This window comes from Stenotrophomonas sp. GQ19 (assembly GCF_059758695.1).
The window spans coordinates 168,390-224,818 of the sequence record NZ_JCAXES010000008.1; the positions used below are offsets into that span (position 1 = coordinate 168,390).

General features: G+C 67.2%; 52 protein-coding genes (1 of these 52 only partly in view). 32 read left to right on the top strand and 20 right to left on the bottom strand.

The features are described from left to right. Positions 1–62: 62 nt before the first annotated feature. The 3 genes from AC6CHL_RS15445 (at position 63) to arcD (ending at position 5,927) form a co-directional block, all read left to right on the top strand. Entirely contained in the window at positions 63–1,541 is a 1,479-nt protein-coding gene (locus tag AC6CHL_RS15445) for a SulP family inorganic anion transporter (protein ID WP_448134479.1), read from the top strand. 191 nt (positions 1,542–1,732) lie between these two features. Further along, positions 1,733–4,345: a methyl-accepting chemotaxis protein gene (locus AC6CHL_RS15450; protein ID WP_498295203.1), complete on the top strand. Its 2,613-nt coding sequence runs from the start codon at positions 1,733–1,735 to the stop codon at positions 4,343–4,345. Between the two features lie 157 nt (positions 4,346–4,502). Then, entirely contained in the window at positions 4,503–5,927 is a 1,425-nt protein-coding gene (arcD, locus tag AC6CHL_RS15455) for an arginine-ornithine antiporter (protein WP_498295204.1), read from the top strand. Between the two features lie 560 nt (positions 5,928–6,487). Here the strand turns inward: arcD and AC6CHL_RS15460 are convergent. Next, positions 6,488–6,883: a DUF2628 domain-containing protein gene (locus AC6CHL_RS15460; protein ID WP_128096965.1), complete on the bottom strand. Its 396-nt coding sequence runs from the start codon at positions 6,881–6,883 to the stop codon at positions 6,488–6,490. A 184-nt stretch (positions 6,884–7,067) separates the two neighbouring features. On the opposite strand from AC6CHL_RS15460, the gene AC6CHL_RS15465 reads away from it, so the two are divergent. Continuing rightward, complete coding sequence (locus AC6CHL_RS15465; protein WP_498295205.1) at positions 7,068–7,253, top strand: hypothetical protein; 186 nt, start codon at positions 7,068–7,070, stop codon at positions 7,251–7,253. Between the two features lie 43 nt (positions 7,254–7,296). Here AC6CHL_RS15465 and AC6CHL_RS15470 read toward each other — a convergent pair whose 3' ends face one another. Continuing rightward, positions 7,297–9,348 carry a TonB-dependent receptor domain-containing protein gene (locus tag AC6CHL_RS15470; protein ID WP_498295206.1) on the bottom strand — a complete coding sequence of 684 codons (2,052 nt, stop codon included), beginning with the start codon at positions 9,346–9,348 and terminating at the stop codon, positions 7,297–7,299. 505 nt (positions 9,349–9,853) lie between these two features. Between AC6CHL_RS15470 and mdoH the strand changes: the two genes are divergently transcribed. From mdoH to hemC, 5 genes are all read left to right on the top strand, one after another. Continuing rightward, positions 9,854–11,761: a glucans biosynthesis glucosyltransferase MdoH gene (gene mdoH, locus AC6CHL_RS15475; protein ID WP_038686064.1), complete on the top strand. Its 1,908-nt coding sequence runs from the start codon at positions 9,854–9,856 to the stop codon at positions 11,759–11,761. A gap of 42 nt (positions 11,762–11,803) precedes the next feature. Further along, positions 11,804–12,469, top strand: a complete 666-nt coding sequence (locus AC6CHL_RS15480) for an alpha/beta hydrolase (RefSeq protein ID WP_038686066.1) — start codon at positions 11,804–11,806, stop codon at positions 12,467–12,469. A gap of 3 nt (positions 12,470–12,472) precedes the next feature. Further along, positions 12,473–13,519: a sensor histidine kinase gene (locus AC6CHL_RS15485; protein WP_498295208.1), complete on the top strand. Its 1,047-nt coding sequence runs from the start codon at positions 12,473–12,475 to the stop codon at positions 13,517–13,519. Then, positions 13,488–14,252: a LytR/AlgR family response regulator transcription factor gene (locus tag AC6CHL_RS15490; RefSeq protein ID WP_185753450.1), complete on the top strand. Its 765-nt coding sequence runs from the start codon at positions 13,488–13,490 to the stop codon at positions 14,250–14,252. Before AC6CHL_RS15485 ends, AC6CHL_RS15490 begins: the two co-directional genes overlap by 32 nt. A 90-nt stretch (positions 14,253–14,342) precedes the next feature. Further along, positions 14,343–15,254, top strand: coding sequence for a hydroxymethylbilane synthase (gene hemC / locus AC6CHL_RS15495; RefSeq protein ID WP_498295210.1), 912 nt, complete (start codon positions 14,343–14,345; stop codon positions 15,252–15,254). A gap of 100 nt (positions 15,255–15,354) precedes the next feature. On the opposite strand, the gene AC6CHL_RS15500 is transcribed toward hemC, so the two are convergent. Together AC6CHL_RS15500 and AC6CHL_RS15505 are read right to left on the bottom strand one after the other, a co-directional pair. Then, positions 15,355–16,131 carry a DUF481 domain-containing protein gene (locus AC6CHL_RS15500; protein WP_038686071.1) on the bottom strand — a complete coding sequence of 259 codons (777 nt, stop codon included), beginning with the start codon at positions 16,129–16,131 and terminating at the stop codon, positions 15,355–15,357. A 119-nt stretch (positions 16,132–16,250) separates the two neighbouring features. Further along, on the bottom strand, positions 16,251–16,868 hold the full coding sequence (locus AC6CHL_RS15505) for a hypothetical protein (protein ID WP_447595807.1): 618 nt from the start codon (positions 16,866–16,868) through the stop codon (positions 16,251–16,253). 92 nt (positions 16,869–16,960) lie between these two features. Here AC6CHL_RS15505 and AC6CHL_RS15510 point away from each other — a divergent pair, with 92 nt between their 5' ends. Beyond that, positions 16,961–17,926, top strand: a complete 966-nt coding sequence (locus AC6CHL_RS15510; protein ID WP_038686074.1) for a helix-turn-helix transcriptional regulator — start codon at positions 16,961–16,963, stop codon at positions 17,924–17,926. Positions 17,927–18,022: 96 nt separating this feature from the next. Continuing rightward, the gene (locus AC6CHL_RS15515; protein ID WP_141059467.1) at positions 18,023–18,817 is read left to right on the top strand and encodes a MetQ/NlpA family ABC transporter substrate-binding protein; all 795 of its coding nucleotides are present in this window, start codon (positions 18,023–18,025) and stop codon (positions 18,815–18,817) included. Positions 18,818–19,217: 400 nt separating this feature from the next. Here AC6CHL_RS15515 and glpK read toward each other — a convergent pair whose 3' ends face one another. The 3 genes from glpK to AC6CHL_RS15530 form a co-directional block, all read right to left on the bottom strand. Continuing rightward, on the bottom strand, positions 19,218–20,717 hold the full coding sequence (glpK, locus tag AC6CHL_RS15520) for a glycerol kinase GlpK (protein WP_137190443.1): 1,500 nt from the start codon (positions 20,715–20,717) through the stop codon (positions 19,218–19,220). Between the two features lie 65 nt (positions 20,718–20,782). After that, positions 20,783–22,297 carry a glycerol-3-phosphate dehydrogenase gene (gene glpD, locus AC6CHL_RS15525; RefSeq protein ID WP_498295213.1) on the bottom strand — a complete coding sequence of 505 codons (1,515 nt, stop codon included), beginning with the start codon at positions 22,295–22,297 and terminating at the stop codon, positions 20,783–20,785. 136 nt (positions 22,298–22,433) lie between these two features. Then, positions 22,434–23,072, bottom strand: a complete 639-nt coding sequence (locus AC6CHL_RS15530; protein ID WP_038686081.1) for an OmpW/AlkL family protein — start codon at positions 23,070–23,072, stop codon at positions 22,434–22,436. A 191-nt stretch (positions 23,073–23,263) separates the two neighbouring features. Between AC6CHL_RS15530 and AC6CHL_RS15535 the strand changes: the two genes are divergently transcribed. The 4 genes from AC6CHL_RS15535 to lpdA all read left to right on the top strand — a co-directional run bounded on the left by AC6CHL_RS15535 (position 23,264) and on the right by lpdA (position 27,871). Then, positions 23,264–23,788 (top strand): DNA-deoxyinosine glycosylase, encoded by a 525-nt coding sequence (locus tag AC6CHL_RS15535; RefSeq protein ID WP_498295215.1) that lies wholly within the window; start codon positions 23,264–23,266, stop codon positions 23,786–23,788. A gap of 200 nt (positions 23,789–23,988) precedes the next feature. Continuing rightward, on the top strand, positions 23,989–25,392 hold the full coding sequence (aceF, locus tag AC6CHL_RS15540) for a dihydrolipoyllysine-residue acetyltransferase (protein WP_498295217.1): 1,404 nt from the start codon (positions 23,989–23,991) through the stop codon (positions 25,390–25,392). A 35-nt stretch (positions 25,393–25,427) separates the two neighbouring features. Continuing rightward, complete coding sequence (locus AC6CHL_RS15545) at positions 25,428–26,084, top strand: hypothetical protein (protein WP_448134465.1); 657 nt, start codon at positions 25,428–25,430, stop codon at positions 26,082–26,084. 17 nt (positions 26,085–26,101) lie between these two features. Continuing rightward, positions 26,102–27,871 (top strand): dihydrolipoyl dehydrogenase, encoded by a 1,770-nt coding sequence (gene lpdA / locus AC6CHL_RS15550; protein WP_498295218.1) that lies wholly within the window; start codon positions 26,102–26,104, stop codon positions 27,869–27,871. A gap of 393 nt (positions 27,872–28,264) precedes the next feature. Here the strand turns inward: lpdA and AC6CHL_RS15555 are convergent, their stop codons facing one another. Beyond that, positions 28,265–29,074, bottom strand: coding sequence for a hypothetical protein (locus AC6CHL_RS15555; RefSeq protein WP_425598308.1), 810 nt, complete (start codon positions 29,072–29,074; stop codon positions 28,265–28,267). Positions 29,075–29,626: 552 nt separating this feature from the next. Here AC6CHL_RS15555 and AC6CHL_RS15560 point away from each other — a divergent pair. From AC6CHL_RS15560 to AC6CHL_RS15610, 11 genes are all read left to right on the top strand, one after another. Continuing rightward, the gene (locus tag AC6CHL_RS15560; RefSeq protein ID WP_181394075.1) at positions 29,627–29,995 is read left to right on the top strand and encodes a hypothetical protein; all 369 of its coding nucleotides are present in this window, start codon (positions 29,627–29,629) and stop codon (positions 29,993–29,995) included. Between the two features lie 31 nt (positions 29,996–30,026). Further along, the gene (atpB, locus tag AC6CHL_RS15565; RefSeq protein ID WP_038686091.1) at positions 30,027–30,821 is read left to right on the top strand and encodes a F0F1 ATP synthase subunit A; all 795 of its coding nucleotides are present in this window, start codon (positions 30,027–30,029) and stop codon (positions 30,819–30,821) included. A 67-nt stretch (positions 30,822–30,888) separates the two neighbouring features. After that, positions 30,889–31,191 carry a F0F1 ATP synthase subunit C gene (atpE, locus tag AC6CHL_RS15570; RefSeq protein ID WP_038686092.1) on the top strand — a complete coding sequence of 101 codons (303 nt, stop codon included), beginning with the start codon at positions 30,889–30,891 and terminating at the stop codon, positions 31,189–31,191. A gap of 112 nt (positions 31,192–31,303) precedes the next feature. After that, positions 31,304–31,774, top strand: coding sequence for a F0F1 ATP synthase subunit B (locus AC6CHL_RS15575; RefSeq protein ID WP_038686094.1), 471 nt, complete (start codon positions 31,304–31,306; stop codon positions 31,772–31,774). A 3-nt stretch (positions 31,775–31,777) separates the two neighbouring features. Continuing rightward, the gene (locus AC6CHL_RS15580) at positions 31,778–32,305 is read left to right on the top strand and encodes a F0F1 ATP synthase subunit delta (protein ID WP_128097914.1); all 528 of its coding nucleotides are present in this window, start codon (positions 31,778–31,780) and stop codon (positions 32,303–32,305) included. 44 nt (positions 32,306–32,349) lie between these two features. Then, positions 32,350–33,897, top strand: a complete 1,548-nt coding sequence (gene atpA, locus AC6CHL_RS15585) for a F0F1 ATP synthase subunit alpha (RefSeq protein WP_038686097.1) — start codon at positions 32,350–32,352, stop codon at positions 33,895–33,897. An 82-nt stretch (positions 33,898–33,979) separates the two neighbouring features. Next, positions 33,980–34,843, top strand: a complete 864-nt coding sequence (gene atpG, locus AC6CHL_RS15590) for a F0F1 ATP synthase subunit gamma (RefSeq protein ID WP_038686099.1) — start codon at positions 33,980–33,982, stop codon at positions 34,841–34,843. Between the two features lie 37 nt (positions 34,844–34,880). After that, on the top strand, positions 34,881–36,287 hold the full coding sequence (atpD, locus tag AC6CHL_RS15595) for a F0F1 ATP synthase subunit beta (RefSeq protein WP_038686100.1): 1,407 nt from the start codon (positions 34,881–34,883) through the stop codon (positions 36,285–36,287). 112 nt (positions 36,288–36,399) lie between these two features. Continuing rightward, positions 36,400–36,822, top strand: coding sequence for a F0F1 ATP synthase subunit epsilon (locus tag AC6CHL_RS15600; protein WP_038686101.1), 423 nt, complete (start codon positions 36,400–36,402; stop codon positions 36,820–36,822). Between the two features lie 157 nt (positions 36,823–36,979). Then, positions 36,980–37,597: a gamma subclass chorismate mutase AroQ gene (aroQ, locus tag AC6CHL_RS15605; protein WP_498295219.1), complete on the top strand. Its 618-nt coding sequence runs from the start codon at positions 36,980–36,982 to the stop codon at positions 37,595–37,597. Between the two features lie 99 nt (positions 37,598–37,696). Beyond that, positions 37,697–38,056 carry a hypothetical protein gene (locus AC6CHL_RS15610; RefSeq protein WP_498295221.1) on the top strand — a complete coding sequence of 120 codons (360 nt, stop codon included), beginning with the start codon at positions 37,697–37,699 and terminating at the stop codon, positions 38,054–38,056. 50 nt (positions 38,057–38,106) lie between these two features. Here AC6CHL_RS15610 and AC6CHL_RS15615 read toward each other — a convergent pair whose 3' ends face one another. Continuing rightward, positions 38,107–38,490 (bottom strand): GtrA family protein, encoded by a 384-nt coding sequence (locus AC6CHL_RS15615; protein ID WP_498295222.1) that lies wholly within the window; start codon positions 38,488–38,490, stop codon positions 38,107–38,109. An 86-nt stretch (positions 38,491–38,576) separates the two neighbouring features. On the opposite strand from AC6CHL_RS15615, the gene glmU reads away from it, so the two are divergent. Beyond that, positions 38,577–39,941 carry a bifunctional UDP-N-acetylglucosamine diphosphorylase/glucosamine-1-phosphate N-acetyltransferase GlmU gene (glmU, locus tag AC6CHL_RS15620; protein WP_038686103.1) on the top strand — a complete coding sequence of 455 codons (1,365 nt, stop codon included), beginning with the start codon at positions 38,577–38,579 and terminating at the stop codon, positions 39,939–39,941. A gap of 168 nt (positions 39,942–40,109) precedes the next feature. On the opposite strand, the gene AC6CHL_RS15625 is transcribed toward glmU, so the two are convergent. From AC6CHL_RS15625 to AC6CHL_RS15655, 7 genes are all read right to left on the bottom strand, one after another. Beyond that, entirely contained in the window at positions 40,110–41,453 is a 1,344-nt protein-coding gene (locus AC6CHL_RS15625) for a sensor histidine kinase (RefSeq protein WP_038686105.1), read from the bottom strand. Further along, positions 41,450–42,793 carry a sigma-54-dependent transcriptional regulator gene (locus AC6CHL_RS15630; protein WP_498295224.1) on the bottom strand — a complete coding sequence of 448 codons (1,344 nt, stop codon included), beginning with the start codon at positions 42,791–42,793 and terminating at the stop codon, positions 41,450–41,452. Before AC6CHL_RS15630 ends, AC6CHL_RS15625 begins: the two co-directional genes overlap by 4 nt. A gap of 79 nt (positions 42,794–42,872) precedes the next feature. Further along, entirely contained in the window at positions 42,873–43,274 is a 402-nt protein-coding gene (locus AC6CHL_RS15635; RefSeq protein WP_498295225.1) for a PDZ domain-containing protein, read from the bottom strand. A 1-nt stretch (position 43,275) separates the two neighbouring features. Further along, the gene (locus tag AC6CHL_RS15640) at positions 43,276–44,496 is read right to left on the bottom strand and encodes an ABC transporter permease (RefSeq protein WP_038686110.1); all 1,221 of its coding nucleotides are present in this window, start codon (positions 44,494–44,496) and stop codon (positions 43,276–43,278) included. A 16-nt stretch (positions 44,497–44,512) separates the two neighbouring features. Then, positions 44,513–45,814, bottom strand: coding sequence for an ABC transporter permease (locus tag AC6CHL_RS15645; RefSeq protein WP_038686112.1), 1,302 nt, complete (start codon positions 45,812–45,814; stop codon positions 44,513–44,515). An 8-nt stretch (positions 45,815–45,822) separates the two neighbouring features. Continuing rightward, positions 45,823–46,542, bottom strand: a complete 720-nt coding sequence (locus AC6CHL_RS15650) for an ABC transporter ATP-binding protein (RefSeq protein WP_038686113.1) — start codon at positions 46,540–46,542, stop codon at positions 45,823–45,825. Between the two features lie 42 nt (positions 46,543–46,584). Then, on the bottom strand, positions 46,585–47,853 hold the full coding sequence (locus AC6CHL_RS15655; protein ID WP_038686116.1) for an efflux RND transporter periplasmic adaptor subunit: 1,269 nt from the start codon (positions 47,851–47,853) through the stop codon (positions 46,585–46,587). A 204-nt stretch (positions 47,854–48,057) separates the two neighbouring features. Between AC6CHL_RS15655 and glmS the strand changes: the two genes are divergently transcribed. The 3 genes from glmS to AC6CHL_RS15670 all read left to right on the top strand — a co-directional run bounded on the left by glmS (position 48,058) and on the right by AC6CHL_RS15670 (position 51,107). After that, the gene (glmS, locus tag AC6CHL_RS15660) at positions 48,058–49,899 is read left to right on the top strand and encodes a glutamine--fructose-6-phosphate transaminase (isomerizing) (protein WP_141059452.1); all 1,842 of its coding nucleotides are present in this window, start codon (positions 48,058–48,060) and stop codon (positions 49,897–49,899) included. Positions 49,900–50,331: 432 nt separating this feature from the next. After that, the gene (locus AC6CHL_RS15665; protein WP_038686119.1) at positions 50,332–50,763 is read left to right on the top strand and encodes a CBS domain-containing protein; all 432 of its coding nucleotides are present in this window, start codon (positions 50,332–50,334) and stop codon (positions 50,761–50,763) included. 158 nt (positions 50,764–50,921) lie between these two features. Then, positions 50,922–51,107, top strand: a complete 186-nt coding sequence (locus AC6CHL_RS15670) for a hypothetical protein (RefSeq protein ID WP_038686121.1) — start codon at positions 50,922–50,924, stop codon at positions 51,105–51,107. A 99-nt stretch (positions 51,108–51,206) separates the two neighbouring features. Here the strand turns inward: AC6CHL_RS15670 and AC6CHL_RS15675 are convergent, their stop codons facing one another. Beyond that, positions 51,207–52,679 (bottom strand): UdgX family uracil-DNA binding protein, encoded by a 1,473-nt coding sequence (locus AC6CHL_RS15675; RefSeq protein ID WP_498295227.1) that lies wholly within the window; start codon positions 52,677–52,679, stop codon positions 51,207–51,209. Then, positions 52,676–53,947 carry a putative DNA modification/repair radical SAM protein gene (locus tag AC6CHL_RS15680; protein ID WP_463601714.1) on the bottom strand — a complete coding sequence of 424 codons (1,272 nt, stop codon included), beginning with the start codon at positions 53,945–53,947 and terminating at the stop codon, positions 52,676–52,678. Before AC6CHL_RS15680 ends, AC6CHL_RS15675 begins: the two co-directional genes overlap by 4 nt. Before the next feature lie 286 nt (positions 53,948–54,233). On the opposite strand from AC6CHL_RS15680, the gene AC6CHL_RS15685 reads away from it, so the two are divergent. Beyond that, positions 54,234–54,695, top strand: a complete 462-nt coding sequence (locus tag AC6CHL_RS15685) for a DUF2846 domain-containing protein (protein ID WP_244880171.1) — start codon at positions 54,234–54,236, stop codon at positions 54,693–54,695. A 72-nt stretch (positions 54,696–54,767) separates the two neighbouring features. On the opposite strand, the gene AC6CHL_RS15690 is transcribed toward AC6CHL_RS15685, so the two are convergent. Together AC6CHL_RS15690 and gloA are read right to left on the bottom strand one after the other, a co-directional pair. Then, positions 54,768–55,202: a VOC family protein gene (locus AC6CHL_RS15690; RefSeq protein ID WP_313246338.1), complete on the bottom strand. Its 435-nt coding sequence runs from the start codon at positions 55,200–55,202 to the stop codon at positions 54,768–54,770. A gap of 152 nt (positions 55,203–55,354) precedes the next feature. Further along, the gene (gene gloA, locus AC6CHL_RS15695; protein WP_498295229.1) at positions 55,355–55,882 is read right to left on the bottom strand and encodes a lactoylglutathione lyase; all 528 of its coding nucleotides are present in this window, start codon (positions 55,880–55,882) and stop codon (positions 55,355–55,357) included. 110 nt (positions 55,883–55,992) lie between these two features. On the opposite strand from gloA, the gene AC6CHL_RS15700 reads away from it, so the two are divergent. Continuing rightward, positions 55,993–56,429, top strand: the 5' end (the start) of a protein-coding gene (locus tag AC6CHL_RS15700; RefSeq protein ID WP_038686130.1) for a PLP-dependent cysteine synthase family protein. It continues 676 nt past the right edge of the window; the window shows 437 of its 1,113 coding nt (coding positions 1–437); it begins with the start codon at positions 55,993–55,995; its stop codon lies beyond the right edge, outside the window.

Consider the following 56,429-nt stretch of genomic DNA (forward strand, 5'->3'; position numbering starts at 1 on the left):
GGGAGTGTCCTGTCTTCATCACACAGCGCGCCGTGCGTATCGCCGGTGCGCGGAGTCTGCCCATGTCTGTGTCCTACCCGCTGCGCCAGCAATGGCTCGGCAATATCCGCGGTGACCTGCTGTCCGGTACCGTGGTCGCGCTGGCCCTGATCCCCGAGGCGATCGCGTTTTCGATCATCGCCGGGGTCGACCCCAAGGTGGGGCTGTATGCCTCGTTCTGCATCGCGGTGGTCACCGCCATCGCCGGCGGCCGCCCGGGCATGATTTCGGCGGCCACCGGTGCGATGGCGCTGGTGATGGTGGACCTGGTCAAGGACCATGGCCTGCAGTACCTGCTGGCGGCCACCATTCTGGCCGGGCTGCTGCAGGTACTGGCCGGGGCGTTGAAGCTGGGCGTGCTGATGCGCTTCGTGTCGCGCTCGGTGATCACCGGGTTCGTCAACGCGCTGGCGATCCTGATCTTCCTGGCGCAGATGCCGGAACTGATCGGGCGCTCCTGGCACGTGTGGGCCGTCTGCGCGGCCGGGCTTGCCATCATCTACCTGCTGCCGCGGGTGACGCGCGCGGTGCCTTCGCCGCTGGTGGCGATCGTGGTGCTCACCGCGCTGTCGATCGGCCTGCACTGGGACGTGCGCACCGTGGGCGACATGGGCGCGCTGCCCGACAGCCTGCCGGTGTTCCTGTTCCCCGACGTGCCGCTCACCTGGGACACGCTGCGCCTGCTGCTGCCGGTGTCGGCCACGCTGGCGGTGGTGGGCCTGCTGGAGTCGATGATGACCGCGCAGATCGTGGAGGACATGACCGACACGCCCAGCCAGCGCAACCGCGAGTGCGCCGGGCAGGGCCTGGCCAACATCACCGCCGGGTTGTTCGGCGGCATGGGCGGCTGCGCGATGATCGGCCAGTCGGTGATCAACGTGTCGTCCGGCGGGCGCGGGCGGCTGTCGTGCCTGGTGGCCGGCGTGCTGCTGTTGCTGCTGGTGGTGTATGGCGCCGAGTGGGTGCGGCAGATTCCGATGGCAGCGCTGGTGGCGGTGATGGTGATGGTCAGCATCGGCACGTTCCATTGGCGCTCCTTCCAGGAGCTGCGCCAGCACCCGAAGAGCTCCTCGGTGGTGATGATCGCCACCGTGGTGGTGACCGTGGCCACCCACGATCTGGCCAAGGGCGTTCTGACCGGGGTGTTGCTGTCGGCGCTGTTCTTCGCCCGCAAGGTGGGGCGCCTGCTGCAGGTGGGCGATACGGTGCTGGCCGACGGCACCCGCGTGTACACGGTCAGCGGCCAGGTGTTCTTTGCCTCGGCCGGGCAGTTCGCAGCCAGTATCGACCTGCAGCAGGTGCCGGGGCGGGTGGTGATCGACCTGACCCACGCGCACTTCTGGGACCTCAGCGCAGTGGCGGCGCTGGAGCGGGTGGTGGACAAGCTGCGCGCCCATGGTGCCGAGGTGGAGGTGCGCGGGCTCAACGCGGCCAGCCAGACCCTGGTCGAGCGCGTGGGGCGTTCGACCGGCCAAGCGGCCGCGCGCCCCGGCGAACACTGAACGGGGTCAGGAAACGGTCCTCAACATCGGCGCGCCAGCGCCGTTATCCAGCTCAATGCCCCGATGTCTGCGATCGGGGCAAGGGCTGGCCGTGAGTTGCACCGCGCCACCCGGACCGCAATGGACTGCGCGAAGCCGTAGTGGCGCCCCCAGGCGACCGCTGATCCGACCCTTTTCCCGGAACCGCCCCCATGCCTGCGTCCCGCCCGACCTCTTCCCAGCGCCCCGGAAGCATCGCCAACCGGCTGATGCTGGGGACCGCGCTGATCGCCATGCTCTGCTTCGGCATCACCGCTGCCATCAGCTACCGCGAAGCCAGCCAGGCGCTGATCGACTCTTCGCGGCAGACCATGCAGAGCGAGGCCAATGCCGAATCACGCCGGGTCGGTGCCGACCTGGCCGCCGCGTTCTCCACCAGCCAGGCGCTGGCCGACAGCCTGGTGGTGCAGCACGCGGTCGGCGGCTTGACCCGGGCCACCGCCTCGCACGTGATCGAACAGCAGCTGCGCTCGCATCCGGAGTGGGTGGGGCTGGGCACGCTGTGGGAGCCGCAGGCCTTCGATGGCAAGGACAGCGAGTTCGTCGATGCGGAAGCACACGACGCGACGGGCCGTTTCATGAGCTACTGGTCCTGGCAGGACGGCACGCCCAAGCAGGATCCGCTGAAGGGCTACGACGTCCCCGGTGATGGCGACTGGTACCTGCGCCCGCGCTCCTTGAAGCGCCAGACCGTGGCCGAACCGTACAGCTACGAGATCGCCGGCAAGCCCGTGCTGATGACCACCCTGTCCACCCCGGTGCTGGACAAGGACACCTTCCTCGGCGCGGTCACCGTCGACTTCGGCCTGGCCGCGCTGCAGGAGCGCCTGGCCGCGCTGCGCCCGATGGGCGAAGGCCACGTCGAACTGATTTCCCCGGGTGGCATCGTCCTGGCTGCCCAGGATGCCAAGGAGATCGGCAAGCGTCGCGATGATGCCGCCACCCGCCGGATCCTGGCCGCGGTGGGCGCCGACAAGCCCTACGAAGACTTCAGCGTGGATGCGGCCGGCAACGTGAAGGCGTATGTGCCGCTGCGCATCGGCACCAGCCAGGAGCGCTTCGCCCTGGGTGTGGTGGTGCCGCACGCCCTGATCACCGCGCAGGCGCGTTCGCTGCTGTGGATCATCCTGGCCGTGGGCCTGGGCGCGGCGCTGGTGCTCAGCGCCAGCGTCTACGTACTGCTGCGCCGCCAGGCGATCCGTCCGCTGGCCGAAGCGGTACGGCTGTCGGCCGATGTTGCCGAAGGCCGCCTGGACACCGCGCTGCCGCCGCCGCGCAACGACGAAGTGGGGCGCCTGCTCGAATCGATGCAGCGCATGCGCAGCCAGGTGCGTGCGGTGATGGCCGCCCAGGGCGAAATGGCGCAGCGGCATGAAGCCGGTGAGCTCAGCTACCGCATGGACGCCCAGTCCTTCCCGGGCGAATACGGGCAGATGGTGGGCGACACCAACCAGCTGGTTGGCGCGAACATCGCCGTCACCCGCCGCCTGGTGGAAGTGATGCAGCGTTACGCGGTGGGCGACCTGTCCCAGGATATGGACCGCCTGCCGGGCGAGCAGGCGCGCTTCACCGAGGCGATGGACACCACCAAGGCCAACCTGCGCGCGATCAACACCCAGATCCGCGACCTGGCCGGTGCTGCCGCGCTGGGCGATTTCAGTCAGCGTGGCGACGTGGTGCGCTTCGACCACGACTTCCGCGGCATGGTCGAAAACCTCAACACCATGATGCAGGTCAGCGACGACAACCTGCAGCAGATTTCCGCGCTGCTGCGGTCGATCGCCGCCGGTGACCTTACCGCGCGCATGCACGGGCAGTTCCATGGCGTGTTCGCGCAGATGCGCGACGACGCCGACACCACCGTGACCCAGCTGACCGACATCGTGGGCCGCATCCAGCAGGCCACGGCCAGCATCAACCTGGCCGCCGGCGAGATTGCTTCGGGCAACAGCGACCTGTCGCGCCGCACCGAGCAGCAGGCGGCCAGCCTGGAAGAAACCGCCGCCTCGATGGAGGAACTGACCTCCACCGTGCGCCAGAACACCGATCACGCCGTGCAGGCCAATACGCTGGCGGCCAACGCGGCCGAGGTGGCGTCGCAGGGCGGGCAGGTGGTGGGCCAGGTGGTCACCACCATGGCGGGCATCGAGGCCTCGTCCAAGCGCATCGCCGAGATCATTTCGGTGATCGACGGCATCGCCTTCCAGACCAACATCCTGGCGCTGAACGCCGCCGTTGAAGCGGCCCGCGCCGGTGAGCAGGGCCGCGGGTTCGCGGTGGTGGCCTCCGAAGTGCGCGCGCTCGCGCAGCGGTCGGCCGGTGCGGCCAAGGAGATCAAGACCTTGATCGACGACTCGGTCAGCCAGGTCACCCAGGGCTCGGCACTGGTGCGCACCGCCGGGGACACCATGCAGGAAATCGTCAGTGGCGTGCGCCGCGTCAACGACATCATGGCCGAGATCTCGGCGGCGTCGAAGGAGCAGTCGGCCGGCATCGAGCAGGTCAACCAGACCATCACCCAGATGGACGAAACCACCCAGCAGAACGCCGCGCTGGTGGAAGAAGCCACCGCGGCCGCCCGTGCGATGGAAGAGCAGGCCCAGCACCTGGGCACCGCCGTGGCGATCTTCCGTATCGATGCCGGTGCCTCCCCGGCCCCTGCGTCCCGCCCGCACGCGGCGCCGCCGGCCAAGCGTGCCGTCGTCGCGGCACGCGGCGCCCCGCGTGCGCCGGCGCTGGCCGGCGACGACTGGCAGACGTTCTGATCCCGGCGCGCGGCGGAGCCCGCCGCGCGCTCGGCTAGACTGTGCCTGGAACACGGCAGGTGCCCCTGCACCTGCCACGCACAGGACGTTGGATGGCACGCACTGCACGCCCCCCGCTATGTACCGGTGACCCCGCGGCCTCGTCGTCGGTGTGCGCATGACTGCGCCGTCCAACCGGCTTGGCCTGGCCGCACTGACCGCCCTGGTGGTGGGCTCGATGGTGGGCGCGGGCATCTTCTCGCTGCCGCAGAACATCGCCCGCAGCGCCGGTCCGGGGGCTGCGCTGCTGGGCTGGGCGATCAGCGGCCTGGGCATGTTGATGCTGGCGTTCGTGTTCCAGAACCTGGCCAATCGCAAGCCGCAGCTGGATGCCGGCATCTACGCCTATGCCAAGGCAGGCTTCGGTGACTACATCGGCTTTTCGTCGGCGTGGGGCTACTGGATCTGCTCGCTGCTGGGCAACGTCAGCTTCTTCGTGCTGATCTTCAGCGGGCTGGGCTACTTCGTGCCGGCCTTCGGCGAGGGCAATACCTGGCAGGCCATCGCCTGCGCGTCGGGTCTGCTGTGGGCCATGCACGCCATGGTCCTGCGCGGGATCGGCCAGGCGGCGCTGATCAACGCGGTGGTGACGGTGGCCAAGGTGGTGCCGATCGTGGTGTTCGTGGTGATTGCCGCCGTCGGCTTCCGGCTGGAGGTTTTCACCGCGGACTTCTGGGGCACGCTGTCGCTGGGCGGCCTTGGCGGGCAGCTGCGCGGGATGATGCTGATCACCGTGTGGGTGTTCATCGGCATCGAAGGCGCCAGCATCTATTCGCGCCGGGCGGCACGCCGCGCCGATGTCGGCCGGGCCACGGTGATCGGCTTCCTGGGCGTGCTGGCGCTGTTGATGCTGGTCAACCTGCTGTCGATGGGCGTGCTGGGCCAGCAGCAGCTGGCGCATCTGCATAACCCGTCGATGGCATTCGTGCTGGAGGCCATCGTCGGCCCGTGGGGCGCGCGCCTGATCATCATCGGCATGGTCGTGTCGGTGCTGGGTGCGTTGCTGGCCTGGGTGCTGCTGTGTGCCGAAGTGCTGCACGCCGCTGCCGGCGACGGCACCATGCCGGCCTTCCTGGCCCGGCAGAACGCCAACGATGTGCCGGCCAACGCGTTGTGGCTGACCAATGGGCTGATCCAGCTGTTCCTGTTGATCACGCTGTTCAGTGCCAGCACCTATACCAGCCTGGTGCTGCTGGGTGCATCGATGGCGCTGGTGCCGTACCTGTTCTCGGCCGCCTACGGGGTGCTGGTGGTCTGGCGTGGTGAAGGGTACGCCGACCCTTCGGCACCGCGCCGACGCGATCTGGTGATTGCGGTGCTGGCCACGGTGTACGCGCTATGGTTGGTGTATGCCGGCGGGGTGACGCAGGTGCTGCTGTCGGCGCTGTTGTATGCACCGGGCATGTTGATGTTCGCGCAGGCCAAGCGGCAGCACGGGCAGCCGGTGTTCACCCCGGTGGAGCGGGTGATCGCGGTGTGCGTGCTGGCGGTGTCGCTGGCGGCGGTGTGGGGCCTGTGGCACGGCCACTTGGCGTTGGGCTGAGGCGCGCGCCGCATCGCGCCAAACCGGTAGGTACCAACCGTTGGTTGGTACGGACGCCTGAGGGAAGCGTCTTGTTGCAAGGGCCGTCGCAAAGTGAGCACCACGCTGCGCGCGTGGCCGGGTGTGCAAGGCGCCGCGGCTGGCGTCTCCGATCGGGCCGGTCGCGAGCGTGAGGGCCCCGTAGCAGCCGGTAGGCCCCTGGTGCAAATGTCCCCCGGCCGCGGGGCGGCCTCCTCCTTTATTTTGCCCAGGAGCCTACCGGCTGCTAAGGGGCTCGGCTTGCGGTGCAGGTTGGGGAAGTCACGCTTTTTTGTGGCTGTCGGTGGGTCGGGCGCTGGGGCTCCCTGCCCTTGGAGGCGAAATAAAGGAGGAGGGGGCGGCCGCAGGCCGACGCCGGGGGACATTCGCCGGAAAGGGCAGGGAGCCCCAGCGCCCGACCCGCCGACAGCTGCGCTTGGAAAGCGTCAAAGCACGTTTCTTCTTGCCCCGCTTATGGGAGAAGAACCAAAAAAAAGCCCGGTCATGCGACCGGGCTTTGATTCAACGCGTCAGGGCAGTGCTTACCAGCGCATGCCCGCGAAGGGGTTCCAGCTGGTGTCGCCCTTCACCTTTTCCAGGTAGTAGGAGTAGTTGGCGGTCAGCGCGATCAGCAGCGACCACGCAATGGCGATGCCGTTGCCGACAGCCTTCGGCATGAAGGCAGCCACCACCATCACCACGATCGACAGGCCGAGGATGGTCAGGGCCTTGCGCCACATGCCCAGGATCAGGAAGTAGATCCAGCTGAAGAACAGCGCGAAGAAGTTGAAGTTGACCTTGATCTTCTCGCCGAACGGCAGCTGCTTGTACGCGGCCTTGAAGGCCGGCGAACTCGGGGCGCCATGCTGGTTGAAGAAGTTGAAGCGGAACTGCCACTTCGGGCTGAGCGGTGCAGAAGAAGAGGTATTGGAGTCCATGTCCGTAGTTTGTGTGTAAACGCTTACATGATAACTGTGGCCGTCGACCCAGCGCCAGTATTTTGGCGCGTCTGACCGGTAGTGCAGGCGCCGTCACACATTCGAAATCGATTTGATATAGGGTGCGCATTCCGCGCGGCGGGGAGCCGTGGGGCGTATTGGAATGCATCGAGAAAACCAGACCATGTCGAGTGTTGTCACCCTGCCCGAACGCGCTGAAGCGGGTCCGTGCATCGCGCCTTGCCCTATCGCCACCCAGGCCCAGCACCAGCTGGCGCACCTGCAGTTCTCGCAGTCCGCGTCACGTGCGTTGGCGCGCCCGCCGGTGGTGGCCGACATCGCGGCGGCCAGCGCACCCCTGAGCGCCTGATCGGCGCGCGCGCGGGGAATCCCCGCGCGCTGCCACGCACGCCTCAGAAGCGCGCGGTCATGCTCAGGAAGTAGCTGCGGCCGGCCACGAAGTAGTCGGTGGCGCCTTCGGCGTACAGCTTCTTGTCGGCCAGGTTGCTCACCCCGCCGCGCACGGTCAGCGTGCTGTTGACGTGCCACGCCGCGGTCAGGTCATACAGCGTGTAGGCCTTGATGAAGGTGCTGGTGATGCCGGCCTGCTTGCCGGTGTACTGCGCCGACACCGTGGCCGAGAACGCATCCACCGGGGTCCAGTCCACCGAGGAATAGCCGGAGAACTCCGGCGTGTCGATCAGGTTCTCGCCGGTGGTGAGGTTCTTGGCTTCCTTCATCCAGGTGGCCGCGGTGCGCCAGCGCCAGTGGTCGCCCAGGGTGAGGTTGAAGTTGCCTTCCATGCCGCTGGTGCGGGCGCGCTCGACGTTGTCCATGCGCGTCCACCAGTACCCGTTGAAGAAGCCGAGGGGTTCGTACTCGATCTTGTTCTTGAAGTCGGTATGGAAGTAGGTCAGCCCGGTATCGACGGTGCCGTTGTCGAAGTTGAAACCGATCTCGCGGTTGGTGCTGGTTTCCGGGTCCAGGTTCGGGTTGCCGGCCATGTAGCAGCCGCCGGTGACATAGCCCAGCGGACGCAGCGAACCGCAGCCGCGGCCGCCGGACTGGGTGGCCGCCGACGCCGCGTTCTCGGTCAGGCTGGGCGCACGGAAGCCCTTGGAGATGCCGCCGCGCAGCGTCCAGCTTTCCGCCGGGTGGTAGACCAGGTACGCACGCGGGCTGACGTGGCTGCCGAACTGTTCGTGGTGATCCAGGCGGGCGCCCAGGGTCAGGGCCAGCTTTTCGTGCAGCTTCAGCTCGTCTTCGACGAACACCGCCCAGGTGTCCACTTCCAGCGATGCGCCATTCACCGGGTTGCCGGCGTAGTCCACCGGGGCCTGGCCGATGGTGTCGGTGTTGGTCAGCTCCTGGCGCTTCCACTGGCCGCCCACGCTCAGCTGGTGGTCCACCCACAGGGTGAACGGCGTGCTCAGGCTGCCTTCCAGGATCATGTCCTTGGCTTCGGAGCGGCCGGTCGGGCCGATGTCGTTCTTGAACTCGGTCCAGTAGCCGGTGACCTTGGAGGTGCCGAAGGACCAGTTGCCGGTGTGGCTCAACGACAGGCTGGTGCGCTTGAGCTCGCTGGCGCCCCAGGCGCCGTCGCCCTCGTCTTCCAGCGAGGTGCTGGCAAAGGCCTGCTGCACGCCGTAGCCGGCTTCGAACTGCAGGCTCTGCGCGTCGCTCAGCGTCCAGTCCAGCAGGGCATCGAAGTTGCGGTCCTTCTCGCCGCCATAGGCGTTGCCGTACACGCCGCCATTGCTGCGGTCGGAGTCGCGGTTGGTGTAGCTGGCGCCCACGCGCATGCCGATGTTCTCGGTGAGCGGGCCGGAGAAGTTGGTGCCGATCTGCTGGGTATCGCCGCGCTTGCCGTCCTGCGGCGAGGTGTAGCTGTGGGTGGCGCTGCCGCCCCAGATGTCGCCGATGCGGCGGGTGATGATGTTGATCACCCCGCCCATCGCATCCGAACCGTACAGCGAGGACATCGGGCCACGCACCACTTCGATGCGTTCGATCTGGTCCGGCGAGATCCAGTTGAGGTCCTGGCGACCCAGGTCCGGGCGATAGTTGGTGGAGGCCGAGCTGCCCACGCGCTTGCCGTCCACCAGGATCAGCGTGTAATTGGAGGGCATGCCGCGCAGCTTGATCTTGGACTGCTCACCGGCGGCGCTGAGCCCGCCGGTCACACCGGGAATGCGGCTGAGCAGAGTGCCCAGGTCATGCACGGGCTGGCGCTCGATATCCTCGCGCGAGATCACGCTGATGCTGGCCGGGGCATCCTTGATCCATTGCTGGTTGCCCGAGGCGGTGACCACTACGGTGTCCAGGTTTTTGGCGGCGGGCTCGCCGGCGGCGTCGGCCAGCGCAACGACAGGGGTGGCCAGCAGCAGGCACACGGCCATCGCCAACGGTGCGCGGACCAGGCACGCAGGGCGGCGGTGCAGGGGGGAGGGACGGGGAGCAGACATGAGGGTCTTCCATGGAGGGGTAAGGAGTACCCGACCGGGAAGCGACTCGCGAAGACAGCACGACGAAGCAGGCAACCCGACCGGAGGGACTGCGCACGGCGGGGGGCCGACGCGTCTGGGTGGGTAGTGCGGTAACGCATGCCTGCCTGGTTAACGTAATGATAACCGTTTACAAAATGAATGGGGAGAGGCCTGTGCCACAAGGCCTGCGGCGTTCTGTCGCAGCGGGCATCTGGATGTCACGGCCCGCTCAGGCTGAATGGGGAGAAATCACGAAAGGAACTTTCGCGCCCGGCTTACATTTGCCCCCCTATGCTGAGCCGCATTTTTCGTCTCGGTACGGTGGAGAGTTTGTGGGTTCCGGTAGTGACAGACATCAGCTGCGTGCCGGCCACGGCCCCGCGCAGGCAGGACGCAAGCACGCCGCTGGGCGTGACGGGATCTGGATGACCCTCTCCGCACCGGGCACGCCCGGCCCGTCATCACCCACGCAGGGGCGCCACCGATGAGTGTGCAGTCCGTCATGCACGTGGCCGATGCCGGGCAGGCGATCCTGCCGGCCGAAGTGCCGATGTCGATGCCCGAGCAGTCCTTCCGGGACGGCCGGCTGCAGGTGCCGCGGCAACGCACTGCGCCGCGGCTGATGGCGTTGCGGCGCCTCTACATCCTGGGCGGCACGGCGGCGATGACCATCGCCGCGACCGTGATGATGTGGAAGGTGCTGGCCATGAATGGCATCAGCGTGCTCGAGGCCTGCCTGCTGGTGCTGTTCGTGGCCCTGTTCGCGTGGATCGCGCTGTCGTTCTCCGGCGCGGTGGCCGGCTTCCTCACCGCGGTGTTCGACCGGGGCTACAAGCTCGGCATCGACCCGGACCAGCCGTTGCCGGTGGTCCACACCCGCACCGCGCTGCTGATGCCGACCTATAACGAAGACCCGCGCCGGCTGCTGGCCGGGCTGCAGGCCATCTACGAATCGGTGGCCGACACCGGGCAGCTGGCGCAGTTCGATTTCTTCGTGCTCAGCGACACCCGCCGCGAGGACATCGGCCTGGCCGAGGAGCAGGCGTTCGCCGCGCTGTGCGATGCCGTGGGCGGACACGACCGCCTGTTCTACCGGCGCCGCGGCGACAACAGTGGCCGCAAGGCCGGCAACATCGCCGACTGGGTACGCCGCTTCGGCGGTGGCTACCCGCAGATGCTGATCCTGGACGCCGACAGCCTGATGACCGGCGACACCATCGTGCGCCTGGTGGCCGGCATGGAACACAACCCCGACGTCGGCCTGATCCAGACCCTGCCGGCGGTGATCGGCGGGCGCACGCTGTTTGCGCGCATGCAGCAGTTCGGCGGGCGTGTGTACGGGCCGGTGATCGGCCGTGGCGTGGCCTGGTGGCATGGCGCGGAAAGCAACTACTGGGGCCACAACGCCATCATCCGTACCCAGGCCTTCGCCGAGAACGCCGGGCTGCCCGCGTTGCCGGGCCGCGAGCCGTTCGGCGGCCACGTGCTCAGCCATGATTTCGTCGAAGCGGCGCTGATGCGTCGCGGCGGCTGGGCCACGCACATGGTGCCCTACCTCAAGGGCAGCTACGAAGAAGGCCCGCCCACCCTCACCGACATGCTGGTCCGTGACCGGCGCTGGTGCCAGGGCAACCTGCAGCACGCCAAGGTGGTGGGCTCCAAGGGCCTGCACTGGGTGAGCCGCATGCACATGATGATCGGCATCGGCCACTACTTCACCGCGCCGATGTGGGGCATGTTGATGCTGGTCGGTATTGCCATCCCGCTGTTCCAGGGGGGCATCGATTTCAACGAAATGCTGCACCTGTCGCCGGGCGTGTACTGGCGCCACCAGGACGAAGAGAAGGTGATCCGCATGTTCGCCATCACCATGGTGGTGCTGCTCACCCCCAAGGTGCTGGGCTACATCGCCATGCTGCTGGACCGGGTGGATCGCCGTGGCTGCGGCGGCGGCATCCGCGCGTTGCTGTCGATGCTGCTGGAAACCGTCCTGGCCGCGCTGATGGCACCGGTGGTGATGTACGTGCAGTCGCGCGGCGTTGCCGAGGTGCTGGCCGGCAAGGATTCGGGCTGGGATGCGCAGCAGCGCGACGACGGCGGCATCTCCTGGCCGGCGCTCATCCGCGGCTATGGCGGGCTGAGCGTGTTCGGGCTGTTCATGGGCACCCTGGCCTATGCCGTGTCGCCGTCACTGGCGGCGTGGATGGCCCCGGTGGTGGTGGGCATGGTGCTGGCCATTCCGGTGGTGGCGCTGACCTCCTCGCGCAGTGCCGGCACGGTCATGCATCGGTTGCGGCTGATGGAGATTCCCGAGGAAACCGCACCGCCCAAGGTGCTGGTGCGCGCCGCCGAACTGCGCAAGGCCGCAGCGGAGCACACCGCGCTGGGCTGAGCGGCGCGGCATAATGCGGTTCGAACGTATTGGAGCCGCACCATGCTGGACAGCGTCATCAACGAAACCGGCACCGACCCGCAATGGGCGGTGCTGTGGCTGCACGGCCTGGGCGCCGACGGCAACGACTTCGCCCCCATCGTGCCCGAGCTGCTGCGCCCGCACTGGCCGGCCATCCGCTTCGTCTTTCCGCATGCGCCGGTCCAGCCGATCACGATCAACAACGGCGTGCCGATGCGCGCCTGGTACGACATCGTCAGCATGGATTTCCGCTCGCGCGCCGACGCGGCCGGCGTGGCGGCCTCGGTGCAGGCGCTGGACACCCTGATCGACCAGCAGGTAGCCGCCGGCATTCCGGCCGAACGCATCCTGCTGGCCGGGTTCTCGCAGGGTGGGGCGGTGATCCTGAGCGCGGTACTGCGCCGCAGCCGCCCGATCGGCGGCCTGATCGCGCTGTCCACCTACCTGCCCGACCCGGAAACCGCCGCCGCCCAGCGTGCCCCCGACGGCATCCGGCCGCCGGTGTTCATGGCCCACGGCGTGCAGGACCCGGTGATTCCGCAGGCGATCGCCGCGCACACCGCGCAGACCTTGAAGGACCTCGGCTTCCCGCTGGAGTGGCATTCCTACCCGATGGCCCACCAGGTCTGCGCCGAAGAGCTGGAGGCGCTGGGCGACTGGCTGGACGCACGGTTCCGGGCCGCCTGAGCCATGAACGACCCGCGCCAGCAGCCGTGGTTGCCCGAGCTGTGCCGGTTGCCACGGCTGGCGGCGATGCTGGGCCTGGCCGAGCTGGTGGTGGTGGTGGTGGCGTTGGCGCCGGATGGCAGCCGCCACTGGAGCGTGTCTGATTTCCTGACGGCCAGCGGCTTTGCGCTGTGGCTGTCGCTGGCGGTGACGGTGTGCCTGTGCGCGGCGCGCACCGCGTTGTCGCGGTTGCCCGAAGCGGCCGGCACGGCGCTGGCGGTGGCCATGACCGTGCTGATCGCCGCCGCCTGCGCCGGCGTCGTGCACGGCCTGTACGGCGTGCTCGATGCCGAGGGCTTCGCCCGGCACATCGGGTTCTGGCGCTTCACCCTGGGCAGCGCCACCATGACCGCCCTGATCGTGGCGCTGGCGCTGCGCTACTTCTACGTCAGCGATCGCTGGGCCGCGCAGGTGGTGGCCAACGCGCGTGCCCAGGCCGACGCGCTGCAGGCGCGGATCCGCCCGCATTTCCTGTTCAACAGCATGAACCTGATCGCCAGCCTGGTGCGGCGCGACCCGGTGGTGGCCGAGCGCGCGGTGCTGGACCTGTCCGACCTGTTCCGCGCGGCGCTGGGCGCGGGCGAGGGCGACTCCACCCTGCAGGCCGAGTGCGAACTGGCCGAGCGTTACCTGTCGATCGAATCGCTGCGCCTGGGTGAACGCCTGCAGGTGCGGTGGCAGCGCGACGAACCGTTGCCGTGGTCGCTGCCGATGCCGCCGCTGGTGCTGCAGCCGCTGGTGGAAAACGCCGTGCTGCACGGCATTTCGCGGCTGCCCGGGGGCGGCACCATCGTCATCGCGTTGTCGTGCGTGGACGGCCAGCTGCATATCCGCGTGCACAACCCCGCGCCGGACCCGCAGGCACGCGCGCTGCCGCTCACCCAGGGCGCCGGCCACGCCCAGCGCAGCATCGCCCACCGGCTGGCGTGGCGCTTCGGCCCGGCCGCGCGGATGACGGGAGCATGGAGCGACGGCTACTATGCGTGCGACATCACCGTCCCGGTGCCGTGAGGAATCAGCCTTGAAGGTGGTCATTGCCGACGATGAGCCGCTGGCCCGCGAGCGCCTGCGCAGCCTGCTGGCCGAACAGGCCGGCGTAGAGGTGGTGGCCGAGGCCGAGAACGGCGAACAGGCGCTGCATGCGTGCGCCGCGCTGCAGCCGGACCTGGTGCTGCTGGACATCGCCATGCCCGGCCTGGATGGCCTGGAAGCGGCCCGGCACCTGGCCACCTTCGACCCGCGCCCGGCGGTGGTGTTCTGCACCGCCTACGACGCCCACGCGCTGTCGGCCTTCGAGGCCGCCGCGATCGACTACCTGATGAAACCGGTGCGCCCCGAACGGCTGGCCGCCGCGCTGGAGCGTGCGCGCACCTTCCTGGCCGGGCGCAGCGGGCATCCCGGTACACCCAGCCAGCAGGCCCGCACCGTGTTGTGCGCGCGCCTGCGCGGCAGCCTGCGGCTGATTCCGATCGAGGACATCCACTACCTGCAGGCCGAGGAAAAGTACGTGGTGGTGCACCACGCGCGCGGCGAGGACCTTCTCGAGGAATCGCTGAAGTCGCTGGAAGAGGAATTTGTCGGCCGTTTCGTGCGCATCCACCGCAACTGCCTGGTCGCCCGCCACGAGCTGATCGAGCTGCGACGAAATGGCGCAGGCCAGGTCCAGGCCGTGCTGCGCCATGGCAAAGCCCCGCTGGAGGTCAGCCGGCGCTGCGTGGCCAGCATCAAGCAGGACCTCCTGTAGGTATCGACCGTTGGTCGATACGCCGTTTGTCCGCGCAGCGAAGCATGCCGGCGTTGGCCGATACGCGCTGCTGCGCGGATAATGGGCGGCATGACAACCCTGCGCATCGCCACCCGAAAGAGCCCGCTTGCCCTGTGGCAGAGCGAACACGTTGCCGACCGCCTGCGCCAGGTACACCCCGGGCTGGACGTGGTGCTGGTGCCGATGAGCACCCGTGGCGATGAAGTACTGGACCGTTCGCTGGCCGCGATTGGCGGCAAGGGCCTGTTCCTGAAGGAACTGGAGCTGGCGATGCTGCGCGGCGAGGCCGATTGCGCGGTGCACTCGCTCAAGGACGTGCCGATGGAGCTGGACGCACCGTTCGCGCTGCCGGCCATGCTGACCCGCCACGATCCGGCCGACGGCTTCATCTCCAACCTGTATGCCTCGGTGGACGCGCTGCCGATCGGCGCGCGCGTGGGCACCTCGTCGCTGCGCCGCCAGGCCCAGTTGCGCGCGCTGCGCCCGGACCTGGAACTGCTGGACCTGCGGGGCAACGTCAACACGCGCCTGGCCAAGCTGGACAACGGCGGTTACGACGCGATCGTGCTGGCGGTGGCCGGGCTGGAGCGGCTGGGGCTGGGCGGGCGCATCGTGGCCCGGTTGAACGCACCGGCGTGGTTGCCGGCCCCGGCGCAGGGCGCGGTGACGGTGGAATGCAATGGCGAGGATGCACGGGTGATGGCGTTGTTCGCCGCACTCGACGATGCGCGCACCCGCGCCTGTGTGGAAGCCGAGCGCGCCATGAACCGTGCGCTGCATGGCAGCTGCCACGTGCCGGTGGCCGGGTTCGCGCAGTGGGAAGGCGAGCAGCTGTTCCTGCAGGGCCTGGTGGGCGGCGTGGCCGATGGCCGTCTGGTGCGTGCCGAGGCGCGTGGCCCGGGCCGTGACCCGGATGCGCTGGGCAGGCAGGTGGCGGCAGGGTTGCTGGCCGGTGGAGCGGGGGAGTTGTTGGGGGTGTAGCCGAGGTGTCGGGTTGCCGCCCGCCGGGTTGAGGGGCAGCCGGGTTGAGGGCAGCCGACCAACGGTCGGCTCTACCGGGGGGTAGAGCCGATCGGGGACATCATTTGAATTTGTAGACCACGTTCATGGTGGTCAGGGTGTCGGTCTTGCGCTTGTCTTCGGCCACGTCGCTGTTGTAACGCGCCTGCCAGCCGGCCTTCAGCGCCAGGTGTTCGTTCATGCTCACCGACACGCCGAAATCGTTCTGGCCGAAGGTGTTGTACGAACCCGATTCCACCAGCAGCGTGTTGACCAGGTCGGTGTTGGGGGTCAGCGAGTACTTCACGTCGAACAGGCCACGGCCGATCAGGCCGGTGCGGGTTTCATCGTCTTCGGTGTTGTGCGTGCGGCGCACACCGGGGCCGATCTGCGCGTCCATGTAGAAGCGGTCGCCTTCCACCAGCCGGGTGCCGTAACCCAGACCGAACGAGCTCTGGCGGTCGTAGGTGGCGAAGTCGTCGCGTTCGTAACGCACCGTGGCCGTCAGCTGGCGGTGCTCGCCCAGCTGCAACGCGCTGCCGGCGCTGCCGGTGTAGCGGTTGGCGGTGGTGTTGCGGCGCTTGGTGACCGTGCCGTCATCGGCGGTCTCGACATATTCCGAGCGCGAGCGCAGCCCGAACAGGTCCATGCTGTGCACCCAGTCGTCGTCGGTGTAGCGCAGGCGCAGGCGGCCGTTGGCGCTTTCGGTGTTGCTGTTGCCGCGGGCCGAGGCGAAGCCGAGCTCACCGCCGCTGCCGCTCCATGGCGAGGTCATCGCCGCCAGATCGGTGGTGTCCTGGGCAAACGCCGCCGGGGCGCACAACAGCAGGGGAACAAGCAACGAGACGCGCAGGGACATCAACGGTTCTCCGGATCAACCAGGGGGGGACGGGCAACGGGGGATGATACTTGATGCATCCGGCGCGACATTCCCGCCATCTGCCGCCGCTTTAGGCGGGGTTCGGTCGAATGCCCTGTTCAGGGAAGATCGATGCGCAGCGCCGGGTCGTCGAAACGCGAGAAGCGCAGCGTGATCCGGAACGTCTCGCCCTTGGTCTGGCCCTGGCGCTCGATCTGCACCGGCAGACCCTGTGCATTGATCCAATACAGCATGCCGTCCGGCGCGGCGCTGGCATGGCGTACCCGGTATTTGTGGGCCGGTTGCCCGCCGATGGCGTCGCTGCCCAGGTCTTCCACCTGCAGCTGGGCCGGGGCCAGGTCCGGCGGCAACGGGTTGCGCCACTGCGCCAGCAGGCCGGGCGGCACCGGCACCTGGCGTACCTCGCCGGCGCGCTGCAGGAAGAAGGTGTCGCCGATGATCAGCTGCGGACCGTCATCGGTGACCAGCCGGTAGCGGTCGGGGGCAACGAAGTCCATCGTCGCCTCAACCGTACGCGGCCCTTGCATGCGCAGGCTGGCGTGGAAGCTGCGCAGCTGGCCGAAGCGCTGGCTGGCACCCAGCACCGCCTGCACCGGATCCACCGCGGCCGGCACGCTGCCCTGCGCCGGGGCCGGCGCAGTGGCGGCCGGATCGGGCGCACGCGCGCAACCGGACAGCAGCAGGGACAGCACGGCAAGGGCAGGTAACAGGCGCATGACAGGCGGCAACGGGGTTTTCGGGGGCTCCACGATAGCCGAAGATGATGCCGAAGCCGCCACAACGACGGCGACTCGGACATAATCGGGTCATGGACCGATACGAACGCATCAACGCCCTGCATCGCCTGCTCAAGTCCGCCCGTTACCCGGTGACGGTGGCCACCCTGCAGGAAAAACTGGAGTGTTCCCGCGCCACCGTCTACCGCGACCTGGCCTTCCTGCGCGATGCGCTGATGGCACCGGTGGAGGGCGACGGCGAGGCAGGCTTCCGCTACCAGGACGACGAAAGCGACCGCTTCGAGCTGCCCGGCCTGTGGCTCAGTTCCGAAGAACTGCACGCGCTGCTGGCCTCCCAGCACCTGTTGGCGCGCACCGGCGGCGGCGTGCTGTCCTCGGTGCTGGCACCGCTGCAGCAGCGCATTGAAGGCCTGCTGGCCGCCCAGGCCGGCGTGTCCACCTGGCCGGTGGACCGGGTCCGGGTCATTCCGCACCGCGGCCGCAAATTCGACGAGGCCAGCTTCCGCGCCGTGGCCTCGGCCGTGCTGGAGCGCAAGCAGCTGGCGTTCGAGTACCGCGCCCGTTCCACCGACGAGGCCACCAAGCGTACCGTGTCGCCGCAGCGCATGACCCACTACCGCGACAACTGGTACCTGGATGCCTGGGACCACGGCCGCGAGGGTCTGCGCAGTTTCGCGGTGGACCGCATCTACAAGGCCCGGGTGGTCGACACCGTGGCCCGCGACGTGGATGACACCGAGCTGGACGAACAGCTGGGCGCCAGCTACGGCATCTTCTCCGGGCCGCCCAAGGGCTGGGCCACCATCGTCTTCAGTGCCAAGGCCGCGCGCTGGGTGGCCGACGAACATTGGCATTCCAAGCAGCAGGGGCGCTTCCTGGCCGACGGCCGCTACGAGTTGAAGGTGCCCTACAGCGTGTCGCGCGAACTGCTGATGGACGTGCTGCACTACGGCTCGGACGCGGAGATCATCGAACCGGTGATGCTGCGCGAACAGGCCAAGGCACTGCTGGCGCTGGCCCTCAGCAACTACGAGTGAGCGCCGGTCTCATGCCCGGCGGTCATATGCCCCCGATACCGCAGGGCCGGGGTGTGCGGTAAGGTTGGGCGCTATCGCTGCCCCCGGATACCCCCCATGAAGAAGTACCTGCTGCTCCCGCTGCTCGCCGCCTCGCTGGCCCTGGCCGCCTGCGGTAAATCCAACCCCGATTCGAAGAAGCTGGTGGTGGCCGCCACGGCCGTGCCGCACGCCGAGATCCTGGCGGTGGTCAAGCCGATCCTGCAGAAGGAAGGCCTGGAACTGGACGTGCGCGTGTTCAACGACTACGTGCAGCCCAACGACCAGCTGGTGCAGAAGCAGGTGGACGTCAACTACTTCCAGACCGAGCCCTACCTGGACGCCTACAACCGCGACCGCAAGACCAACCTGGTCAAGGTCATCGGCGTGCACATCGAGCCGTTCGGCGCTTACTCGCGCCGCTTCAAGTCGCTGGACGAGGTGCCGGTCGGCGCCGACGTGGTGATCCCCAACGACCCCAGCAACAACAGCCGCGCGCTGATCCTGCTGCACAAGGCCGGGCTGATCACGCTGAAGGACCCGACCAACGCGCTGGCCACCCAGCGCGACATCATCGCCAACCCGAAGCAGCTGAAGTTCCGCGAGCTGGACTCGGCCATGCTGCCGCGCGTGCTCGACCAGGTTGACCTGGCCCTGATCAACACCAACTACGCCCTGGATGCCGGGCTCAACCCGACCCAGGACGCGCTGGCGATCGAAAGCAAGGACTCGCCGTACGTGAACTTTCTGGTGGCGCGTCCGGACAACAAGGACGACGCCCGCGTGCAGCAGCTGGCCAAGGCGTTGACCAGCCCGGAAGTGAAGGCCTTCATCGCCGAGAAGTACAAGGGCGCGGTGCTTCCGGCGTTTTGACTGAGGTGGGTCCGACCCATGGTCGGACACCCCGCCAAAAAAGGTTCTTCCGGGTCTGTCGCGAGCATGTGGGCCCCGTCGCGGCCGGTAGGCCCCTGGTGCAAATGTGCCCCGGCCGCGGGGCGGCCTCCTCCTTTATTTTGCCCAGGAGCCTACCGGCTGCGACGGGGCTCGGCTTGCGGTATGGGCGGAAGGCAAGGCTTTTTCCTGTAGTCGTTGGGTCGGGCGCTGGGCCCCCATGCCCTTGGAGGCGAACTAAAGGGGGAGGGGCGGCCGCAGGCCGACGCCGGAGGACATTCGCCGGAAAGGGCATGGGGCCCAGCGCCCGATCCAACGACACCCGCGCCTGCAAAGGGCCCACGGTTCTGCTGGCCCCGCAGACGGGCGAAGACCCAAGAACTCACCCCACCCGGAACCCCATCGTGGCCTGTACCGCCTGCTGCCAGCCGGCGTACAGCGCCTCGCGCTGGTCCACCGCCATCTGCGGCATGAAGCGCCGGTCCACCGCCCACTGCGCGGCGATCTCGTCCCGGCTGCCCCAGAACCCCGTGGCGAGCCCGGCCAGGTAGGCCGCGCCCAGGGCAGTGGTTTCAGCCACCTGCGGGCGCACCACCGGCACGCCCAGGATGTCGCTCTGGAACTGCGCCATGAAGTCGTTGCCGATCGCACCGCCATCGGCGCGCAACTCCTTCAGTTCGATCCCGGCGTCGGCCTGCATCGCGGCCAGCACGTCGCGGGTCTGGTAGGCCATCGACTCCACGGCGGCACGGATGAAGTGCTCCTTACGCGTCCCGCGGGTGATGCCGAACATCGCCCCGCGCACGTCGCTGCGCCAGTACGGCGCGCCCAACCCCACAAACGCCGGCACCAGGTACACCCCGCCGGTGTCAGGCACGCGTTCGGCATAGGCCTGGCAGTCGCTGGACCTGCCGAACATGCGCAACCCGTCGCGCAGCCACTGCACCACCGAACCGGCGACGAAGATCGAACCCTCCAGTGCGTACTCCACCTTGCCGTCGATGCCCCAGGCCAGCGTGGTCAACAAGCCGTTGCGCGATACCACCGCCTTGTCGCCGGTGTTCATCAGCATGAAACAGCCGGTGCCGTAGGTGTTCTTGGCCATGCCGGGCTCGAAGCAGGCCTGCCCGAACAGCGCGGCCTGCTGGTCGCCGGCGATCCCGGCGATGGGAATCTGCTGGTCGAAGAAGAACTGCGCCTGGGTGGTGGCATACACCTCGCTGGAGCTGCGCACCGGCGGCAGCATCGCGCGCGGGATGTTGAACACCTGCAGCAGCTGGTCGTCCCACGCCAGGGTATGGATGTTGAACAGCAGCGTGCGCGCGGCATTGCTGTAGTCGGTCACGTGCGTGGTGCCACCGCTCAGGTTCCACACCAGCCAGCTGTCGATGGTGCCGAACAGCAGCTCGCCGCGCTCGGCGCGGGCCTGGGCGCCGTCCACGTGGTCCAGGATCCAGCGGATCTTGGTGGCCGAGAAATACGCATCGATCAGCAGCCCGGTGCGCTCACGCACCAGCGGCTCATGGCCTTCGGCCTGGAGCCGCTCGCAGATCGCATGGCTCTGCCGCGATTGCCACACGATGGCATTGTGGATCGGCTGGCCGGTGGCCTTGTCCCACACCACCGTGGTTTCGCGCTGGTTGGTGATGCCGATCGCGGCGATGCTGCGCGGGTCCACCTGCTCGCGGTTGAGCAGTTCGGTCAGCGTGGTGTAGACGCTGGTGAGGATCTCGCGCGGGTCATGTTCCACCCAGCCAGGCTGGGGAAACAGTTGGGTGAATTCGCGCTGCGCACTACCGACGCTGCGGCCGGCGCGGTCGAACAGGATCGCCCGCGAACTGGTGGTGCCCTGGTCGATCGCGAGCACGTACTGCTTGTCCATGCGTTGCTCCGTACAACGAATCAAGGGTGGCCCGGTCGGGGACGTGCCACGGCCAGCGCCCCAGCCTACGCCATCGCCGCCACCCGCTGCGCGACGTACTGGGCCAGTACGTCGCGTTGCGCCGCGTCCAGCCGCAGGCCCAGCTTGGTGCGGCGCCACAGCAGGTCATCCAGCGTGCGCACCCATTCGTGCGCGATCAGGTAATCCACTTCGCGCGTGTACAGGTCCGCGCCGAAACCGGTGCCCAGCTGCACCGTGCTGGCCGCGTCGCCGAGCACGGCACTGGCGCGGCTGCCGTAGCGTCGGGCCAGCGTGGCCAGCAGCGACGGCGGCACGCCCGGGTACTGCTCCTGCAGGCGTGCCAGCACCACCGGCGCAGCACCAATGTCGCCACCGGGCAAGGGCGCGCCGTCGGCGGTCCACGCCGGTTCGCCACGGCCCAGCGCCGCGCCGAGCTGGTCCACGGCCTCTTCGGCCAAGGTGCGGTAGGTGGTGAGCTTGCCGCCCAGTACGCTCAGCAGCGGGGCCTGGCTGGCATCCAGCTGCAGGCGGTAATCGCGGGTGACCTTGGCCGCGTCGTGGTGGTGGTCGGCCAGCAGCGGCCGCACCCCGCTGTACTGCCAGACCACGTCGGCCGGCTGCACCGGCGTGCGCAGCCAGCGGTTGGCCGCCGCGCACAGGTACGCCACCTCGCTGCTGGCGGCCTGCACCTGCGCCGGGTCGCCGTCGTAGTCCACGTCCGTGGTGCCGATCAGGGTGAAGTCCTGCTCGAACGGCACCACGAACACGATGCGCTGGTCCGGTTGCTGCAGCAGGTAGGCGCTGTCGTGTGCATACAGGCGGGGCACCACGATATGGCTGCCCTGTACCAGCCGCAGCCCGATCGGTGCGTCCATGCCAGCGCGCTCCAGCAGGTTGCCGGCCCAGGGCCCGGTCGCGTTGACCACGGCGCGGGTCCGCAGGCGCTGCACGCGGCCATCGGCGTGGCGCAACACCGCCCACCAGTGGTCACGGTGGCGGATCAGCTGTTCGCAGCGGGTGCGCACGTGGATCTGCGCGCCGCGTTCGTGTGCATCCAGTGCGTTGAGCACAACCAGCCGCGCATCATCCACGCGCGCATCGGAATAGCTGAAGCCCGTGCGGAAGCCCGGTTGCAGCGCCGCACCGCGCGGGTCGCTGTGCAGGTCCAGCCGCCGCGAGCGCGGGAACGCGCTGCCGGCCTGGCCCAGGTGGTCGTACAGCCACAGCCCGGCGTGCAGCATCCAGCCCGGCCGCAGGTGCGCGGCATGCGGCAGCACGAAGCGGGTAGGGACCACCAGGTGCGGGGCCAAGCGCTGCAGCACGCTGCGCTCGCGCAGTGCCTTGCGTACCAGCCCGAACTCGCCGTACTGCAGGTAGCGCAGGCCGCCGTGGATCAGCTTGGTACTGGCGCTGGAGGTGTGTGAGGCCAGGTCGTCCTGTTCGCACAGGCACACCGACCAGCCGCGCCCGGCCGCGTCGCGGGCAATGCCGGCACCGTTGATGCCGCCGCCCACCACCAGCACGTCGAGCAGGTCCTGTCCGGTTCCGGTATCGCCCATGCGCGCTCCCCGTTTCGCGTCAGGGCCAGTATTGCCGCGCGCGAGGCAAGACGGAATGAACGCCTGGCCGTGCGCCTGAAACAACAACGGGCCCGCGAGGGGCCCGTTGCGTTACTGCGTGTTGGCTGGCCGGTGCTTAGAAGCGGGCACCGATGCCGAAGCCGACGGTCCACGGATCCAGCTTGGCCTTGTCGCCGGTCTTGTCACCGTTGACGGTCAGTTCCGGGCGCGAATGCATGTAGCGGGCATCGGCACGGGCGAACCAGGTGCTGTTGATGTTCATGTCCACGCCCACGGTGCCGATGGCGCCCTTGGCGGTTTCCAGCCCGATGTGACCGACGTCGCTGGCCAGGTCTTCATTGCTGAAGTTGGACTCGTAGTAACCGACGCCCACGAACGGACGGAACACGTTGTCGGCCTGGCCGAAGTGGTACTGGCCGCTCAGCGCGATCGGCTGCTGCTCAACCGTGCCCAGGCGCGCACCGTTGGTGCCGCGCACGCGGTGGTCGAACTTGTCGGCTGCGCCCCACAGTTCCACGGCCCAGTTGTCGTTGATGTAGTAGCTGAAGCTGACCGTCGGCGCCGGGCCACCGTCTACCTTGCGCACGCCGTCGATGGGATCGTTCTTGGGCTGCAGCAGCGACACGCCGCCGACCACGGCAAAATGCTTGCCCGAGGCGGTGTCGTCAGTGGTGGTGGTGTCCTGCGCGAAAGCGGCCGGTGCAAAGGCCAGTGCGGTCAGGGTTGCCAGGGTCAGGGTACGGATGGAGCGCATGGGGGAATCTCCTCAGGTATTTTTTTGTTCTGGGCCCCGTTGCTTCCGGGGCGAGGCAAACGTAGTCCCCGCAACATGAATCGAATCCGACGCGCGTTAAATTTTAGTTTGTTCCGTTCAGCGAACAGCGGAAAATCCCTGCAATCGCGGGCAATTCGGCCGGCGAAGATGTTCATGCACCTGTTGGAGATGTGATGGAAGCAACCACGTGCATCGGCTTGCCCGCGCAGGTATCACCGCAGTGCCGCGTGCTGGTACTGGGCTCCATGCCCGGTGTGGCGTCGCTGCAGGCCGCGCAGTACTACGCACATCCGCGCAATCGGTTCTGGCCGTTGATGCAGTTGTTGTGCGGCGTGGAGGCAACGCTTGCCTACCCCGCGCGCATCGCCGAACTCAACGCGGCCGGCGTGGGCCTGTGGGATGTCATCGGGCGCTGCGAGCGACGTGGCAGCCTGGATGCGTCGATCGTGCGCGGCAGTGAAGTTCCCAATGCGCTGCCGACGCTGATTGCCGGGTTGCCCCGGCTGCAGGCCATCGCCTGCAACGGCGGCACTGCCCACCAGCTGTTCATGGCCCGCATTGCACCGGCGCTGCCGGTCACCGATGGCGCGCCGGTGGTCTGGTCGCTGCCGTCCACCAGCCCGGCCAATGCGGCCTGGCCGCTGCCCCGGCTGCAGGCGGCATGGCAGCCGCTGGCGGATGCGTTGCAGGGCTGAGGGCATGGCCCGGGCCGGACAATACGGTACCGACTGGAAAATACTGCTTCGTGCTGTACCAAGCACAAGCCCGCCAAGGCAGGCCACTGCAACAGCTTGTCCCGGGACAGGGGCAGCAAAAAATCGCCCAGCCGGTTGGCGCTGCCGCCTCCTGCCCTACAATAGGCGATTCCCTACACCAGATTGCCGGAGTTATCCCCATGGCCGAAATCAAGGAAGCACTTGTCCCCGATATCGGTGACTACAGCGATATCCCGGTAATCGAGGTGCTGGTCGCCGTTGGTGACACCGTCAAGAAGGACCAGGGCCTGGTCACGCTGGAATCGGACAAGGCCACGATGGAAGTGCCGTCCTCGGTGGCGGGCGTGGTCAAGGAGATCAAGGTCAAGATCGGCGACAACCTGTCCGAGGGCAAGGTCGTGGCGCTGATCGAAGTGGCCGAAGGCGAGGCCACGCCGGCCGCCGCCGCTGCCCCGGCTGCCGCCGCCAAGACCGAAGCCGCCGAGACCGCGACCAAGGTCGAGCCGGTTGCCGCCCCGGCGCAGCCGGACAAGCTGGCCGCCCGCGAGATCGAGCAGGCCGCCGCCAAGCCGACCCAGCCGGCCCCGGCCGCTGCGACCCCGTCGGCCGGCGCGCCGACCAGCCCGCCGGTGCAGTTCAACGCCGACAGCGTGCTGCCGCAGAAGGTGCCCTATGCCTCCCCGGCGGTGCGCGTGTTCGCCCGCGAACTGGGCGTGGACCTGAACCAGCTGAGCGGCACCGAGAAGGGTGGCCGCATCACCAAGGGCGACGTGCAGAAGTTCGTCAAGTCCGCACTGACCGGCGGCGTCGCTGCCAGCGGCGGCACCGTGGCTGCCGGTGGTGGCCTGAACCTGCTGCCGTGGCCGAAGGTGGACTTCAGCAAGTTCGGTGAGGTCGAGGTCCAGCCGCTGTCGCGGATCAAGAAGATCTCCGGCGCCAACCTGGCGCGCAACTGGGCCATGATCCCGCACGTCACCCAGTTCGAGCAGGCCGACATCACCGAGCTGGAGGCCCTGCGCGTGGCCCTGAACAAGGAAAACGAGAAGGCCGGCATCAAGCTGACCATGCTCGCCTTCCTGGTCAAGGCCAGTGCTGCGGCGCTGAAGAAGTTCCCCGAGTTCAACGCCTCGCTGGATGCCAGCGGCGAGAACCTGACCCTGAAGAAGTACTTCAACATTGGCTTCGCCGCCGATACGCCGAGCGGCCTGGTCGTGCCGGTGATCCGCGATGTCGACAAGAAGGGCGTGGTGCAGATCGCGCAGGAATCGGGCGAGCTGGCCAAGAAGGCGCGCGACGGCAAGCTGGGCCCGGCCGACATGAGCGGTGGCTGCTTCTCGATCAGCTCGCTGGGCGGGATCGGCGGCACCGCGTTCACCCCCATCGTCAATGCGCCGGAAGTGGCCATCCTGGGCGTGTCCAAGTCGTCGATCCAGCCGGTCTGGAACGGCAAGGAATTCGCCCCGAAGCTGATGCTGCCGCTGTCGCTGAGCTACGACCACCGCGTCATCGACGGTGCGCTGGCCGCCCGCTTCACCACCTACCTGTCGCAGGTGCTGGCCGACATGCGGCGCGTGCTGCTGTGAGGCAAGGCCTGGCGTTGCAGCCGGGCAGGGCCGCCATGAAGCCGGGCAGAGCTCGGCTCTACGTGGCTTTGGTGCTGGGCATGTTGCCGGCGGCGCAGGCGCTCGCGGCGGACTGCAGCTCCGGCCTCGGCCGCGGCTGGCCGCCGGCGGTGGGCAACTACGGCCAGGCCGTGGAAACCCTGTTCGAAGGCAAGGCACAGCCGGCGCTGTCGCTGGTGACCCTGCCCAAGAGCGGGGTTGAAACCGGCGTGGCACTGCTGCCGGGCACCCAGGAACAGGAATGGACGCTGCGTTACAGCCGCGCCGACAAGCGGGTCTACAGCTGGAACAACAGCGCCCGCCAGGGCGGTCTTGAACTGCGCGTGGACCAGGAGCCGGACCAGTACCAGGTCAGCATCCCGGCCGCGCTGGCACAGCGCCTGGTGCGCAGCTGGCAGGCCGCGCTGGACGCAGCGGTGCCAGCCGACCGCAAGGCGGCGGTGCTGGACGGCGAGGTGCTGTCCTTCCAGGTGGACGGGCAGCGCTTCAGCGGCCCGCGCCCGGAATGCGGTACCGGCAAGCTGATGATGAAACAGGTGGCGCTGCTGATCGAAGCCAGCGACACCAAGGAAAAGAAGCTCGACCGTCGCTGGAAAGATCTGGACGAGTCGCTCGACGAACTGCAGCAACTGCTCGCCGGCACCGCCGGCTGAGTACCAGGAGAACAACAATGGCCGCAATTGAAATCAAGGTTCCCGACATCGGCGATTACAGCGGTGTGCCGGTGATCGAACTGCTGGTTGCCGTGGGCGACACGGTGAAGAAGGACCAGGGTCTGGTCACGCTGGAGTCGGACAAGGCAACGCTGGAAGTGCCGTCGTCGGCCGCCGGCGTGGTCAAGGAAATCAAGGTCAAGCTCGGCGACAACCTGTCCGAAGGCGACGTGGTGCTGCTGCTGGACGCCGAAGGCGAGGCCGCCGCACCGGCCAGCAAGCCGCCGGTGACCCCGTCGCACCGCGCCCCGGCCGAACCGGCCGCGCCGCAGCCGGCGCTGTCGTCGGGCAAGCCGGCCGACATCGAATGCAAGATGGTGGTGCTGGGCGCCGGCCCGGGCGGTTACACCGCCGCGTTCCGCTCGGCCGACCTGGGCGTGGACACGGTGTTGATCGAGCGGTACGCCAGCCTCGGCGGCGTCTGCCTCAACGTGGGCTGCATTCCGTCCAAGGCGCTGCTGCATGCTGCCGCGGTGATCGATGAAGTCGCTCATGCCGGTGATTTCGGCGTCGAGTTCGGCGCGCCCACGATCACCCTGGACAAGCTGCGCGGCTACAAGGAAAAGGTGGTTACCCAGCTGACCAAGGGCCTGGCCGGCATGGCCAAGCAGCGCAAGGTGCGCACGGTGCAGGGCCTGGCCACGTTCGTGTCGGCCAACGAGCTGGAGATCGTCGGCGACGACGGCAAGACCCAGCTGCTGCGTTTTGAGCAGTGCATCATCGCCGCCGGTTCGCAGGCGGTGAAGCTGCCGAACTTCCCGTGGGACGACAAGCGCGTGATGGATTCCACCGATGCATTGGAGCTGGCCGAGGTGCCGGGTTCGTTGCTGGTGGTGGGCGGCGGCATCATCGGCCTGGAAATGGCGACGGTGTATGCGGCCCTGGGCAGCAAGGTGACGGTGGTGGAGTTCATGGACCAGCTGATGCCGGGCGCCGACAAGGACCTGGTGAAGCCGCTGGCCGACCGTCTGAAGAAGCAGGGCGTGGAGGTTCACCTGAAGACCAAGGCGTCGGGCGTGAGCGCCGATGCCAAGGGCATCACGGTGACCTTCGAGGCCGCCACCGAAGGCGAGACGCCCGCGCTGGCGCAGGGCACCTTCGACCGCGTGCTGGTGGCCGTGGGCCGCTCGCCGAACGGCAAGAAGATCGGGGCCGAGAAGGCCGGCGTGCAGGTCACCGAGCGTGGCTTCATTCCGGTGGACCGCCAGATGCGCACCAACGTGCCGCATATCTTCGCCATCGGCGACATCGTGGGTAACCCGATGCTGGCGCACAAGGCTACGCACGAGGGCAAGCTGGCCGCGGAAGTGGCCTCGGGCGAGAAGAAGGAGTGGGTGGCGCGGGTGATTCCGTCGGTGGCCTACACCAATCCGGAAATCGCCTGGGTGGGCGTGACCGAGACCGAGGCGAAGGCCAAGGGTCTGAAGGTGGGCGTGGCGAAGTTCCCGTGGGCGGCCAGTGGCCGTGCGATCGGTATCGGTCGTACCGAGGGCTTCACCAAGCTGATCTTCGATGAGGAGACGCACCGCATCATCGGTGGCGCGATCGTGGGCGTGCACGCCGGCGACCTGCTGGCCGAGATCGGGCTGGCGATCGAGATGGGCGCGGAGGCCGAGGACATCGGTCACACCATCCACGCGCACCCGACGCTGAGCGAATCGGTGGCGATGGCTGCGGAAATCTACGACGGCACGATCACCGATCTGTACATGCCCAAGAAGCGGTAAATCACGACCGTTGGTCGTGACACCGGTTCAACAAAAACCCCGGCAAACGCCGGGGTTTTTCGTTGCTGCGTGGCGCGGGGCGGTGCTGTGTCTTTGCCTGCTCTGGTCGCGACCGGATGGGCCCCTTCGTGACCGGCAGGCCTTTCTGCAAATGTCCCCCGGCGCCGGCCTGCGGCCGTCACCTCCTCCTTTATTTTGCGAAAGACCTGCCGGCCACGAAGGGGCTCCGCTTGCTGCAAGAAACAGCGTTACCTCCGCGCTCCTGCCTTCAGAAGCCGGGACGCCCGCCCAGCGCTCGACGCGCCCCGCCGTTGCCTGCTGACGTCGACACAAACAAAAAACGCGACAACAGGTTGCCCTGTTGCCGCGCTCGGAGAGAGGTGCTGCGGTTGCTTAGAAGGTGAGGCTGATGCCGGCCACCGGGCCCTTGAATTCCTGCTTCAGGCCGATGGTGCCGTCGCTGCCCTTCTGGTCAACGTCCAGCTTGAACCAGTCGTAGCCGGCGAACACGCCGAAGTTCTTGGTCAGGCGGTAATCCACGATCGCATTGGCGCGGGTCAGGTCGCCCTTGTAGTCGTCGAAGTTGCCCCAGCTCGTGTTGAGGTACTGGCCCTGCAGCGTGATCAGCCACTTTTCCGACGGCGTGAAGCTCATGCGGGCGCCCACCACCGGGGCCACACCGTCGGCCTTCTCGTCGAGGAAGCGGCCCTGGTACAGATCACCCACGTCGGCATAGGCCTTGGTGCTCACCTTGGCGTACTCGGCACCCAGCTGCAGGCCCAGGTCGAACTTCTCGGTGTCCACCACCGAGTAGTCGTACACCAGGCTGGCCACCTGATACTTCAGCTCGCCCTTGACGAAGCTGTCCGCCGGCACCGTCACGCCGCCGTAGGAAATGTCCTGGCCGAGCGTCTCGCGGCGGTCCTTGTCGTACTTGAAGTAGTTGAACAGCAGGCGCTGGCGGTCGCTGATGCGGAACATACCGTCGATGCGCGGCTCCCACTCCTTGCCACCCAGCTTGAAGTCCTCGGAGAAGCCCACGTCCTGGCCGGCAACGGTGGTGTTGCCACGGATCGTATTGTCCGAATCGATGTTCATCGCGCCCAGGCGCAGGGCGAAGCGATCATCACCTTCAGCGGCGCTGGCAGTGTTGGCGTGGGTCAGTGCCGCCATGGCCAGCGGCAGGGCGAGCAGGGGGAGCATCAGGCGCATCGGTGTGTGTCCTTGCAGTGATTCATTGATGTGGAATCACTTTGCCCAGCGCCGCGTCCACCATTCGTGAACGTATGGTGGACGCTGTGTGTACCGTTCATGCACCGGGGCGTGCCGTCGGTCACATCGGTGGCCGCAACGCGCTCTGTAGCCCGTTCAGGCAACCACCGTGGCGCGGATTCGGCGCCAGCGCCCGGGCCACGGCCGGAAAAAAAGTGGCCCCGGAGAGAGTTCGGGGCCACTTTGGGGTGCCAGACCTGCCACAAGGGCGTCGACGAGGATCGAAATGCGCAGGTCGATTGATCTGACCTGACCCTGCGACCAAAGTTCAATTGGTGCGTCGCAACAGGCGCAGAGCCAGTCAGGCCGGGATTAGCCCGCCGGTGGAACGCAAAATCTGTGGCGATGCAGCAACTTGCGGCTATCCGGGATGAACAGGGGGCGGTTGTCTCGCAAATTGTCCCGTTGCTATAATTTGGCGGCTCGACGGGGCGCTTGCTTGCGACCTCGGCCTTTCTACTCAAGATCTTGCAGGACATACGTGTGCTGAACTCCGTTGATTCGGGTCGGCGACTGATGCTGCGCGCAGCGGTTTACCCGCTGGCTGCAGTGGCTGTCCTGGCTCTGGCCTTCCTGCTGCTGGCAGGAACGATGTACGCCCTGGGGGCGCTGGCATCGGGTGTGGCGGTGTCGGCCGGTGGTTGGGTCGCGGCGCGCATGGCGTTGGGTGGCGGGGTGCAGGCGGCTGGATCGGCAATGACCCGCCTGATCCTGGCCGTGGTGGCAAAGTGGGTACTCGTTTTCGGTGTCCTGATGGTGGGGTTCCTGGTCTTCAAGCTGCCTGCATTGGCGCTGTTGGCCGGTATCGCCGTCGGGTTGATGTTCCAGGTCCTGGCTCTGGCCAGGCGCTGATCCCCTTTATTTAACTCAAGGTTCCGGACACATGGCAGGCGAGGCGCTGACACCCACCTCCTACATCCAACATCACCTGCACAACCTGACGTTCCATATGCAGGAAGGTGGTTTCTGGGCGATCCACGTCGACACCATGGTGACTTCGGTCCTGATGGGCCTGTTGATGGTGTTCGGCTTCTGGATGGCAACCCGCAAGGCCACCGCCGGCGTGCCGGGCAAGTGGCAGGCGTTCGTGGAGATCTGCCTGGAGTTCGTTGACCGCCAGGCCAAGGACACCTACCACGGCACCAGCAAGCTGGTGACCCCGATCGCCATCACGATCTTCTTCTGGATCCTCCTGATGAACCTCATCAAGATGATCCCGGCCGACTTCATCGCCCTGCCGCTGGAAGCCCTCGGCGTGCCGTACTGGAAGCCGGTCCCCACCGCCGACGTCAATGCCACCCTGGGCATGTCGATCAGCGTGTTCTTCCTGATGCTGTTCTTCGCGTTGCGTGCCAAGGGTATTGGTGGCTTCACCAAGGAATTCCTGACCGCACCGTTCGGCAAGTGGATGATGCCGTTCAACCTGATCCTCAACATCGTCGAGTGGCTCAGCAAGCCGATCTCGCTGGCGATGCGACTGTTCGGCAACATGTTCGGCGGCGAAATCGTCTTCCTGCTGATCTGGGTGCTGGGCAGCGCGGGTATCGCCGGCGCCATCGCAGGCGGTGCATTCGGCCTGGGCTGGATGCTGTTCCATCTGCTGGTGATTCCGCTGCAGGCCTTCATCTTCATGATGTTGTCCATCGTGTACCTGAGCCTGTCGGAAGACGCTCACTGAGTTTTCGCTTCACCCTTCATCCGTTTGTTTCTAAACCCTTAGCTATTCAAAGTTCCAGGAGAAAACCATGTACCTCGCCGTCCTGACCAACCTCGCCCAAGTCCAGAGCTCCACCGTCCTCGCCGTCGGCATCATGATCGGCCTGGCCGCGCTCGGTGCCGGTCTTGGTCTGGCCATCATGTCCGGTAAGTTCCTGGAATCGGCTGCCCGCCAGCCGGAACTGATTCCGGTCCTGCAGGTCCGCATGTTCATCACCGCCGGCCTGATCGACGCCGCGTTCATCATCTCGGTCGCCGTCGGCCTGCTGCTGGCCTTCGCCAACCCGACCATCGGCGAGTTCGTTGCCCGTCTGCCGGCCGTTGCAGGCTGATCCAGCGAAAGCGAAACGATCAGGCGCCGTGTGCGCCTGATCGCGGATGAAGGAAAGGCTGCGCCGCCTTGGGCGGCGCAACCACCCCATCACCCCAGATTGAGCGAACCCCATGGATATCGGTTTTACCCTCGTTGCCCAGGCACTGGCTTTCGCCGGTCTGATCTGGATCATCGCGACCAAGATCTGGCCGCCGTTGATGAACGCCATCGAAGAGCGCCAGCAGAAGATCGCTGAAGGCCTCGCCGCTGCTGACCGCAGCCAGAAGGATCTGGCCCAGGCGCAGGAAAAGGTCAACGAAGCACTGAAGGATGCACGCGGCAAGGCCAACGAGATCATCGACCAGGCCCACGCGCGCGCCAACCAGATCGTTGAAGCCGCCAAGAATGAAGCCATCGCCGAAGCGAACCGCCAGAAAGATCTGGCCCACGCTGAAATCGAGGCTGCCGCCAACCGTGCCCGTGAAGATCTGCGCAAGCAGGTATCCGCACTGGCCGTGAGCGGTGCCGAAAAGCTGCTCAAGCGCGAAATCGACGCCAACGCCCACAAGGCGCTGCTCGACGAGCTGGCATCGGAGATCTGATCGATGAGCCAGGCCCTCACGCTTGCACGCCCGTATGCCCGCGCCGCGTTCGCGACCGCGCGCGACGAAGGCACGTTCGCGCCGTGGTCGGACGCGCTTGCGTTCTCCGCCCATGTAGCCGCCGACCCACGCGTGGCGGCCTTGCTGTCGAATCCGGAACTGGACCGCGGCGATGCCGTCGCGTTGCTGGTGCCGGAATCGTCCAGCGAGACCTTCGGTCGCTTCCTGGCCATCCTGGCCGAAGCGCACCGTCTGCCGCTGCTGCCGGAAATCGCCGGCATGTACGACCAGCTGCGCGCCGACGCCGAACACGTGGTCAAGGCCACCGTGACCTCGGCCACGGAACTGTCCGCCGCTGAACTGGACGCCATCAAGGCCGCGCTGCGCAAGCGCTTCGGTCGTGAAGTGGACGTCTCGACCGCAGTCGATGCTTCGTTGATCGGCGGTGCCGTCATCGACGCCGGCGACGTGGTCATCGATGGCTCGCTCAAGGGCAAGCTGTCGCGCCTGCAGACCGCGCTCGCTAACTGAATTCATTTAACGTCCGGCGTGATCGCCGGCACTAGGACTTGACGATGGCAACCACGCTCAACCCCTCCGAAATCAGCGAACTGATCAAGAACCGCATCGAGAAGGTCAAGCTGGCCGCGGAATCGCGCAACGAAGGCACCGTGACCAGCGTGTCCGACGGCATCGTGCGCATCTTCGGTCTGGCCGACGTGATGCAGGGCGAAATGATCGAACTGCCGAACAACACCTTCGCCCTGGCCCTGAACCTGGAGCGCGACTCGGTCGGCGCCGTGGTCCTGGGTGGCTATGAGCACCTGCGCGAAGGCGACGTCGCCAAGACCACCGGTCGTATCCTGGAAGTGCCAGTGGGTCCGGAAATGCTCGGCCGCGTGGTAAACGCGCTGGGCGAGCCGATCGACGGCAAGGGCCCGATCGCTGCACAGGCCACCGCGCCGGTGGAGCGCGTTGCCCCGGGCGTGATCTGGCGCAAGTCGGTCGACCAGCCGGTGCAGACCGGTTACAAGTCGGTCGACTCCATGATTCCGATCGGCCGCGGCCAGCGCGAGCTGGTCATCGGTGACCGCCAGACCGGCAAGACCGCCCTGGCCATCGATGCGGTGATCAACCAGAAGAGCACCGGCATCAAGTGCGTGTACGTCGCGATCGGCCAGAAGGCCTCGACCGTGGCCAACATCGTGCGCAAGCTGGAAGAGAACGGCGCCCTGGCGCACACCGTGGTGGTGGCTGCCACCGCGTCCGAATCGGCCGCGATGCAGTACATCAGCGCCTACTCGGGCTGCACCATGGGTGAGTACTTCATGGACCGCGGCGAAGACGCGCTGATCGTGTACGACGATCTGTCCAAGCAGGCCGTTGCCTACCGCCAGATCTCGCTGCTGCTGAAGCGTCCGCCGGGCCGCGAAGCCTACCCGGGTGACGTGTTCTACCTGCACTCCCGCCTGCTCGAGCGCGCTGCCCGCGTGTCCGAAGAGTATGTGGAGAAGTTCACCAACGGCGCCGTCAAGGGCAAGACCGGCTCGCTCACCGCGCTGCCGATCATCGAAACCCAGGCCGGTGACGTCTCGGCGTTCGTGCCGACCAACGTGATCTCGATCACCGACGGCCAGATCTTCCTGGAAACCGATCTGTTCAACTCGGGCATCCGCCCGGCCGTGAACGCCGGTATCTCGGTGTCGCGCGTCGGTGGTGCGGCCCAGACCAAGATCATCAAGAAGCTGTCCGGCGGCATCCGTATCTCGCTGGCCCAGTACCGCGAGCTGGCTGCGTTCGCGCAGTTCGCCTCGGACCTGGACGAAGCCACCCGCAAGCAGCTTGAGCGCGGTCAGCGCGTCACCGAGCTGATGAAGCAGAAGCAGTACGCCCCGATGTCGATCGCCAACCAGGCGCTGACCATCTACGCCGTCAACGAGGGTTACCTCGACGACGTGCCGGTCAACAAGCTGCTGGCACTGGAAGAGGGCCTGCACGCCCACTTCGCCAACACCCAGGGCGAGCTGATCAGCAAGATCAACGCCACCGGCGGTTGGGACAACGACATCGAAGCGGCCTTCAAGAAGGGCATCGCCGAGTTCAAGACCACCGGCAGCTGGTAAGCCGCATGTGTGGCGGGGCCTGACGGCCTCGCTTCACCGTTGAATGGCAGCGGGGCAGAGCCCCGCTATACGGGAAGAAGAGATGGCAAGCGGACGCGAAATCAAAACCAAGATCAAGAGCGTGCAGAACACCCGCAAGGTGACGCGCGCGCTCGAAATGGTCTCGGCCTCCAAAATCCGCAAGGCGCAGGAGCGGATGAAGACGTCGCGTCCGTATGCGCAGGCGATGAAGCAGGTGATCGGTCATCTGGCCCAGGCCAGCACCGATTACCAGCATCCGTTCCTGGTCCAGCGTGACGAGGTGAAGCGGGTCGGTTACATCGTGATCTCCTCCGACCGCGGCCTGGCCGGCGGCCTGAACAACAACCTGTTCCGCAAGATGCTGGGCGAAGTCCGCCAGTACCAGGACAAGGGTGCCGAGATCGACGTGGTGACGGTGGGCCAGAAGGCCTCGACCTTCTTCCGCCGCATCAAGGTCAACATGGTGGGCAGCGTCACCCACATGGGCGACGTGCCGCACCTGGAACAGCTGATCGGCGTGATCAAGGTCATGCTCGATGCCTTCACCGAAGGCAAGGTCGACCGCGTGTACCTGGTCTACAACCGCTTCATCAACACGATGACGCAGAAGGCCAGCTTCGACCAGCTGCTGCCGTTGCCGGCCGCTGAGAAGCAGGTCGCGCACCACGACTGGGACTACCTGTACGAACCCGACGCCGCGACCGTGCTGGAGCACGTGATGACGCGTTACGTCGAGTCGCTGGTGTACCAGGCGGTTCTGGAAAACGTCGCGTCCGAGCATGCAGCCCGCATGGTCGCGATGAAGTCGGCAAGCGACAACGCGAACAAGCTGATCGGAACCCTGCAGCTGGTCTACAACAAGGCCCGCCAGGCAGCGATCACCCAGGAAATTTCCGAAATCGTCGGCGGCGCGGCAGCAGTCTGACGCGCACAGTCAAAGCACACATTAGAGGATTGCAGCAATGAGTCAGGGCAAGATCGTTCAGATCATCGGCGCCGTCGTCGACGTCGAATTCCCCCGCGAGTCGGTGCCGAAGGTGTACCACGCGCTGAAGGTGGACAACACCGAAATCACGCTGGAAGTGCAGCAGCAGCTGGGCGACGGCGTGGTCCGTTGCATCGCGCTGGGCTCCACCGACGGCCTGAAGCGCAACCTGGTGGCCACCAACACCGAACGCGCCATCTCGGTGCCGGTCGGTGCAGGCACCCTGGGCCGCATCATGGACGTGCTGGGTCGTCCGATCGACGAAGCCGGTCCGGTGACCGCCAGCGACACGTGGGAAATCCACCGTGAAGCCCCGTCGTACGAAGACCAGTCCCCGGCCACCGAGCTGCTGGAAACCGGCATCAAGGTCATCGACCTGATGTGCCCGTTCGCCAAGGGCGGCAAGGTCGGCCTGTTCGGCGGCGCCGGCGTCGGCAAGACCGTCAACATGATGGAACTGATCAACAACATCGCCAAGGCGCACAGCGGCCTGTCCGTGTTCGCCGGCGTGGGTGAGCGTACCCGTGAGGGCAACGACTTCTACCACGAGATGAAGGACTCCAACGTCCTGGACAAGGTCGCGATGGTGTACGGCCAGATGAACGAGCCGCCGGGCAACCGCCTGCGCGTCGCGCTGACCGGCCTGACCATGGCCGAGTACTTCCGCGACGAGAAGGACGAAAACGGCAAGGGCAAGGACGTGCTGCTGTTCGTCGACAACATCTACCGCTACACCCTGGCCGGTACCGAAGTGTCGGCACTGCTGGGTCGTATGCCGTCGGCAGTGGGCTATCAGCCGACCCTGGCCGAGGAAATGGGCGTCCTGCAGGAGCGCATCACCTCGACCAAGAATGGCTCGATCACCTCGATCCAGGCCGTGTACGTGCCCGCCGATGACTTGACCGATCCGTCGCCGGCCACCACCTTCGCCCACCTGGATTCGACCGTGACCCTGTCGCGTTCGATCGCCTCGCTGGGTATCTACCCGGCCGTGGATCCGCTGGATTCGACCAGCCGCCAGATGGACCCGCTGGTCATCGGCAACGAACACTACGACACCGCCCAGCGCGTCCAGCAGACCTTGCAGAAGTACAAGGAACTGAAGGACATCATCGCCATCCTGGGCATGGACGAACTGTCCGAAGAAGACAAGCAGGCCGTGACCCGCGCCCGCAAGATCGAGCGCTTCTTCAGCCAGCCGTTCCACGTGGCCGAAGTGTTCACCGGCTCGCCGGGCAAGTACGTGACCCTGAAGGACACCATCCGTGGCTTCAAGGCCATCGTCGATGGCGAGTACGACCACCTGCCGGAGCAGGCGTTCTACATGGTCGGCAGCATCGAAGAAGCGGTCGAGAAGGCCAAGAAGATGGCCGAGAAGGCCTGATGCGGCGGGGACGGGCACACGCCCGTCCCGACCGTGACACGGGGTGGGCATCTGCCCACCGCTGCGGAATCCCTGCGGTGGGTCACACCCGCCCCCTAGCGAAGAGAGTTACATGAGCACCATCCGTTGCGACATCGTCAGCGCCGAGCAGGAAATCTTCCGTGGTGAAGCGACCCTGGTCGTGGCCACCGGCGAGCTGGGCGAGCTGGGCATTGCGCCCAAGCATGCCCCGCTGATCACCCGCCTGAAGCCGGGCAAGGTGGTAGTGACCACGCCGAACGGCGAGCAGCTCGACTTCGCCATTTCCGGCGGCATCCTCGAGGTGCAGCCGCAGGTGGTTACCGTGCTGGCCGACACCGCGATCCGTGCCCAGGACATCGACGAAGCGTCGGTGCGCAAGGCCAAGGAAGAAGCCGAACGCGTGCTGGCCAACCGTGGCGAAGCCATGGACGTCGCCGAAGCCCAGCAGAAGCTGGCCGAAGCGGTGGTCCAGCTGCAGGCGCTGGAGCGCCTGCGCAAGACGCTCAAGCACTAAGCAGCTGGCCTGCTGGTGTTCGACCGCGCCGGCCTTGTGCCGGCGTTGTCGTATCTGGGCCAGCGGGCGACCCGATGGCCCGGACTGTGATCGACACGGCATCGGCGCGCGGGCAGGGCGGGCAGAATCGGCGGCATCCTTTGCCCGAGTCCTGATGATGAATCCTGCACGCACCCCGCTGGTCATTGCGGTCCTTTGCAGCCTGCTGCTGTCTGCCCGCGTATCCGCGCTCGCGCCGTTGGACAGCCTGGGCGTCTGGGTACAACGGGTGGCGGCGCGCAACGCGATCGCCCACGACGTGGCGGCCTACAAGTTTGTTGCCGGACGCCCGATCGAAGACCCGCAGCGCGAGGCAGCCGTGCTCGCCGGAAAGCGCGACCGCGCGGTGCAGCTGGGACTGGACCCGGACGCGGTGGAGGCCGCCTACCGCCAGCTGATCGAGGCCAACAAGTTGCTGCAGCACGTCGATATCCAGCAGTTCCTGCTGGGCAGGACGCCCTCGCCGCCGCCGTCGCTGGACGCCATTCGCGAACGCATCGATACCCTCGATGAGCGCCTGCTCTCGCACTGGGCGCAGTTGGACGATGTGCGGGCTGCCCCGGACTGCCCCCGCCAGCTGGCGCGGGCCATCGCCCGGCAGGGCACGCCGGGCGCGCCGCTGGATGACGCTACGCGCATTGCCCTGGTGCGGGCCACGCTGGGCTTCTGCCCGCACGACGGGGTGCCAGCCGGGGGCGCAGCCGGTGCGGCGCAGAATGACGCCGCCGGGCATTGATGCTAGAAGTGCACCTGCCAGACATGCACCCGGACGTGCGCGGCCGGAGACTGTCATGCAGGCATTCGAAACCCCTGACCGTTCAATCAAGGAATGACCATGTTCAAGAACGCATTGATTCTCGCAGTGGCCCTCACCGGCCTGGTGGCGTGTGGCAAGAAGGACGACGCTGCCGCGCCGGCCACCCCGACCCCGGCGGCGGCTGCGCCGACCACCGCTGCCCCGGTTGCTGACGCCGGCATCGGCGCGGGCCTGCCGCAGGCCTGTGAGGCCTACCTGACCCGCGCCAAGGCCTGCTTCGACAAGTCCAACCCGCAGACGGCCGCCGCCTTCCAGCAGGGCGTGGACCAGGCCAAGGCCCAGTGGGCCGCCATGCAGGACAAGACCGCGCTGGAGACGGGCTGCAAGCAGGCCAACGACCAGTTCGCCCAGGTGGTCAGCGCGCTGAAGTGCGAATAAGGTGACCCCGGCCGGGCACCGCACCGGTGCCCGGTTCCTGCGCCGGCCGCTCAGCGGTAGACGAAGCGCCGCAACAGCAGGAACGAGACGGCGGCCAGACCGCCTTCGACGACCGGTTTGGCCAGCCAGGCATAGGCCAGGCCAAGGTGGTGCGCGGTCGTGCTCACCAACAGCGTACTGACCACGGTCAACAGCAGCCACAGCGCCAGGAACCGTGCGAACCGCGCCCAACCGAGGCGGTGGTCGCCGTCGGCAGCGAATGTATAGCGGCCGTTGAGCCAGAACCCCAGCAGCATCCCGCACACCCGGCCCAGCACATTGGCCGGCACGGTCGGCACGCCCAGTGCGGTGGCACCGACGAACACCGCCCAGTCCACCCCAAGCTGCACCAGGCCAATCAGGATGAAGCGGCTGCCTTGGCGGATCAGACTCACGGGACGGCGATACCGGTGCGGAAACGCAGCATGTTAACCGTCTGCGTTCTAGAATCGCAGCCACTACCGCCCACACACGCTGCCCCATGACCCAAGCCCTGCACGTCATCATCCTCGCCGCCGGCGCTGGCAAGCGCATGAAATCCGACCTGCCCAAGGTGCTGCAGCCGATTGCCGGCCGCCCGATGCTGGCCCACGTGATCGATGCCGCCCGCGACCTGCAGCCCGCCGCCATCCATGTCGTGTATGGCCACGGTGGCGATGCGGTGCGCGAGGCCTTCGCCAGCCAGACCGACCTGCTCTGGGCCGAACAGCGCGAACAGCTGGGCACCGGCCATGCGGTACAGCAGGCCATGCCGAACGTGCCCGACGCGGCCACCGTGCTGGTCCTGTACGGCGACGTGCCGATGATCCGTACCGACACCCTGCGCCACCTGCTGGCGCAGCCGGGCCGGCTGGCGGTGCTGGTGGCCGAAGTGGCCAACCCCACCGGTTACGGCCGCATCGTGCGCAATGCCGAGGGCCGGGTCGCGGCGATCGTGGAGCAGAAGGACGCCAGCGACGAGCAGCTGGCCATCCGCACCATCAACACCGGCATCATCACCGCCGAGTCCACGGCGCTGCGCACCTGGCTGTCGCAGCTGTCCAATGCCAACGCGCAGGGCGAGTACTACCTGACCGACGTGTTCGCCGCCGCCGCGCATGACTACACCCCGGCCGACATGGCGTTCGTCGAGGACGCGCAGGAAGCCGAAGGCGCCAATGACCCCTGGCAGCTGGCACAGCTGGAACGCGCGTGGCAGCTGCGCGCGGTGCGGGCGCTGTGCACGCAGGGCGCACGGGTGCTGGACCCGGCGCGCCTGGACATCCGCGGCACGGTCAGCGTCGGGCGCGACGTGCAGATCGACGTCAACGTGATCCTGGAAGGTCGGGTCGAACTGGGCGACGGCGTCAGCATCGGGCCGTTCACCCGGCTCAAGGACGTGTCGCTGGCCGCGGGCACCGTGGTCAAGGCGCACTGCGACCTGGACGGCGTGGTCAGCGAAGGCGCGGCGGACATCGGGCCGTTCGCACGCCTGCGCCCGGGCACGGTGCTGGCCGCCGGCAGCCACGTGGGCAACTTCGTGGAAACCAAGAAGGTCACGCTGGGACCGGGTAGCAAGGCCAACCACCTCACCTACCTGGGCGACGCGGTGATCGGGGCCAAGGTCAATATCGGTGCGGGCACCATCACCTGCAACTACGACGGGGTGAACAAGTCGCAGACCACCATCGGCGACAACGCCTTCATCGGCTCCAACAGCGCGCTGGTGGCCCCGGTGGTGATCGGCGCAGGCGCCACCATTGCCGCCGGCTCGGTCATCACCCGCACCGCCCCCGACGGCAAGCTCACCTTGGCCCGCGCACGCCAGGAAACCATCGACGGCTGGAAGCGCCCCACCAAGCGCTGACACGCGCCATCGCGCACCCGGTAATGCCGGCCGCTGGCCGGCAACCAGGCGATCCCGGTAGTGCCGGCCGCTGGCCGGCAACCAAGCGATCCCGGTAGTGCCGGCCGCTGGCCGGCAACCCGACGATGCCAACGCCCCCGTAATGTCGGCCGCTGCCCGGCAACCCGATCAAACGGGCAAAAAAATCGCCACGCACAACCCGCCTTCGCGGCGGTTCTGCAGCGAAATCCGACCGCCGTGCGCTTCCACGATTTCCCGGGTAAGCGCCAACCCCAACCCGGTGCCGTTGCGCTTGGTCGAGTAGAACGGCATCAACGCGTTCTGCAGCACGGCTTCATTCATGCCCTTGCCGCGGTCCAGCACTTCCAGGCGCAGCCACTGCGGCAGGCGGGTCAGGCGGACCTCGACATCATCATTGGGCGGCTCGGCATCGCCGCCCGCTTCATGTGCGTTCTTCAGCAGGTTCAGCAGCGCCTGGCCAAGCTGGGCGATATCCACCCGGCTGTGCAGGTCGTCGCCGATGCCCTGCATGCGGAACGGAATCTGGTGCTGCAGGCTGGTCAGGAACTGAATCCACTGCACGTTCTGCAGCTGCGGCTGCGGCAGCTTGGCAAAGCGCGCATAGCCGCGGATGAAGCCTTCCAGATGGCGCGCCCGCTCCTCGATGGTGGCGAACACTTCTTCCAGCCGCTCGGTCTTGCCACGCCGCACCAGCTCGCCGCCGGAATGGGCCAGCGAAGCGATCGGCGCCAGCGAGTTGTTGAGCTCGTGGCTGATCACCCGGATCACCTTCTTCCAGGTCTGCACTTCCTGGCGGCGCAGTTCGGCGGTGAGCAGGCGGATCAGCAGCAGGTCGTGCGGGCGGCCGTTGAGATGGAAGTTGCGCCGCGACAGGTGGTACACCTGCTCGTCTTCTTCATCGTCGCTGTCGTCCTGGCGAACCGCGAACAGGCTGTCGCCGCCGCGCACGATCGCATCGCGCAGTTCCACCGGCATCGTTTCCAGCACGTCCTGCATGCGCTGGCCTTCCAGCTTCCAGCCGTTGTGCAGCAGCTTGCGCGCGGCCAGGTTGGAGAACACCACGCGCTGGATGCCGTCGCCGCCGTTGGCCAGCAGCAGCATCGACACCGGCGTGTTCTGCACCATGGTGTCCAGCAGCAGTTCCCGCTGCACCAGCCCCTGGCGCTGTTCGCGCAGCACGTCGCCCAGCTCGCGATGCGCCTGCACCAGGTCGCCCAGTTCGTCGTCGCCCGGCCAGTACACCGAAAAATTGTATTCGCCGTCGCGGTAGCTGCTGGTGGTGCCCGACAACGCCCGCAGCAGCGAGCGCACCGGCGCGGTGGCGCGGCGCAGGCTGAACCACATCACCGACAGCAGCACGATGATCGACACCACGCTGACCGCCCACCCATGGTCCAGCCAGAACGCCAGGTACCAGGGAAACGCAGCGGCCAGCGCCAGCACCGGCAGCAGGCGCAGGAACAGCCGGAAGGTGAAGGAGCGGCGTGTCATTCGCGCGGGATGCCGTGGCGATCCATGCGCCGGTACAGCGCCTGGCGGCTCAGGCCCAACTCGGCGGCCGCCTGGGCGATGATGCCGTGGTTGTGGGCCAGCGCCGCTTCGATGCGGCTGCGATCCGGATCGGCGCTCGGTGCGGTGGGCCGCGCCGCTGCCGGCGCCCGCGGCAGGTTGAGGTCGGCAACTTCGATGCGCGCGCCCTGGGCCAGCAGTTCGGCGCGCTGGATGACGTTGCGCAGCTCGCGCACGTTGCCCGGCCAGGGGTGGCGCTGCAGTGCTGTGGCGGCCGCACTGGACAACGCCTTGCCGCCACTGAGGAAGCGTTCTGCCAGCGGCAGGATGTCGCCCGGGCGCTCGGCCAGCGGGGGCAGCGCCAGTTCAACGGTATTGAGGCGGTAGTAAAGGTCTTCGCGGAAGCTGCCGTCGCGGATCATCGTGGGCAGGTCGGCGTTGGTGGCACTGACCACGCGCACCTTGACCTGGCGTTCGCGGTTGGAGCCCAGGCGCTCGAAACGCCCGGTTTCCAGCACGCGCAGCAGTTTCATCTGTCCGCCCAGTGACAGGTTGCCGATCTCGTCGAGGAACAGCGTGCCGCCATCGGCAGCTTCGAATTTGCCTTCGCGGGCCTTGTTGGCGCCGGTGTAGGCACCGGCCTCGCTGCCGAACAGTTCGGCTTCGATCAGCTCGGCCGGAATGGCGCCACAGTTGAGCGCCACGAACGGGCCCTTGGCCACCAGCGAGTTGGCCTGGATGATCTCGGCGATCTTTTCCTTGCCGGCGCCGTTGGGACCGGTGATCAACACCGGCAGTGCCGAACGTGCCACCTGGCAGGCCAGATTCACCACCCGCTCGCTGGCGGGGTCGGCGACCACCGCGCCGCGCAGGTCATAGCGTGCTTCCAGTGCCGTGCGGTCGCGCTGCTCGCGGTCGCGCCGGCGGTCCAGCTCTCGACGCGTTTCGGACAGCTCCAGCAGGTTGTTCACCGTGACCAGCAGTTTGCGGTCGTCCCATGGTTTGGCCAGGTAGTCGGCCGCGCCGGCACGCACCAGGTCCACCGCGCTGCTGAGGTGGGTCCAGGCGGTCAGCAGGATCACCGGCAGGTCGGGGTGGCGTGCGCGGATCTGCTGGAACAGCGCTTCGCCTTCCTCGCCGGAGGTGGTGTCTTCGGTGAAGTTCATGTCCTGGATCACCAGGTCCACCGGCTGTTGTTCCAGCAGCGCCAGCCCGGCTTCGGGCGACAGCGCGTGCAACGCGTCGATATCGTGCAGCGAGAACAGCACTTCCAGTGCGGTGCCGACGCTGGCGTTGTCATCAATGATCAGGATCGAAGGCATGCGTCGACAGGGCACCGGGAGAAGGACAGAGAGTACCGGAGCACGGCGCTGGCGGGCAGGGCCGCCGGCGCCGTCCCGGCTACCGCCGCGGTGGTGGTGGCGGTGGTGGCGGTGCAGGGGCCCGCGGGGGCAGCACCCCGCGCCACGCGGCGGTGGCCACCTGCACGGTCTGTTCGCGGCCGTCGCGCTGCACGGTCACCGGCACCGAGCCCGGGCCGCTGCGGCCCAAGGCGGTGGTCAGGTCATCCACGCTGCGCACCGGCTGCGTGCCCACCCGCAGCACGCGGTCGCCGGCACGCACGCCGAAATGCCCCGCTGGCGTGGCGTTGCGCACGCGCACCACGCTCTGTTCGGCATCCAGTGCCAGGTGATGGCCGTCTTCGCGCCAGTTCAGCCGCGATGACTCGCGGTGGGTGGCCGACAGTGCCGGGGCGCTGGCCAGCAGCAGGCACAGCGCCAGGGAAGGGGCAGGCAGGCGCATGTCAGGCACTCCGGGTGGCGATGGCCGGCGCCACGGCGGCGGCGCGACGGGCCGGGCCGAACACCGCGATCTGGCCCAGCAGCCACAGCAGCACCGCGCCGATCGGCAGGTAGCTGATGGGCATGCGCGGCAGCTCGTAGGTGTTCATCAGCCACAGGTTGATGGTGTAGGCCATCAACATGCCCAGCACGATGCCCACCGTGGCCAGCAGGAAGTTCTCGGTCTGGAAGTAGCGCAGGATCTGCCCCCGCGTAGCGCCCAGTGCACGGCGGATGCCGATCTGCTTGGTGCGCTGCTGCACCCAGAAGCTGGCCAGGCCGACGATGCCCAGCGCGGTGACCACCAGCAGGGCCACGCACACGGTGATCAACAGGCCGACCATCGCGCGGTCATTGGCGAAGTACTTGTTGCGGGTTTCCTCGTAGGTGACCTTGGCCCGCACCAGGCGGCTGGAATCCACCCGTTCTAGTGCGGTCACGGCGGCCTTGAGCACTTCATCGCGACGCGACGGGTCGGTAACCCGGATCAGGTAGAAGCCCATGTCGTAGGACATGCGGATCGGCAGCACCATCGAGTGCTGGGTATTGCCCTCGACCCGGCTGGGGCGACCCAGCACCTTGACCACGCCGGTCACGCGCAGCGGCATGCGGCCGCTGTACACCGTCTTGCCCAGTGCATCGCCGTCGGGGAAGAGCTTGTCGGCGGCGGACTTGGTCAGGATCACCGAGCTGCCCTTGGTTTCAGATTCGGGATCGTTGACGACCTCGTCGTACTCGCGGTACTCACCCGGCTGGAAGTCGCTGCCGGCGATCAGTTCGACGCCCAGCGTGTCCAGCGTGCCCTCGCGGGCGTAGTACTGCGCGGCGCTCAACGTCGGGCGTTCCTGGTCGGGAACGCGCGACAGGCTGCTGTTCCACGAGTTGCGGCGGAACGGCAGCTGGTTGATCGCCACCGCGCTCTTCACCCCGGGAATCCCGCGCAGCGCGGCCAGGTCTTCGCGGGTGCGGGCTTCAACGTTGACCTGCTTGCCGATGCCGCCGAGGCGCACTTCCACCAGCTCATTCTCGGCGATGCCGCTGGGTTGGCTGATGGTGTCGATGCGCTGCCCGATCAGGAACAGCGCGTTGCAGACGATGGCGCAGGTGAGCGCGATCTCCAGCACGATCAACGCTGCGGCGGTCTTGTGCCGGCGCAGGGTGGACAGGATGGGACGGATATCCATGATGTGCTCCGGTGCCTTACTGCGATTTGAGTTGGATGGCGGGCGCAACCTGCATCGCGCGCAGCGCGGGCAGGAATCCGGCCAGCAGGCTGGCCACCAGGGTCAGGCCGAAGGTGAGCAACAGCATCTGCCCGTCCAGCGTGGCCAGCTTGGCGTACTCCACCGGCTGCTGGCGGACCGCATACAGGCCGACCAGGGCCAGGCCGAGCCCCAGCACACCACCGGCCAGGCCGACGGTGCCGGCTTCAACCAACGACTGCAGGAAGATCTGTCCGCGGCTGGCGCCCAGTGCACGGCGCACGCCGATCTCGCCGCTGCGGCGAAGGAACTTGGCCAGCAGCAGGCCCACGGTGTTGATCAGGCAGACCAGCAGGAAGCCCATCGCCAGCCACAGCTGCAGGCGCACATCGCTGGGCACCACCTGCTTGTAGTCCAGCCACTCCATCACGTTGCGCAGCCGCACGTTGGCCGGGCGCTCGAAACGACCGGCCGCCTTCTGCTGGGCCGAGTAGTTGTCCAGGTAAGCGCGGTAGCTGGCTGCATCGGCGGCCGAGGGCAGTTCCACCCAGTACTGCAGCCAGGTGCAGGGCGCGTTGATGGCTTCCGAGTCGCCGTTGCTGTTGCCCCAGCAGTTCATGTTGCCGTTGCGGCCCAGCTTGAGGTCCATGGCCGTGGCGAACGGCAGGTACACGTCTTCGCTGCCCCCATAGCGGCCGGTTTCCAGGTCGTAGAAGTGCGGGTTCGGGGCCCACTCGTCGAGCACGCCGACCACGGTGAACACGTGGCCGTCCATGCGCAGCGGCTTGCCGATGCTGTCGGCTCCGTCGAACAGCTTCTGGTTGAGTGTGCGCGAAATCACCGCGACCCGCGCGCGCCCTTCGTCATCGCTGGTCGGCCAGGCGCGGCCGTACAGGAACGGGGTGTCGAACATCGGGAAGAAGTCGGTGGAGGTGTAGCGTGCGTCCGTATCGAAGGGCCGCAACGAGGCCTTGTCCGATTCGACAGTCACGCCGCCACCGGTCATCACCGCCTGGTGCTTTGCGTGCTTTTCGCGCAGCAGGGCTTCACCATCGAAGCGGGTCATCTGGTCTTCCGGCTCTTCGCCGGCCTGGTAGCCCAGCATCGGCCGCGGATCGACCTGCACGGCGAACAGGCGATCGCTCTTTTGCGGGATCGGGTCGCCAGACAGCACATGGAACACGGTGAGGGTGGTCATCGACGCACCGATGCCCAGCGCGATGGCGATCACCATCAGCGCGGTCAGCACCTTGTTGCGCCGGAAGCTGCGCAGGGCCAGTCGGAAGTAGTAGGCGAACATGGCAGGCCTCAGTCGTTGACGGTGACGATGGCGGGGCGCGGGGTGGCCAGCACCGGTTCGCGCACCAGGTCGGTGGCCTGGCCGTCGACGATGTGCACGTTGCGCTGCGCGCGCGCGGCCAGTTCCGGATCATGGGTCACCATGACGATGGTGGTGCCGGCGGCGTTGATTTCCTCCAGCAGCTCCATGACGCCGCGCGCCATCTGGCTGTCCAGGTTGCCGGTCGGTTCATCGGCCAGCAACAGGCGCGGGCTGCCGGCCAGGGCGCGCGCGATCGCGGCACGCTGCTGCTGCCCGCCGGACAGTTCGGCCGGGTAGTGCTTCATGCGCGAGCCCAGGCCAACCTGGCCCAGCGCCTTTTCGATGCGCTGCTTGCGCTCGGCGGCCGGCATACCGCGGTAGCGCAGCGGCACGTCGACGTTGTCGAACAGGTTGAGGTCGGAGATCAGGTTGAAGCCCTGGAAGATGAAGCCGATCTTCTGGTTGCGCAGGCGGCTGCGCGCGTCATCGCCGAGCTTGCTCACGTCCTGCCCATCGAGCAGGTAGGTGCCGCTGGTGAAGGTTTCCAGCAGGCCGGCGATGTTGAGGAAGGTCGTCTTGCCCGACCCGGACGGGCCGGTGACAGCGACGAACTCGCCCTCGCGCACGTGCAGGTCGAGCGACCGCAGGGCATGGGTTTCCACCTGTTCGGTACGGAACACTTTGGCGACCGAGCGCATCTCGAGCATGACTGTTTTCCTTTGCAGTTCGTTCAGAAGGATGGAGAGGGATCAGTTGATGGACACCTGTTCGGCATCGCCGAACAGGTCGCTGCCAGACACCACGACGCGGTCGCCGGGCTGCAGGCCAGAGAGGATTTCCACTTCGCCCAGGCTGCTTACGCCCAGCTTCACCGGGCGACGCACGGCGGTGCTGCCGCTCATCACGTAGGCCTGGCCGTTGCCCTGTTCGACGAAGGGACCGCGCTCGATCTTGAGCACGTTGCGGCGCGTATCCAGCACCACCCGCGCCTGCATCCGCTGGCTCTGGCGCAGGCCTTGCGGCTGCTTGTCCGAGAAGCGGATGCGGGCATTCACTTCACCGGCCACCACCTCCGGGGACACCGCGCTGATTTCACCGGGGAAGGGCTGGCCGTTGCCGCTGGTCAGCTGCGCCGGGATGCCGATCGCCAGGTCGCGGGCGAAGCTTTCCGGTACCTTGATTTCGATCTCGAAGCGCGACAGGTCGACCACGCCCAGGATCGGCGCATTGGCGATCACATTGGTGTGCTGGGTGGCCTGCACCTGGCCCACCTGGCCGTCGAACGGTGCACGCAGGGTGAGCGCGTCCACCTGGCGCTGCACTTCGGCCACCACCGCCTTCTGGCGCTCGGCCAGCAGGTGCTTGTTGCGTGCGTCCAGGTCCGCGCCCTGGCCCTGCAGGCGCGCGTCGGTCTGTGCGTTGGCCAGCTGGATGTCGGCCTTTTTCAGGCTGTCGTTGGCCTTGGCCAGGTCGATCTGCGGCACCGCGCCGCCGTCGAAGCCGCGCTGGTAGCGCTGCAGGTCGCGCTCGGCGGCCTGGCGCTCGATGCTGGCCTGGTCGGTTTCCTTGCGCGCCTTGGCCCGGGCCAGGGTGGCATCGAGATTGGCGCGGCTGGCTTCGGCTTCCAGGCCGGCCAGGGTGGACTGCTCCTGGGCCAGCTTGCTGCGCAGCTCGGGGCTGTCGATCACCGCCAGTTCCTGGCCCTTCTTGACCACGTCGCCGGCGACCACCTTCAGGTCCACGGTGCCGGCCGAGATGGCGTACAGGATCGGACTGTTGGCCGCGATCACCCGGCCGTCGGCGGCGATGTCCCGGACCAGGTCGCCGCGCGTGACTTCGGCCACGCGCACCCGGGCACTGTCGAAGGACCGGCTGGCGCCGAGCCAGGCACGGGCGGCAAAGCCGATGGCCAGCAGCACCACCAGCGCGGCCAGGCCCGGCCACAGCCAGCGCTTCCACGGGGCAGGGGTGCCGGCAACGGAGAGGGTCTGGTCCTGTGCGGAAGTGTCGCGGATCATCGGGCTCGTTCGCAGTTGGGTTGCCCAGTACAAAGCACACCGCGTGCCAACTTTTCGGCCATTGAAATCAATGGGTTGCATGCGCCACCGGAGTGTCCGGGCGTCCGCGGACAGTGCCCCGGACACTTTCGTTAAGCGGACAGGCGCCAAGCGTCCCCGGCCGCCACGCTAGAATGCGGGTATCAACGGCAGGGATCAGAAACTATGTGCGGCATTGTGGGAGCGATCGCCAATCGCGACGTGGTACCGGTACTCATCGAAGGACTGAAGCGGCTGGAGTATCGCGGCTACGATTCCTCCGGCATTGCCGTGATCGACCGCTCCGCTGCCCAGGCCGACGTGCGCCGGGTGCGCCGGACCGGCCGCGTGGCCGAGATGGAGAAGGCCGCAGCCGCGGAAGGCTTCGACGCGCTGCTGGGCATCGGCCACACCCGCTGGGCCACCCACGGCGGCGTGACCGAAGCCAACGCCCATCCGCACATCAGCCACGGCGTGGCGCTGGTCCACAACGGCATCATCGAAAACCACGAAGAACAGCGCGAGAAGCTGCGTGCGCTGGGCTACGTGTTCGAGTCGCAGACCGACACCGAGGTCATCGCGCACCTCATGCACCACCACCTCAAGGGCGGTGACAGCCTGCTGACCGCGCTGCAGCACACCGTCAAGGAGCTGACCGGTGCCTACGCGCTGGCCGTGATGAGCCGCGCCGAGCCGGACCACTTCGTCTGCGCGCGCATGGGCTGCCCGCTGCTGGTGGGTCTGGGCGAGGGCGAGAACTTCGTGGCCTCGGACGTCTCGGCCATCGTGTCGTCCACCCGCCGGGTGATCTTCCTGGAAGAGGGCGACACCGCCGACATCCGCCGCGACGGCGTGCAGGTGTTCGACGAGCACAACCAGCCGATCGACCGCGGTGTGCACCTGTCCGACGTGTCGCTGGCCTCGCTGGAACTGGGCCCGTACCGCCACTTCATGCAGAAGGAAATCCACGAGCAGCCGCGCGCGCTGGGTGACACCATCGAAGCGGCGATCGACGCCGGCGGGTTCCCGGCCGAGCTGTTCGGCAAGAATGCCGAAGCGGTGCTGTCGGGCATCGAAGGCGTGCAGATCCTGGCCTGTGGCACCAGCTACTACTCCGGGCTGACCGCGCGTTACTGGATCGAGTCGATTTCCGGGCTGCCGTGCAGCGTGGAAATTGCCAGCGAGTACCGCTACCGCGCCGCGTATGCCAACCCCAAGCACCTGATCGTGACCATCTCCCAGTCCGGCGAAACGCTGGATACGATGGAAGCGCTGAAGTACGCCAAGTCGCTGGGCCACCTGCACACGCTGTCGATCTGCAACGTGCCCGAAAGCGCGATCCCGCGTGCCAGCGAACTGGTCTGCTACACGCGCGCCGGCGCCGAGATCGGCGTGGCCTCGACCAAGGCCTTCACCACCCAGCTGGCCGCGTTGTTCCAGCTGACCGTGGTTCTGGGCAAGCTGCACGGGCGGGTGGATGCCGCGCAGGAAGCCGAGTACCTGGAGCAGCTGCGCTTCCTGCCGGGCAGCGTGCAGCACGCACTGAACATGGAGCCGCAGATCGCCGCCTGGGCCGAGCGCTTCGCGCGCAAGAGCAGTGCGCTGTTCCTGGGCCGTGGCCTGCATTACCCGATCGCGCTGGAAGGCGCGCTCAAGCTGAAAGAGATCACCTACATCCACGCCGAAGCCTACCCGGCCGGTGAGCTCAAGCACGGCCCGCTGGCGCTGGTGGATGAAGACATGCCGGTGGTGGTGATCGCGCCGAACGACAGCCTGCTGGAGAAGGTCAAATCCAACATGCAGGAAGTGCGTGCGCGCGGTGGCGAACTGTTCGTGTTCGCCGACCAGGACAGCAACTTCGTCGAATCCGAGGGCGTGCATGTGATCCGCACCCCGCGCCACGCCGGCGTGCTCAGCCCGGTGGTGCACACCATTCCGGTGCAGCTGCTGGCGTACCACACCGCACTGGCACGCGGCACCGACGTGGACAAGCCGCGCAACCTGGCCAAGAGCGTGACGGTGGAATAAACGCGCGCGCAGGCGATGCGGATGGGAAGGAGGGGGCCGCGAGGCCCCCTTTTTCGTGCGCGTTGGGTTGGGGGGGAGCAGGCACCCATGGGGTGGCTCTACGCCCGTATTCATCGGTGGGGCCACGTCATGCGTGGCTGCCTTCTGATCCGGGTCCATGCGCAGCCACCCGTGGGGTGGCGCCACACGCGGCAGAGGGCCGTGGAACTTTAGTCGTGGGCTACGGCGGCATTCAGCGACGGTTTTAGTCGCGGTGCCATTCTCGGGGTCGTCAGCGGTTTCGACGACGAACTGTCCCAGATTTGCAAACTCCTGGGCCAAGCCGCAGTCGTAGAATCGAGTGACCGAGGACCGGGCAGACGCATGGCGCCGCCTCCCTCGCTGCAACCAGGCGCACCTCTCGACTTCAGTAACCTGTAACAGGAAACAAGAATGAACGTCCGCGAACTCCTGCAATCCAAGAAAGATGCAATCGTCACCATCGATGTCGAGGACACCATCGGTGCCGCCGCGCACAAGATGAGCGCGCACAAGATCGCTGCCCTGGTGGTGATGAAAGACGATGCCCCGGTGCGGATCATTTCCGAGAAGGACATCGTGCGCAGCCTGGCCGACGACGGCCCGCAGGCCGGGCGCCGGGTGATCGCCAGCTTGCCGTCTGCCGGCCTGGAAGGCATCGCCCCGGACGCAACGCTGAAGCAGGCCATGGCGCTGATGACCTACTCGCGCCACCGCCACCTGATGGTGACTGAAGATGCCAAGCTGGTCGGCATCCTGAGCCTGGGCGATATCGTCAAGAACCTGCTCAGCGAACTGGAGCTTGAGAAGGCCGTCCTGCAGGACATCTACATGGCGGCGCATTGACGCCAGCCCATGGCATCGCGGACAGGTGCCGACCCCGCGTCGGCACGCGTCTCCGTCGTATCGCTGTTGGACTGCTTAACCTGCTGCTGATTCCGGCGGCATATGCCACCACCCAATGTCCCCCTGAGGCCGGCCACAAGCCCGAGTGGATCGGCTGGTTGGCGGTGGCGCTGCTGGGCGGCGGCCTGATCGCGGGCCCGCTGCTGGCATGGTGGGTGTTCGCGCGCAGCAAGGGCGCGCGGCTGGGCTGGCGCGTAGTGACCGCCTTCGCCGGGCTGCTACTGATGCTCGGCCTGTGGGCGGGCTGCGGCGCACTGGCCGGCCACCTCATCCTGAGCTGCTGATCGGTAGCTGGCCGGCAACCGCTAATCGGTAGTGCCGGCCGCTGGCCGGCAACCCCTGACGCATCCAAAGCAGCGTACGCCGCGCAACGCCGACCTGCATCACTCCTCGCGCCGATCGTCCAGCAAACGCCGCAGATCCTCCACCAGCCCGCGATACGCCGCCTCCCGCGCCTCGCCCTCGCCCTGACGCAGCACCCACGCCGGGTGCACCGTGGCGAACGCACGGGTGCCGTCGTCCAGCGCGTGCCAACAGCCGCGCTTCTTCATCAGGTTGAAGCCCGCACCGAACACGGCAGTAGCCGCGGTGGCCCCCAGGCACACGATCACCTGTGGGCGCACGTTCTCTATTTCGGCCATCAGCCACGGTTTGCACGCAGTGACGTGGGTCATCTGCGGCGTGCTGTGGATGCGCCGTTTGCCGCGCCGCTCAAACCGGAAGTGCTTCACCGCATTGGTCATGTACAGCGTGCTGCGGTCGATATCCAGTTCCGCCAACGCGCGGTTCAACAGCTGCCCGGCCGGCCCCACGAAGGGGTGCCCGCTCAGGTCTTCGCTGTCGCCGGGCTGCTCGCCCACCAGCATCACCTTGGCGTTCTGCGGTCCTTCACCGAACACCGTCTGGGTGGCCGGTTCCCATAGTGGACAGCGGCGGCACCCCATGGCCGCCGTGCGCAGCGCATCCAGGTCATCGCCGTTGGCCGTGGCCGGCGCACGCGGGGTGATCCGGCGGTCGGGAATGCGGCGCTGCGGTGCCTGCACGTCGCGGTCATGCATCTCCTGTACGCGGTCGCCGGCGTCGCGCACCAGCATCGGCAGCAGCGTTGCTTCAGGCAGGTGTTTCCAGTACCTGGCGGGCATTTCCTGCCGCATCATGCGCGTGTTGAGCCGGGCCGGGTTGAAGATATTGGCGTAGTAGGTCCGCCACAATTCTTCGCGCGCGTCCTCGCGCGGCGCCTGCTCCTGGCTGCCGCCGGGGCCGAATGACAGCGTGCTGCCATCCCATCGCGCGCTGCGCATCGGGGTCAGGATCGCCCACCGCATGCCGGCGAAGCGACGCGCGAAGAAGGGCGCCACCCGGTCCACGATGTTGTGGTCTGGCTCGAACCAGGCAATGAACGCCTCTTGCTCGCCGGGTACTTCCCGGAAGCGCACGAACGCCTTCATTTTGTGCGCATCGCGGCGTACTGCCTGCGCCAGGGCCATGGCGCGCACCACGTCGGGGTCGGCCGGGTTGGTCAGCAGGCGGCGCTCGCCGTGGGTGATCCGCCACAGCATGCGGTACAGCAGCGCCAGCCGCTGCGGCTCACGGTGGCACAGGCAGGTGGCGGCCAGTTCGAGAAAATCACGGGGTACCGCTGCCTGCGTCGGCGGGGGCTCCACCGGTAGCGGCGCATCCAGCACCGAAGGGGCATCCAGCAGCGAGCCGTCGCCGGCATCGAGCCAGTCCAACTGGGGCGGTGTGACCTGTCGCTGCAACGCCGCCCGCGCTACCGCACGCCATGCCTCCACCGACCACGCCGGGTCCACCCGCGCGCTCCAGCGCTGCAGGTCCGTACGTGCCGGACCAGTCAAAACAACGCACCCTGCTTCGGTGGCGGCGCCAATCGCGCGCGCAGGGTGGCAGGATCATCCAGCTGCTTGCGGGGATGGTGGTCGGCCAGCTGGACGAACGGCAATAGTTTGCTCATCGGCGCGCGCAGCCGGGCCACGTCGGCCACCCGCAGGCGGCCATGGCGGCGCGCCATCAACACGCGCTTGACGTTGCGCACGCCCAAGCCGGGAATACGCAACAGCAATTCCTTCGGCGCCGTATTGACGTCCACCGGAAAACGCTCGGGGTGTCGGATCGCCCAGGCCATTTTCGGATCGATGTCCAGGTCGAGCATGCCGCCCTGGGTGGTGTCGGTAATTTCTTCCACCCCGTAGCCGTAAAAGCGCAGCAGCCAGTCGGCCTGATACAGCCGGTGCTCACGCGCCAGGGGCGGCGCTTGCAGCGGCAGCGCTTTGCTGGCATCGGGGATCGGGCTGAACGCGGAATAATAGACCCGGCGCATGTGGTAATTGCCATACAGGTTGTCCGCCGCGCCCAGGATCTGCTGGTCGCTCGCGCCGTCGGCGCCGACGATCATCTGTGTACTTTGCCCGGCCGGTGCGAAGCGCGGCGCTCGCGGTTTCCGGGTGCGCGGGGCCGGGTCGGCCAGCGGCAGGGCAGCGGTCGCCTTGCGCGCCTCCTTGGCCTCCTCGATCCGCCAGCTGAGCTCGCCCATCGCGCCACGGATGGAGGGCATCGACTTTTCCGGGGCGTAACTGGCCAGCCCGTCTTCAGTGGGCAGTTCGATGTTGATCGACAGCCGATCGGCGTAGCGCCCGGCGGCGGCCAGCAGTTCCGGCGACGCCTCGGGAATGGTCTTCAGGTGGATGTATCCGGCGAACCGATGTTCCTGGCGCAGCACCCGCGCCACTTCCACCATGCGTTCCATCGTGTAGTCGGCGTTGCGGATGATGCCGCTGGAAAGGAACAGGCCCTCGATGTAATTGCGCTTGTAAAAATCCATGGTCAGCGCGACCACCTCGTCCACGCTGAAGCGCGCCCGCTGCACGTTGCTTGAAACCCGGTTCACGCAGTAGGCGCAGTCGTAGATGCAGAAGTTGGTCAGCAGGATCTTCAGCAACGAGACGCACCGCCCATCCGGGGTATAGCTGTGACAGATCCCCGCGCCCTCGGTGCTGCCGATGCCACCGGATTTGACCGAGTTCCGCTTTCCCGCGCCGCTGGAGGCGCAGGAGGCGTCGTACTTGGCGGCATCGGCGAGGATGGCTAGCTTGCGAAGGGTGTCCATGCGGGCACCCTAAGCACGGGCGATCTCATCCAGTGAGATTGGCGGTAGGGCACCCTGAAGCGTTCACGGCCCGCTGCTGGAACGGTCTGTCGGCTCGCGCCGCGCGCCCATTCACGTTCTTCACATTCCCGGCTAGACTTCGCCCCGGTGCCGCAGGTGCCGGCAGGGAAGCAGACGGGCCAGGAACGGCACGGCAACACGGCATCTGTGATTGCGCGCAGTGTTTGGCCTGGTAGGTCCCCTCCGGAATCGCGTCGCCTCTCATCCAACCATCAGGGGGCAGTACGTGAACAGGATTTCGTTGCTGGGAATGGCCGCGGCCATCGCCATGTTGTCTGGCTGTGCAAGCGTGCCGATGGCCGACAAGGGCATGGTGGAGACCGCCAAGACCTTCCCGACGCCCGAAGCGGGCACCGCCGGGGTGTATGTGTTCCGCAACAGCTTCGTCGGCAAGGCGCTGAGGAAGGACATCTGGATCGATGGCGAATGCCTGGGCGAAAGCGCCGACAAGGTGTTCTTCTACACCACGGTGCCGGGCGACCGTGAGCACACCTTCTCGACCGAATCAGAGTTCTCGCCGAACGACCTGAAGGTGCAGACCGAATCGGGCCGCAACTACTTCATCCAGCAGTCGATCCGGATGGGCGTTTTCGTGGGCGGTGCCAAGCTGGACGTGGTGCCCGAAGCCGACGGTCGCCGCCAGGTGGCCGGGTTGAAGATGGCGCGCAAGGGCACGTGTTCGCGCTGATCTGCGCACGATGCTGACCGGGCGGGCGCGCATCGCGTGCCCGTCCCGGGACGGAACAACGGGCGCGGCCGTCTACTGCGAGAAGCTCACCTTCACCGCATCGGCGCTGTAGTCGGCCGGACCGTGGTAGACCACTTCAATGTTGTTGCCATCCGGATCGATCGCGAACGCGGCGTAGTAGCCCGGGTGGTACGGGCGTTCGCCGGGCGCGCCGTTGTCCTGGCCACCGGCGGCCAATGCGGCCTGGTGGAACGCCTCGACGGTGGCGCGGTCGCGGGCCTGGAAGGCCAGGTGGTGGCGGCCGGTCAGCTGGCCGGCGGCGGCCTCGCTGCTGGCGGTGGAAATAAACAGTTCGTCGGCCCAGAAATAGGTGTCGCCTTCACCGGCGATGGGGATGCCGATGCTGTCGAACACCGCCTGGTAGAAGCGGCGGCTGGCGGCCAGGTCCTTGACCACCAGTTGCAGATGGTCGATCAGGCGACCCCGGTACAGTTCCATGGTTTCCATGCGCACTCCTCGGCTTGGGCAGGTGCGCAGGTATACCACCGGTGCCGACGCGGCGGCATGTCCGCCGCGTGCACGTTGCTGACCCGGTGGCGGGGTGCCGACGCGGCGACGGTGTGCCGACCAACGGTCGGCACCTACCGGATGCAGCGCTATCAGGCGGTCGGGGTGTTGGAGATGATCTCCACCCAGTAGCCGTCGGGGTCCTTGATGAAGGCCAGGTGCTTCATGCGGCCGTCTTCCAGGCGCTTCTGGTAGGGCACCTGCAGGTCATCGAAGCGCTTGCAGGCGGCCTGGATGTCCGGCACCGACACGCAGATGTGGCCGAAGCCGCGCGGGTCGCTGTTGCCGTCGTGGTACACCGCGCCCGGCTGGGTTTCGGTGCCGTGGTTGTGGGTCAGCTCCAGCACGCCGGGAATGCCGGCCATCCACACCCGGCGCGCGTCATCGCCCTCGGGGATCTGGGTTTCGGCCGGCAGCAGGGCCAGGAAGTACAGGCTGAACTGGGCTTCGGCGAAGTCGCGCTGGTCGATCAGGCGGAAGCCGAGCACCCGGGTGTAGAAGTCCAGCGAGGCGGCGATGTCCTTCACGCGCAGCATGGTGTGGTTGAACACGAAACCGGTGGTTTCGGCCGGCGGCTGGGCGGCAACGCCGGGCTGGGACTGCAGGGAAGCAACGCTCATGGGGGAATCCTGTGGCAGCGGGGGCCGTGGGTTCACGGCCATGGCGTCCATTTTAGCGGGGGGACTGCAAGGCGACGTAGAATGCTGCGTCTCCTTGCACAGTCCTGGCCATGTCGCAGCGTGAATGGGTGGCTGCCGCCATCCGCAAGATCGAAGCCGATTTCAACCGTTCGGCCGATACCCACCTGATCCCGATGGATCTGCCCGGGCATGCCGGCATCGACCTGTATTTCAAGGACGAGTCCAGCCACCCCACCGGCAGTCTCAAGCACCGTCTGGCGCGCTCGCTGTTCCTGTACGCGCTGGCCAACGGCTGGCTGCGCGAGGGACGCCCGGTGATCGAGGCCTCCAGCGGCTCCACGGCGGTGTCCGAGGCGTACTTCGCGCGGCTGCTGGGCCTGCCGTTCATCGCGGTGATGCCGGCCACTACGTCACCGGAGAAGATCGCTGCGATCGAGTTCCATGGTGGCCGTTGCCACCTGGTCGAGCGTGCCTGCGACCTGAACTGCGATTCGGAGAAGCTGGCGCGCGACACCGGCGGCCACTT

Coding starts and splice junctions, on each gene's coding strand:
- AC6CHL_RS15445 (WP_448134479.1), top strand. CDS start 63: ATGTCTGTGTCCTACCCGCTGCGCCAGCAATGGCTCGGCAATATCCGC.
- AC6CHL_RS15450 (WP_498295203.1), top strand. CDS start 1,733: ATGCCTGCGTCCCGCCCGACCTCTTCCCAGCGCCCCGGAAGCATCGCC.
- arcD (WP_498295204.1), top strand. CDS start 4,503: ATGACTGCGCCGTCCAACCGGCTTGGCCTGGCCGCACTGACCGCCCTG.
- AC6CHL_RS15460 (WP_128096965.1), bottom strand. CDS start 6,883: ATGGACTCCAATACCTCTTCTTCTGCACCGCTCAGCCCGAAGTGGCAG.
- AC6CHL_RS15465 (WP_498295205.1), top strand. CDS start 7,068: ATGTCGAGTGTTGTCACCCTGCCCGAACGCGCTGAAGCGGGTCCGTGC.
- AC6CHL_RS15470 (WP_498295206.1), bottom strand. CDS start 9,348: ATGTCTGCTCCCCGTCCCTCCCCCCTGCACCGCCGCCCTGCGTGCCTG.
- mdoH (WP_038686064.1), top strand. CDS start 9,854: ATGAGTGTGCAGTCCGTCATGCACGTGGCCGATGCCGGGCAGGCGATC.
- AC6CHL_RS15480 (WP_038686066.1), top strand. CDS start 11,804: ATGCTGGACAGCGTCATCAACGAAACCGGCACCGACCCGCAATGGGCG.
- AC6CHL_RS15485 (WP_498295208.1), top strand. CDS start 12,473: ATGAACGACCCGCGCCAGCAGCCGTGGTTGCCCGAGCTGTGCCGGTTG.
- AC6CHL_RS15490 (WP_185753450.1), top strand. CDS start 13,488: ATGCGTGCGACATCACCGTCCCGGTGCCGTGAGGAATCAGCCTTGAAG.
- hemC (WP_498295210.1), top strand. CDS start 14,343: ATGACAACCCTGCGCATCGCCACCCGAAAGAGCCCGCTTGCCCTGTGG.
- AC6CHL_RS15500 (WP_038686071.1), bottom strand. CDS start 16,131: ATGTCCCTGCGCGTCTCGTTGCTTGTTCCCCTGCTGTTGTGCGCCCCG.
- AC6CHL_RS15505 (WP_447595807.1), bottom strand. CDS start 16,868: ATGCGCCTGTTACCTGCCCTTGCCGTGCTGTCCCTGCTGCTGTCCGGT.
- AC6CHL_RS15510 (WP_038686074.1), top strand. CDS start 16,961: ATGGACCGATACGAACGCATCAACGCCCTGCATCGCCTGCTCAAGTCC.
- AC6CHL_RS15515 (WP_141059467.1), top strand. CDS start 18,023: ATGAAGAAGTACCTGCTGCTCCCGCTGCTCGCCGCCTCGCTGGCCCTG.
- glpK (WP_137190443.1), bottom strand. CDS start 20,717: ATGGACAAGCAGTACGTGCTCGCGATCGACCAGGGCACCACCAGTTCG.
- glpD (WP_498295213.1), bottom strand. CDS start 22,297: ATGGGCGATACCGGAACCGGACAGGACCTGCTCGACGTGCTGGTGGTG.
- AC6CHL_RS15530 (WP_038686081.1), bottom strand. CDS start 23,072: ATGCGCTCCATCCGTACCCTGACCCTGGCAACCCTGACCGCACTGGCC.
- aceF (WP_498295217.1), top strand. CDS start 23,989: ATGGCCGAAATCAAGGAAGCACTTGTCCCCGATATCGGTGACTACAGC.
- AC6CHL_RS15545 (WP_448134465.1), top strand. CDS start 25,428: ATGAAGCCGGGCAGAGCTCGGCTCTACGTGGCTTTGGTGCTGGGCATG.
- lpdA (WP_498295218.1), top strand. CDS start 26,102: ATGGCCGCAATTGAAATCAAGGTTCCCGACATCGGCGATTACAGCGGT.
- AC6CHL_RS15555 (WP_425598308.1), bottom strand. CDS start 29,074: ATGCTCCCCCTGCTCGCCCTGCCGCTGGCCATGGCGGCACTGACCCAC.
- atpB (WP_038686091.1), top strand. CDS start 30,027: ATGGCAGGCGAGGCGCTGACACCCACCTCCTACATCCAACATCACCTG.
- atpE (WP_038686092.1), top strand. CDS start 30,889: ATGTACCTCGCCGTCCTGACCAACCTCGCCCAAGTCCAGAGCTCCACC.
- AC6CHL_RS15575 (WP_038686094.1), top strand. CDS start 31,304: ATGGATATCGGTTTTACCCTCGTTGCCCAGGCACTGGCTTTCGCCGGT.
- AC6CHL_RS15580 (WP_128097914.1), top strand. CDS start 31,778: ATGAGCCAGGCCCTCACGCTTGCACGCCCGTATGCCCGCGCCGCGTTC.
- atpA (WP_038686097.1), top strand. CDS start 32,350: ATGGCAACCACGCTCAACCCCTCCGAAATCAGCGAACTGATCAAGAAC.
- atpG (WP_038686099.1), top strand. CDS start 33,980: ATGGCAAGCGGACGCGAAATCAAAACCAAGATCAAGAGCGTGCAGAAC.
- atpD (WP_038686100.1), top strand. CDS start 34,881: ATGAGTCAGGGCAAGATCGTTCAGATCATCGGCGCCGTCGTCGACGTC.
- AC6CHL_RS15600 (WP_038686101.1), top strand. CDS start 36,400: ATGAGCACCATCCGTTGCGACATCGTCAGCGCCGAGCAGGAAATCTTC.
- aroQ (WP_498295219.1), top strand. CDS start 36,980: ATGAATCCTGCACGCACCCCGCTGGTCATTGCGGTCCTTTGCAGCCTG.
- AC6CHL_RS15610 (WP_498295221.1), top strand. CDS start 37,697: ATGTTCAAGAACGCATTGATTCTCGCAGTGGCCCTCACCGGCCTGGTG.
- glmU (WP_038686103.1), top strand. CDS start 38,577: ATGACCCAAGCCCTGCACGTCATCATCCTCGCCGCCGGCGCTGGCAAG.
- AC6CHL_RS15625 (WP_038686105.1), bottom strand. CDS start 41,453: ATGACACGCCGCTCCTTCACCTTCCGGCTGTTCCTGCGCCTGCTGCCG.
- AC6CHL_RS15630 (WP_498295224.1), bottom strand. CDS start 42,793: ATGCCTTCGATCCTGATCATTGATGACAACGCCAGCGTCGGCACCGCA.
- AC6CHL_RS15635 (WP_498295225.1), bottom strand. CDS start 43,274: ATGCGCCTGCCTGCCCCTTCCCTGGCGCTGTGCCTGCTGCTGGCCAGC.
- AC6CHL_RS15640 (WP_038686110.1), bottom strand. CDS start 44,496: ATGGATATCCGTCCCATCCTGTCCACCCTGCGCCGGCACAAGACCGCC.
- AC6CHL_RS15645 (WP_038686112.1), bottom strand. CDS start 45,814: ATGTTCGCCTACTACTTCCGACTGGCCCTGCGCAGCTTCCGGCGCAAC.
- AC6CHL_RS15650 (WP_038686113.1), bottom strand. CDS start 46,542: ATGCTCGAGATGCGCTCGGTCGCCAAAGTGTTCCGTACCGAACAGGTG.
- AC6CHL_RS15655 (WP_038686116.1), bottom strand. CDS start 47,853: ATGATCCGCGACACTTCCGCACAGGACCAGACCCTCTCCGTTGCCGGC.
- glmS (WP_141059452.1), top strand. CDS start 48,058: ATGTGCGGCATTGTGGGAGCGATCGCCAATCGCGACGTGGTACCGGTA.
- AC6CHL_RS15665 (WP_038686119.1), top strand. CDS start 50,332: ATGAACGTCCGCGAACTCCTGCAATCCAAGAAAGATGCAATCGTCACC.
- AC6CHL_RS15680 (WP_463601714.1), bottom strand. CDS start 53,947: ATGGACACCCTTCGCAAGCTAGCCATCCTCGCCGATGCCGCCAAGTAC.
- AC6CHL_RS15690 (WP_313246338.1), bottom strand. CDS start 55,202: ATGGAAACCATGGAACTGTACCGGGGTCGCCTGATCGACCATCTGCAA.
- gloA (WP_498295229.1), bottom strand. CDS start 55,882: ATGAGCGTTGCTTCCCTGCAGTCCCAGCCCGGCGTTGCCGCCCAGCCG.